Origin of the sequence: Xanthobacter pollutisoli (genome assembly GCF_040044995.1) — a bacterium.
Classification (GTDB): domain Bacteria; phylum Pseudomonadota; class Alphaproteobacteria; order Rhizobiales; family Xanthobacteraceae; genus Xanthobacter.
On record NZ_JBDZDP010000013.1, the window covers coordinates 1 to 57671 of the forward strand.

The 57671-nt window shown below is 66.2% G+C and carries 46 protein-coding genes and 3 tRNA genes (1 of these 49 running past the window's edge); 31 read left to right on the forward strand and 18 right to left on the reverse strand.

The window, feature by feature from the left end; genetic code table 11:
• Positions 1–352 precede the first annotated feature (352 nt).
• From ABLE93_RS19820 to ABLE93_RS19850, 7 genes are all read right to left on the reverse strand, one after another.
• Entirely contained in the window at positions 353–1540 is a 1188-nt protein-coding gene (locus ABLE93_RS19820) for a thiolase family protein (protein ID WP_149577639.1), read from the reverse strand.
• Positions 1541–1607: 67 nt separating this feature from the next.
• Positions 1608–2024 carry an OsmC family protein gene (locus ABLE93_RS19825; protein ID WP_432445298.1) on the reverse strand — a complete coding sequence of 139 codons (417 nt, stop codon included), beginning with the start codon at positions 2022–2024 and terminating at the stop codon, positions 1608–1610.
• Positions 2021–2257: a thioredoxin family protein gene (locus ABLE93_RS19830; RefSeq protein ID WP_149577637.1), complete on the reverse strand. Its 237-nt coding sequence runs from the start codon at positions 2255–2257 to the stop codon at positions 2021–2023. Before ABLE93_RS19830 ends, ABLE93_RS19825 begins: the two co-directional genes overlap by 4 nt.
• A 19-nt stretch (positions 2258–2276) precedes the next feature.
• Positions 2277–3341, reverse strand: coding sequence for a permease (locus ABLE93_RS19835; RefSeq protein ID WP_149577636.1), 1065 nt, complete (start codon positions 3339–3341; stop codon positions 2277–2279).
• A complete protein-coding gene (locus ABLE93_RS19840) occupies positions 3338–3637 on the reverse strand; it encodes an ArsR/SmtB family transcription factor (protein ID WP_149577635.1) in 300 nt (99 codons plus the stop codon). The genes ABLE93_RS19835 and ABLE93_RS19840 overlap by 4 nt, the downstream gene beginning before the upstream one ends.
• A gap of 382 nt (positions 3638–4019) precedes the next feature.
• Positions 4020–4994 carry a Bug family tripartite tricarboxylate transporter substrate binding protein gene (locus ABLE93_RS19845; protein ID WP_348841566.1) on the reverse strand — a complete coding sequence of 325 codons (975 nt, stop codon included), beginning with the start codon at positions 4992–4994 and terminating at the stop codon, positions 4020–4022.
• A gap of 110 nt (positions 4995–5104) precedes the next feature.
• Entirely contained in the window at positions 5105–6049 is a 945-nt protein-coding gene (locus tag ABLE93_RS19850) for a LysR family transcriptional regulator (protein WP_348841567.1), read from the reverse strand.
• Between the two features lie 326 nt (positions 6050–6375).
• Here ABLE93_RS19850 and ABLE93_RS19855 point away from each other — a divergent pair, with 326 nt between their 5' ends.
• From ABLE93_RS19855 to ABLE93_RS19865, 3 genes are read left to right on the forward strand one after another with little or no spacing between them, the layout of a single operon-like run.
• Positions 6376–8508: an acetate--CoA ligase family protein gene (locus tag ABLE93_RS19855; RefSeq protein WP_348841568.1), complete on the forward strand. Its 2133-nt coding sequence runs from the start codon at positions 6376–6378 to the stop codon at positions 8506–8508.
• An 11-nt stretch (positions 8509–8519) separates the two neighbouring features.
• Positions 8520–9305, forward strand: coding sequence for a crotonase/enoyl-CoA hydratase family protein (locus tag ABLE93_RS19860; RefSeq protein WP_348841569.1), 786 nt, complete (start codon positions 8520–8522; stop codon positions 9303–9305).
• A gap of 25 nt (positions 9306–9330) precedes the next feature.
• On the forward strand, positions 9331–10320 hold the full coding sequence (locus tag ABLE93_RS19865; protein ID WP_348841570.1) for an ABC transporter substrate-binding protein: 990 nt from the start codon (positions 9331–9333) through the stop codon (positions 10318–10320).
• 67 nt (positions 10321–10387) lie between these two features.
• Here ABLE93_RS19865 and ABLE93_RS19870 read toward each other — a convergent pair whose 3' ends face one another.
• Entirely contained in the window at positions 10388–11377 is a 990-nt protein-coding gene (locus ABLE93_RS19870; RefSeq protein WP_348841571.1) for a LysR family transcriptional regulator, read from the reverse strand.
• A 205-nt stretch (positions 11378–11582) separates the two neighbouring features.
• Here ABLE93_RS19870 and ABLE93_RS19875 point away from each other — a divergent pair, with 205 nt between their 5' ends.
• The 6 genes from ABLE93_RS19875 (at position 11583) to ABLE93_RS19900 (ending at position 17085) form a co-directional block, all read left to right on the forward strand.
• A complete protein-coding gene (locus tag ABLE93_RS19875; RefSeq protein ID WP_348841572.1) occupies positions 11583–12413 on the forward strand; it encodes an ABC transporter permease in 831 nt (276 codons plus the stop codon).
• Entirely contained in the window at positions 12413–13210 is a 798-nt protein-coding gene (locus ABLE93_RS19880) for an ABC transporter ATP-binding protein (RefSeq protein WP_348841573.1), read from the forward strand. The genes ABLE93_RS19875 and ABLE93_RS19880 overlap by 1 nt, the downstream gene beginning before the upstream one ends.
• 79 nt (positions 13211–13289) lie before the next feature.
• Entirely contained in the window at positions 13290–14456 is a 1167-nt protein-coding gene (locus ABLE93_RS19885; RefSeq protein WP_348841574.1) for a thiolase family protein, read from the forward strand.
• A 1-nt stretch (position 14457) separates the two neighbouring features.
• Positions 14458–14895 (forward strand): Zn-ribbon domain-containing OB-fold protein, encoded by a 438-nt coding sequence (locus ABLE93_RS19890; RefSeq protein WP_348841575.1) that lies wholly within the window; start codon positions 14458–14460, stop codon positions 14893–14895.
• Positions 14888–16042, forward strand: a complete 1155-nt coding sequence (locus tag ABLE93_RS19895) for an acyl-CoA dehydrogenase family protein (RefSeq protein WP_348841576.1) — start codon at positions 14888–14890, stop codon at positions 16040–16042. Before ABLE93_RS19890 ends, ABLE93_RS19895 begins: the two co-directional genes overlap by 8 nt.
• Entirely contained in the window at positions 16039–17085 is a 1047-nt protein-coding gene (locus tag ABLE93_RS19900; RefSeq protein WP_348841577.1) for an acyl-CoA dehydrogenase family protein, read from the forward strand. Before ABLE93_RS19895 ends, ABLE93_RS19900 begins: the two co-directional genes overlap by 4 nt.
• 152 nt (positions 17086–17237) lie before the next feature.
• Here the strand turns inward: ABLE93_RS19900 and ABLE93_RS19905 are convergent, their stop codons facing one another.
• The 3 genes from ABLE93_RS19905 to ABLE93_RS19915 form a co-directional block, all read right to left on the reverse strand.
• The gene (locus tag ABLE93_RS19905; RefSeq protein ID WP_348841578.1) at positions 17238–18701 is read right to left on the reverse strand and encodes an aldehyde dehydrogenase family protein; all 1464 of its coding nucleotides are present in this window, start codon (positions 18699–18701) and stop codon (positions 17238–17240) included.
• Positions 18702–18944: 243 nt separating this feature from the next.
• A complete protein-coding gene (locus ABLE93_RS19910; protein ID WP_348841579.1) occupies positions 18945–20363 on the reverse strand; it encodes a UbiD family decarboxylase in 1419 nt (472 codons plus the stop codon).
• 229 nt (positions 20364–20592) lie between these two features.
• Positions 20593–21510 (reverse strand): GGDEF domain-containing protein, encoded by a 918-nt coding sequence (locus ABLE93_RS19915; protein WP_348841580.1) that lies wholly within the window; start codon positions 21508–21510, stop codon positions 20593–20595.
• A 257-nt stretch (positions 21511–21767) separates the two neighbouring features.
• Here ABLE93_RS19915 and recA point away from each other — a divergent pair, with 257 nt between their 5' ends.
• The 4 genes from recA (at position 21768) to ABLE93_RS19935 (ending at position 29143) form a co-directional block, all read left to right on the forward strand.
• Positions 21768–22853, forward strand: a complete 1086-nt coding sequence (gene recA / locus ABLE93_RS19920) for a recombinase RecA (protein ID WP_348841581.1) — start codon at positions 21768–21770, stop codon at positions 22851–22853.
• Positions 22854–23058: 205 nt separating this feature from the next.
• Entirely contained in the window at positions 23059–25716 is a 2658-nt protein-coding gene (gene alaS, locus ABLE93_RS19925; protein ID WP_348841582.1) for an alanine--tRNA ligase, read from the forward strand.
• Positions 25717–25973: 257 nt separating this feature from the next.
• The gene (locus ABLE93_RS19930) at positions 25974–27710 is read left to right on the forward strand and encodes a cation:proton antiporter domain-containing protein (protein WP_348841583.1); all 1737 of its coding nucleotides are present in this window, start codon (positions 25974–25976) and stop codon (positions 27708–27710) included.
• 212 nt (positions 27711–27922) lie between these two features.
• Positions 27923–29143 carry a cyclic nucleotide-gated ion channel gene (locus tag ABLE93_RS19935; protein WP_348841584.1) on the forward strand — a complete coding sequence of 407 codons (1221 nt, stop codon included), beginning with the start codon at positions 27923–27925 and terminating at the stop codon, positions 29141–29143.
• A 108-nt stretch (positions 29144–29251) separates the two neighbouring features.
• Here ABLE93_RS19935 and ABLE93_RS19940 read toward each other — a convergent pair whose 3' ends face one another.
• Positions 29252–30466, reverse strand: a complete 1215-nt coding sequence (locus tag ABLE93_RS19940; protein WP_348841585.1) for an NADP-dependent isocitrate dehydrogenase — start codon at positions 30464–30466, stop codon at positions 29252–29254.
• A gap of 273 nt (positions 30467–30739) precedes the next feature.
• Here ABLE93_RS19940 and ABLE93_RS19945 point away from each other — a divergent pair, with 273 nt between their 5' ends.
• Positions 30740–31588: an RNA methyltransferase gene (locus ABLE93_RS19945; protein WP_348841586.1), complete on the forward strand. Its 849-nt coding sequence runs from the start codon at positions 30740–30742 to the stop codon at positions 31586–31588.
• An 88-nt stretch (positions 31589–31676) separates the two neighbouring features.
• Here the strand turns inward: ABLE93_RS19945 and glnA are convergent, their stop codons facing one another.
• Complete coding sequence (gene glnA, locus ABLE93_RS19950) at positions 31677–33092, reverse strand: type I glutamate--ammonia ligase (protein WP_348841587.1); 1416 nt, start codon at positions 33090–33092, stop codon at positions 31677–31679.
• A gap of 46 nt (positions 33093–33138) precedes the next feature.
• Positions 33139–33477 carry a P-II family nitrogen regulator gene (locus ABLE93_RS19955; protein ID WP_203192206.1) on the reverse strand — a complete coding sequence of 113 codons (339 nt, stop codon included), beginning with the start codon at positions 33475–33477 and terminating at the stop codon, positions 33139–33141.
• A gap of 248 nt (positions 33478–33725) precedes the next feature.
• Here ABLE93_RS19955 and ABLE93_RS19960 point away from each other — a divergent pair, with 248 nt between their 5' ends.
• Positions 33726–35189 carry an NAD(P)H-hydrate dehydratase gene (locus tag ABLE93_RS19960; protein ID WP_348841658.1) on the forward strand — a complete coding sequence of 488 codons (1464 nt, stop codon included), beginning with the start codon at positions 33726–33728 and terminating at the stop codon, positions 35187–35189.
• Between the two features lie 130 nt (positions 35190–35319).
• Here the strand turns inward: ABLE93_RS19960 and ABLE93_RS19965 are convergent, their stop codons facing one another.
• Positions 35320–36549 carry a multicopper oxidase family protein gene (locus tag ABLE93_RS19965; protein WP_348841588.1) on the reverse strand — a complete coding sequence of 410 codons (1230 nt, stop codon included), beginning with the start codon at positions 36547–36549 and terminating at the stop codon, positions 35320–35322.
• Positions 36550–36956: 407 nt separating this feature from the next.
• On the opposite strand from ABLE93_RS19965, the gene ABLE93_RS19970 reads away from it, so the two are divergent.
• The 10 genes from ABLE93_RS19970 to ABLE93_RS20015 all read left to right on the forward strand — a co-directional run bounded on the left by ABLE93_RS19970 (position 36957) and on the right by ABLE93_RS20015 (position 47842).
• Positions 36957–37041, forward strand: a tRNA-Leu gene (locus ABLE93_RS19970).
• 202 nt (positions 37042–37243) lie between these two features.
• Positions 37244–38596 (forward strand): trigger factor, encoded by a 1353-nt coding sequence (tig, locus tag ABLE93_RS19975; protein WP_348841589.1) that lies wholly within the window; start codon positions 37244–37246, stop codon positions 38594–38596.
• An 85-nt stretch (positions 38597–38681) separates the two neighbouring features.
• Complete coding sequence (locus tag ABLE93_RS19980) at positions 38682–39317, forward strand: ATP-dependent Clp protease proteolytic subunit (RefSeq protein WP_348841590.1); 636 nt, start codon at positions 38682–38684, stop codon at positions 39315–39317.
• Between the two features lie 447 nt (positions 39318–39764).
• A complete protein-coding gene (gene clpX, locus ABLE93_RS19985) occupies positions 39765–41033 on the forward strand; it encodes an ATP-dependent Clp protease ATP-binding subunit ClpX (RefSeq protein WP_024278720.1) in 1269 nt (422 codons plus the stop codon).
• 388 nt (positions 41034–41421) lie between these two features.
• Complete coding sequence (gene lon / locus ABLE93_RS19990; protein WP_348841591.1) at positions 41422–43842, forward strand: endopeptidase La; 2421 nt, start codon at positions 41422–41424, stop codon at positions 43840–43842.
• A 323-nt stretch (positions 43843–44165) separates the two neighbouring features.
• On the forward strand, positions 44166–44444 hold the full coding sequence (locus ABLE93_RS19995) for an HU family DNA-binding protein (RefSeq protein WP_024278722.1): 279 nt from the start codon (positions 44166–44168) through the stop codon (positions 44442–44444).
• Positions 44445–44741: 297 nt separating this feature from the next.
• Positions 44742–44817, forward strand: a tRNA-Val gene (locus ABLE93_RS20000).
• Between the two features lie 226 nt (positions 44818–45043).
• Positions 45044–45120: transfer RNA gene (locus tag ABLE93_RS20005), tRNA-Asp, on the forward strand.
• Between the two features lie 161 nt (positions 45121–45281).
• A complete protein-coding gene (locus ABLE93_RS20010) occupies positions 45282–46949 on the forward strand; it encodes a B12-binding domain-containing radical SAM protein (protein ID WP_348841592.1) in 1668 nt (555 codons plus the stop codon).
• A 95-nt stretch (positions 46950–47044) separates the two neighbouring features.
• Complete coding sequence (locus tag ABLE93_RS20015) at positions 47045–47842, forward strand: SGNH/GDSL hydrolase family protein (RefSeq protein WP_348841593.1); 798 nt, start codon at positions 47045–47047, stop codon at positions 47840–47842.
• Positions 47843–47881: 39 nt separating this feature from the next.
• Here the strand turns inward: ABLE93_RS20015 and ABLE93_RS20020 are convergent, their stop codons facing one another.
• On the reverse strand, positions 47882–48550 hold the full coding sequence (locus ABLE93_RS20020) for an alpha/beta hydrolase (RefSeq protein WP_348841594.1): 669 nt from the start codon (positions 48548–48550) through the stop codon (positions 47882–47884).
• Positions 48551–48668: 118 nt separating this feature from the next.
• On the reverse strand, positions 48669–49601 hold the full coding sequence (locus ABLE93_RS20025) for a ring-cleaving dioxygenase (protein ID WP_348841595.1): 933 nt from the start codon (positions 49599–49601) through the stop codon (positions 48669–48671).
• A 345-nt stretch (positions 49602–49946) separates the two neighbouring features.
• Here ABLE93_RS20025 and ABLE93_RS20030 point away from each other — a divergent pair, with 345 nt between their 5' ends.
• Complete coding sequence (locus ABLE93_RS20030) at positions 49947–51344, forward strand: tetratricopeptide repeat protein (RefSeq protein WP_348841596.1); 1398 nt, start codon at positions 49947–49949, stop codon at positions 51342–51344.
• Between the two features lie 13 nt (positions 51345–51357).
• Positions 51358–52356, forward strand: coding sequence for a FecR family protein (locus tag ABLE93_RS20035; RefSeq protein ID WP_348841597.1), 999 nt, complete (start codon positions 51358–51360; stop codon positions 52354–52356).
• Positions 52357–52426: 70 nt separating this feature from the next.
• Here ABLE93_RS20035 and ABLE93_RS20040 read toward each other — a convergent pair whose 3' ends face one another.
• Positions 52427–53608 carry a nucleotide disphospho-sugar-binding domain-containing protein gene (locus tag ABLE93_RS20040; protein WP_348841598.1) on the reverse strand — a complete coding sequence of 394 codons (1182 nt, stop codon included), beginning with the start codon at positions 53606–53608 and terminating at the stop codon, positions 52427–52429.
• A 252-nt stretch (positions 53609–53860) separates the two neighbouring features.
• On the opposite strand from ABLE93_RS20040, the gene ABLE93_RS20045 reads away from it, so the two are divergent.
• The 4 genes from ABLE93_RS20045 to xdhA all read left to right on the forward strand — a co-directional run.
• On the forward strand, positions 53861–54868 hold the full coding sequence (locus ABLE93_RS20045; RefSeq protein ID WP_348841599.1) for an ABC transporter substrate-binding protein: 1008 nt from the start codon (positions 53861–53863) through the stop codon (positions 54866–54868).
• 205 nt (positions 54869–55073) lie between these two features.
• The gene (locus ABLE93_RS20050) at positions 55074–55856 is read left to right on the forward strand and encodes an ABC transporter ATP-binding protein (protein WP_348841659.1); all 783 of its coding nucleotides are present in this window, start codon (positions 55074–55076) and stop codon (positions 55854–55856) included.
• Between the two features lies 1 nt (position 55857).
• Complete coding sequence (locus tag ABLE93_RS20055) at positions 55858–56628, forward strand: ABC transporter permease (protein ID WP_348841600.1); 771 nt, start codon at positions 55858–55860, stop codon at positions 56626–56628.
• Positions 56629–56632: 4 nt separating this feature from the next.
• Positions 56633–57671: the 5' portion of a xanthine dehydrogenase small subunit gene (gene xdhA / locus ABLE93_RS20060; protein ID WP_348841601.1), read on the forward strand. It continues 374 nt past the right edge of the window; only the first 1039 of its 1413 coding nucleotides appear in the window; the start codon lies at positions 56633–56635; its stop codon lies off the right edge, out of view.

The window sequence follows — 57671 nt, forward strand, 5'->3', positions numbered from 1 at the left end:
CCTCCTCGTCCATCCGCGTCGACATGGCTTCTGGTCTCCGAATCAGTCGGAGGCCTATGAATCATGCCGGATTCGGCAGGGGAATACCTGAGCGAGATTCAATCGCGATTTCGTCCACACTGCCTAGGGCCTCCCGCTTTGTAATTCTTCTTAAATCGAAGAATAACGCGGATGGCCTGAAAGGCAAACGGGCATCCGTGTCGGCGTGAGAAACGACAATTTGCGCAGTGCCCCCGCCAGGAGGCTTGTTCTTCTGCCGTGGAATCAATTGGCGGCGCGAGGGCCACTTTCAAAGAACCCGCGCGGGATCGCGGCCGAAGCCGGCAGCCCGCACGGGCGTCTGACCTGCCTGTCAGGCCAGTGTTTCGATCGCCAGCGCGATGCCCTGGCCGCCGCCGATGCAGAGGGTAACGATGCCACGCTTGAGGCCGTCGCGCCGCATCGAATGGATGAGCCGCGTGGTCAGGATCGCCCCGCTCGCGCCGATGGGATGGCCATGGGCGATGGCCCCGCCTTCAACATTGACGACCTCTTCGGCAAGGCCGAGCTCGCGGGTAACGGCGAGGGCGATCGCCGCGAAGGCCTCGTTGATTTCCACCCGCTCGACCTCCGCGATCGTCCAGCCCGCACGCCCCAGCGCCTGGCGCACGGCTGGTACCGGACCGATGCCGAACATGCCTGGCTCCACCGCGCCGACGCCGAAGGCGACGAGCCGCGCCAGCGGCTCAAGGCCGTTCGCCGCGGCGAAATCGCGTTCGGCGAGGATCATCGCCGCGGCGCCGGTATTGAGACCGGGCGCGTTTCCGGCGGTGATGGTGCCGTCCTTACGGAAGGCCGGCTTCAGCTTGGTGAGGGATTCGATCGTGGTGTCCGGCCGATTGTGCTCGTCGCGAGCGAAGATCTCCGGCCCCTTGCGGCCCTTGATTTCGACACCGACGATCTCGGCATCGAATTTTCCGGCGGCCTGCGCCTGGGAAAAGCGCTGTTGCGAGCGCGCCGCCCAACGGTCCTGATCCTCGCGGGAGACACCACATTTGGTCACGAGGTCTTCGGTGTGCCAACCGGAATGCTCGCCCGAGAAGGCGTCGTTCAAGCCGTCGCGCAGCATGGAATCGTAGATCTGCGCATCGCCCATGCGATAGCCCCAGCGCCCGCCGCTCATGAGGTAGGGCGCGGCGTCCATGTTCTCCATGCCGCCGGCGATCGCCGCATCGGCGAAGCCCAGCCAGATCTCCTGGGCGACCGAGGCAACGGCCTGGGCGCCGGAGCCGCAGACCCGGTTCACAGTCATGGCCGGCACCTCCACCGGTACGCCGCCATGGACGGCCGCCTGGCGGGCGGGGTTCATCTTGTTGCCGGCCTGGACCACATTGCCCATGATGAGGCTCGACAGCTTGGCTGCATCGAGGCCCGAGCGACGGAGCGTCTCGCGCACGACTGTCGCACCCAGCTCGGTCGCGGGGACCGCCTTCAGAGCGCCATTATAAGTGCCGATCGCCGTGCGCACCGGCGCGCAGATGACCACGTCTCGTTTCGTCATGGACTTGGCCTTTCATGGATAACGACAGATCGCATTCGCGCGGGTGCGCGCAGCGCCTTGATGCGCCTCATGCCTTCCTTCGGATCGTCCCGTCCAATCGGGTCGCTTCCGCCACGGTGTTCGAAATCGTGCCGTACTTGCGGACGTTGGTGTGGAGCAAAGCCAGGCGCTGCTCCGTCTCGTCCGTATCGATGATCAGCTCGTAATCCACCGAGATGATCTTCGGCGGCGCGTCCTGCCGAACGGCGTGGAGCGTGACATCCACCCCGCGCAGCTCGAAATTCAGCATCGGGGTCACCCGCTCGATGCCCTTGATCATGCAGGCCGCGATGGCGGCAAGGAACAGTTCCGCCGGGTTGAAAGCATCGGCGCGCCCGCCAATGTCGGTGTCGAGGGTGATCTCGGCCTCTTTGGTGCGGGCGAGGCTGCCGTGTACGTCGATGCGCGACGCGTGAACCTTGTATTCCAGCATGGCGGCGCTCACGCCGCGAGCCAGCGGGCGAGATCGTCCGGCTTCGGCAGGCCGCCGGCGTGCACCACCTTGCCGTCGATGACGATGCCCGGCGTCGAGGCGATGCCGTATCCGGCGATCACCGCATAGTCGGTGACCTTTTCCACCGTGACGTCGAGCCCGAGCTTGGCCGCCTCATCCCGCACCATCTGCGCCGTTGCCTCGCAGCGAGAGCAGCCGGGGCCCAGCACCTTCACGTCTTTCATGGCTTTTGCCTTTCTTGTTTTAAGAAAACAGCGCGTTGAACAGGAAGCCCACGGCGAGGATGCCGATGCCGACCACGCCCACAAACACGGCAATCAGCTTGAGGCTTAGGACTTTGCGCAGGATGATCATTTCCGGCAGCGACAGGGCGATGACCGCCATCATGAAGGCGAGCACGGTGCCCAGCGCTGCCCCCTTCGCCAGCAGGGCCTCGACCACCGGGATGATGCCCGCGGCATTGGAATACATGGGAATGCCCAGCAGCACCGCAGCCGGAACCGACCACCACGCATCCCGCCCCATGATGGAGGCGAGGAGATCTTCCGGCACATAGCCGTGGATGAAGGCGCCCGCTGCGATGCCGGCGATGATCCACATCCAGACCTTGCCGACGATGTCGCGCACCGCGTCGAGGCCGGCCCTGATGCGATCCACCAGCGTCATACCGTTTGGCGGCAGCTCGACCGGACTGGCACGCACGTTGCGCACCCAGTCTTCCAGCCAGCCCTCCAGGTGCAGGCGTCCGATGACCCAGCCGGCGATAATGGCGATGGAGAGGCCGAATGCCAGATAGGTGAGCGCCACCTTCCAGCCGACCAGCGCGAACAGGAGGCCCAGCGCCACCTCGTTGACCATGGGCGCGGCGATGAGGAAGGAGAAGGTGACGCCCAGGGGCACCCCGGCGGAGACGAAGCCGACGAACAGCGGCACCGCCGAGCAGGAGCAGAAGGGCGTGACGATGCCGAGGCCGGCGGCCGCAATGTTGCCGAGCCCCTCGCGTTTTCCAGCGAGCAGGGCGCGGGTGCGCTCGGCGGAGAAGAAGCTGCGCACCACGCCCATGGCGAAGACCACCAGCGTCAGCAGCATCAGCACCTTGGGCGTGTCGTAGATGAAGAACGCGACCGCTTCAGCGAGATGGCTGCCTTGCTCCACCGGCAGGCGGGCCACTAGCCATTGGGAGAACGGCGCGAGCTGGGCATAGACCACGAACCAGAGGGCGATCGCCGCGGCCGTCACCGCCGCCCAGGTCAGTGACGATGCATCCCTCGGTGGCTTGCGCCCGGTCAATGACAGGTCGGCGCTCATGCGGCTCTCCTGTTCGATGAAGCGTCCAGGGTGGTGAGGACAGCATTGATGATGGTTGCCTGCTCGGCCGGCAGTTCGGGATTGCGACGGTAGCGCACCCATTGGGCGTCCCGCCGATCCACCACGACGCCAGCCTGCTTGAGCACCGCCATATGGCGCGACATGCGGGATTGGGTGACGCCGAGGACGCGCACGAGTTCGCAGACGCAATGCTCGTGCCCATCCCACAGGAGGTGGACCGCCGCGAGGCGGGTGGGTTCGGCCAGGGCCGACAGAAGGGTGAGGGCGGACTGCATACGCTTCTTTTACTTTAATGCGCATATGCGTTCAAGCGCATTTTATAATTAGCTTGTCACTGGGAACGCAGGGCTTCTCGAAATCAGGGGGAATTGAACCCTCACCCTCGACCTCGGAGCGGATATCTATGCTGCGGCTCGAAATAGCAATTTGAGATGGTTGCGTGCCCCCGCAACCAAAAAAATCCTTGATTCCAAGGCTTTCGCAAGGGTCGCCGCAAGGCGGCCCTTTTGCGTTTGGAGCCCCAAACGTCCGAAAATGCCGCTGGTCGCGGCTTAGCTCCGAAATGCACACGCGAGCGCATGAGTCTGGCGGCGAAGCGTCGCCATGAGGCACCCCATCGGGATTTGAGGGCCGCTCCTCTCAGGGAAGCGCACCGCCTCAGTTCAGCTTGATTCCGGCCTTGGCGATGATATCGGCCCATTTGACGGATTCCGCCGCGATGAACGCCTTGAACTGCGCGGCAGTTGAACTTTCGGGCTCGACGCCGATTTCGATCAGGCGCTTCTGCACGGCGGAATCCGCAACGGTGGCGACGATTTCACGATTCAGTCGGTCGATCACCGCCTGCGGGGTCCCCTTCGGGGCGGCGATGCCGAACCAGGCATAGGATTCATAATCCGCCAGACCCTGCTCGCCCATCGTGGGGACATCGGGAAGGGCCTTGCTGCGTTCCTTTGTCGTAACGGCGAGCGCGCGCACCTGGCCGGCGGCGAGCTGCGACGCCACGTTGGGGATGAGCTGGAAGCTGACGGGGACCTCGCCGGAAACGAGGTCGATCGCAAGTTGACTGCCCGAGGGATAGGGAACGTGCTGCATTTCGGTACCGGCAACGATATCGAAATAGGCTGCGGCCAAGTGCTGGGATGAGCCGAGGCCAACAGACGAATAGCTGATCTGGCCGGGCTTCGAACGCACGTAAGTGATGAACTCTGAGACCGACTTCACCGGGACCTTGCTGGGATTGACCACGAGAACATTGACCAGCCTGGCCACCAGCGAAATAGGCTCGAAATCGGTCTCTGGGTTGTAGGGCAGTCCACCCAACGTGCGGTTGATGACGAACGGTCCGGGCGCAGCGAACACCAGCGTGTATCCGTCCGGTGCCGCCTTTGCGGCGGCAGCCGTGCCGTTGTTTCCGCCCGCGCCCGGGCGGTTCTCGACGACGATGCGCTGGCCCAGCCGTGGGCCGAGACCGTCCGCCACGATGCGGGCGATCGAGTCGCTCGCGCTTCCTGCGCCGAACGGCATGATGAGCTTGAGCGGTCGGTCGGGGTAAGATTGCGCGACGGCCGACGTTGCGAGAGCCAAGGTGGCGCAGAATGCGGCCAGCAGGCCGCCGACAGTTTGGCGCATCGAACCCCCTAGGTAAATATTGGACGTTTTTTATCGTCCCAATCACCATACGGCGGGGATTGATGGGTCCTGTAATAAGAACCGCTGATAGAGGGGGGCCGCGTCAGTGATTAGCGGCGCTTGCGTCGCGTGGACGGCAACTCGAGACCCCCGTGCAATTGCGTCGAAGCCACGGACAGTTCCTGCGAGATCACGTCCACGAAAAGGCGTGCAGCCTCCGATAGCGGGCGCCGCGGATTGTGGACGCAGACGATCTGGCGCGCGATGCGCGGCGCGACGATGCGGTGGGCGCGCAGGCTGCCGTCTGCGAGCCCTCGGCGCACGGCGATGGCAGGCAGGATTGTTGCCCAGTGAGAGCCCCGCAGCAGTTCTTCAATTGCGGCGATCGCGTCTACCTCGAGCTTGATGGGCAGCTCGATATCCTCACTCTCCGCGAACCTGTCAATGATGAGGCGTAGCCCGTTCCGCTTGGATGGGAGGATGAGCGGCAGCGCGCTCACGTCGCGGAGCGCGACCTGCGCCGGGAGCCGGAGCGGGCCATCACGCGCGGTTACAAGGACAAACTCCTCTTCAAGAATGTCGGTGCTGACAAGGTCGGAGCGACCGCGCGTCTTGTTGACTAGGGTGAAGTCCAGCGTCCCTCCGCGCACGGCTTCCAGGAGAGCGCTTGAATAGCCGTCGCAAACCGATATCTCGACCTCGGGATACCGCGATGTGAAGACGGCGAGCGTGCGTGCCAGCACGCTCATTGTCACGGAGGACACCAGTCCGATCGCGATGCGTCCGCTGACCTCGCCGGAACGGCTGACGACATGCTGCTTGGCGTCGGCGAGGTCGCGCAGTATTGGCGCAAAAAGCTGATAGGCGAGTTGTCCGGCCGGGGTGGGAACCATGCCGTGTGCGCTTCGGTCGAACAGCTTCTGGCCGAACTCTTCCTCCAGCTTGGAGATCTGCATGGAGAGCGCTGGCTGCACCACGTTCATGCGCCGCGCCGCCCGCGTGGTCGAGCCTTCCTCGCACAGGCTGACGAAATAGCTAAGCTGGCGAATGTCCATCCTGATCGCTCCGCTGGGCGTATGAGTCTATCACAACAGCTGATTGAAATAGGGATGACCATCAGCAGTTGCCCCTGATAACGACCCGCGTTCGCTGGACATTCGATTCTGCGATGCCAGGAGAGGAACTGCCGGCCTTCGCCCACGTGACTCGATCAAGCCAGACCGCGCAGATGTCTCAGATTCGGAACGATACGGGCCCCTATTGCGCGCTTTTCTCGGTTTCGAGCCCCTGCTACGCACGAAGGAGGATGACCAATCCCAGCAGCGATGAGAATTCCGGCCCGCATTTAATGCGCTGACGTCGGAACGGGAGGAAAAGTATAATGCCGATCCAAGTTCCCGTTGAGGCCAAGCGAAGCGAAGGGCTTCATCGTTTCCTCAACGCAAAGTCCGTTGCCATCGTCGGGATGTCGTCCAAGCCCAATTCCGCGGGCCATATCGTTCTCAAGAATTTGCGCGAGAATAACTTCGCAGGCGTCATCCATCTTGTCGGCCGGACAGCCGGCGAAATCGACGGTCTCGTGGTCCAGACCAACATTGAGGACCTCCCACTGGGTGTCGACCTTGCGGTCCTCGCCATTCCGGCGGCAAGCGTCGAAGAAACGCTGAAGAGCTGCATCGATCGCCGCATCGGCTCGGCCATCGTCTTCGCCTCCGGTTTCGCTGAGACCGGCGATGCCGGGCGGGAGGCCCAGGAGCGCATCGGTGCGCTTGTCCGCGAGAGCGGCATGGTGGTGGTCGGACCCAATTGTCTCGGCTTCACCAACTACGCGGCCGGGTTCAGCATCACCTTTGTCGGCGTCAACAAGGTTCCGTCTATGGCGGAGGGGACGACCGATGCGGTTGCCATCGTCTCCCAGTCGGGTGGCCTTGCGAACCATCTGCGTCACGGCCTGACATCGCGCGGCGTGGCGGTGTCCTACAACATCTCGACCGGCAATGAGATGGATCTCGGCCTCGGCGACTTCGTGGATCACCTGGTGGACGATGTCTCGACCCGGGTGATCATGATCTACGCCGAGGACATTCGCCGACCGGATGCCTTCCTGCGCGCGGCCGCGCGCGCCCGCGCTGCAGGCAAGCCCCTGGTCATGCTCTTTCCCGGCCGCAGCCCCCATGCACAGGAGGCGGCAAAGTCCCACACCGGCGCCCTCGCCGGAGACTATGCGGTCATGAAGACCAAGGTCGAGCGTGCCGGTGTCCATCTGGTCGATACATTGGACGAGTTCCTCGACGTCGCGGAGGTCTTGGCACGTTATCCCGCTCCCTCGCGGGGAGGGCTGGGCATACTGACCTTTTCCGGCGCGTTCTGCGGGATCGCGCATGATTTCTGCGCGGATCTCGGGGTCGAGATTCCGCAGATTTCCCCGGCGACAGAGGCTCACCTCAAGGCTCTGCTGCCAAGCTTCATTTCACCGAAGAACCCCATAGATCTGGGAACCGAGGCCGTGTGGCGGCCGGAGCTCGTGGGCGCCGGCGTCGCCGCCCTGCTCGATGAGCCTGCCATTGGCGGCGTAGCGATCTCCATTCCCATCGTCTCCCCCAACCATGCCAAATCCTACATCGAGCAGGTGGTCGCGGCGTCAGCCGGCCGAACCAAGCCGCTCGCCATGGCGATGCTGGGCGATCAGCTTCCGCTGCCGCCGGAATTCCTCGAGATCGCTCGCGCCAACAAGATCATCGTCTCCCGCTCCTCGGACCGGATCCTGAAGGCGCTGGCGCGCATCGTGCGGCAGCCTGATGCAAGGCAGGAAGCCGAGCCCGGTGCGGGCGCCCCAGCCGCCCCGCAACTGCCGAAGGGCACGCTGCCGGAGTGGCAGGGCAAGGAAGTCCTTCGCGCCGAGGGCATCGCCGTGCCGCAAGGCCGCCTGGTGACGACAATTGAAGAGGCCGAGGCCGTCGCATCTGAGATCGGCTATCCCGTGGTGATCAAGGCGCAGGCCGCCGCGCTCGCCCACAAGACGGAAGCTGGCGGCGTGATGCTGAACCTCGCGGACGCCGTCGCCCTGCGCAGCGCCTGGCAGGTGTTGGAGGCCAACGTGGCACGGGTGCCCGGCCTCGTTCTGGACGGCGTCCTCGTCGAGAAGATGTCGCCCAAGGGCCTGGAACTTGTGGTCGGCGGCCGACGCGACCCCCGCTGGGGCCCGGTCGTGCTCATAGGCCTTGGAGGCATCATGGTGGAGGCCCTCGAGGATGTGCGGCTCGTCGCGCCGGATGCCACAAAGGCCGAGTTCGTGGCCGAGTTCGCCAAGCTCAAGGCGGCGAAGATGCTGTACGGCTTCCGCAACTCCCCGCCCGTCGATGTCGAAGCCGCGGCCGAGGTGGCGGTCGCCATTGGCCGCCTGGTCCTCAGGGCGCCATCGATCTCCGACGTCGAGATCAATCCCCTCATGGTTTACGAGCGCGGGCATGGTGCTGTCGCCCTCGACGCGCTCATCGTCAACACCGGGAATTAAGGGAGGGCGCAATGCCTGGACTCGTCACATACGAGGTCGACGAAAACGTCGCGCTCATCGGCCTGAACAGGCCCGAAAAGCGCAATGCCATTAACGATGCCCTTCTTCTCGAGCTGCGCGACGTCCTGGCGGAAGCGGGCGACAGGGTCGAGGCGGCCGTCCTCTTCGGCCACGGTCAGAATTTCTCGGCCGGTCTCGATCTCGGTGAACTTGCCGACCGCCTGACGCCAGAGGGCCAGGCTCCGCGGAAGCGGCGGCCGCGGCATCTGTGGCATTCGACCTTCGACCTCCTGGCTCGCGGCAATTTCCCCGTGGTGTGCGCGCTTCACGGGGCGACCATCGGCGGGGGGCTTGAGCTTGCGTCTGCGGCTCACATCCGTGTCGCCGACGAAACGACCTTCTTCGGCCTTCCCGAAGGCCAGCGCGGCATCTTCGTGGGCGGCGGCGGATCGGTACGCACGCAGCGGATCATCGGCTATCCGATGATGGCCGACATGATGCTGACAGGCCGCATCCTGGGCGTGGAGGAGGCCCGGCGGTGCGGGCTCGCGCAATATGTCACTCCGCCCGGCGGGGCGGTGGAGAAGGCGAAAGAGCTGGCGCGGATCATCGCCGGGAACGTTCCGCAGACCAACTGGATGATCACCAATGTGCTGCCGCGCATGAACGACCTGTCCCATGACGATGGGCTGTTCATGGAATACCTCAACACGTCGATGACCCGGCCTCCGGAGGCGCGAAAGCGGCTGAAGGATTTCCTGGAGAAGAAGGCGCCTGCACTGGCGCGTCCTGAGTAAAAACAAAAAATCGAGGGAGGGATCCATGACCCACGTGTTTGGACGCCGGGAAATTCTGGGAGCGGGCCTCGGTGCCGCCTCCCTGCTCGCCTCGGGACAGCTGCGGGCCCAGTCGGCGCCGTCGGCACGCTGGGCCTATCTGGTGCCAGGGTTCACGGTCCTCGTCGCCCGTTATCTCGAGCAGAAAAAGCTGGCCGAGGCCGCAGGGGCGAAAATGAGCGCCCCCACCGAATACACAACGGTCTCGACTTATTATAACGACTTTGCTGCGGGCAACTATGACGTGTGTATCGGAAGCTGGGACGTCTTCGCCCAGCGCTATGAAGCTGGCGTTCCCATTCGACTGCTTTGCACCATCACGTCCGCGGATATGATCTCTATCCTAACCGGGGAGGCCGCGATCAAAAGCGTGCCGGACCTGAAGGGCAAAACACTCGCGGCGCCGCAGGCCACCGGGACGTTCCGGATGGTTTCGAGCTTGATCAAGGAGCGCTACGGGCTGGAACTCGGCCGGGACATCAACGTCCAAGGCGTCGACAATCCGGCCACCTCCATGACGCTGATCCTGGCGGACCGCGCCGATGGTGGCCTGTCCTGGGAGCCGAATGTGAGCGCGGCCCTTGCCCGGCGTTCGAACCTAAACCTCATCTTCAACGCCGGCAGCGCCTATCGCGAGATCAGCGACGGGTCGGAACTGCCGTATTTCGGCATTGCGGTGCGCGCCGACTTCGCCGAGCGCTACCCGCAAGAGGTCGCGCGTATCCGTACGACCTTCGAACGTTGCATAAATGGGATCATCGGCGATCCAGGCGAAGCCGTCGGCATCGTTTCGGACAAAACTGGCTTCCCCGCGCCGGTGCTCCTCGACGCGCTCAAATCCAGGCGTCTCAGCTTCCGCTTTGGGTCCATGACCGCGCCGGAGGAACGCGCCGCTGTGGTAAAGGCGGGCGAGTTCCTGAAGCGCAACGGACTGTTGAAGAAGTCCATCGATCCGGCCTTCTTTATTGCGGCCTGAATTGAGCCATCCGCCTGAATGAGCAGAGCTCTTTCAGGCGGATCCGGTCGATGAGCTTTTAGGATCGTCAGGCGCGGCCGGCTTCCGGCCGAGGGTGCGCCCGCGACCGTTTTCCACCGCTGGCGGCGCGCGGTCCGGTCGCGCCGGACTCCTTCTGGTGGCGCGCATCGGCGACCGCGATTCCATCGGCCGCCAGAGCGTCCTCGACGTGGTCGAGAAAGACCCGCGTACGGCGGGGCACATGACGCCCCGCAAAATAGGTGGCGCTGGCCTGAAGCGCCGGAATGTCGTGATCGATATCGAGCTTGACCAGCCGCCCGCTGGCCACGTCGCCGCGGCACATGACATTGGGCAGGACTCCTGCGCCGATGCCGCTGATCACAAGCTCGCGGGCCACGCCGATATTGTTCACGGTCACCGTTCCGCTCTCCTCCGCTCCCGATCGCGTCCTTTGCTGCCAGATGCCCTCTGCGATCTGCTGCTCGGTGAGGACGCCCTTCATTTCGTCGAGGCGCCGTGGGGGCTTCGCGTGCCGCTCAAGATATTTGGGGCTCGCGTAAATGCCCCGCGTCAGAGCAGTCAGCTTTCGCGACGGCACGTTGGGGTTGATCAACGTGCCGAGCTGGATCGCAATATCGTAAGTCTCTTCCGACACATCGACCCATCGGCCGTTGACGTGGATCTCCAGGTCGATCATCGCGTATGTCTCGGCGAAAGATGCGATGGCGCTGCTGATCCAGGCGGTCCCGAAATCGATGGGCATGCTGACGCGCAGCTTCCCCGTCAGGCTTGTGCGGCGCTGCGTCGTCTGCAAGCCCGCACTTTCCAGCTCGGCGGTGATGCGCGAGCAGTGATCGTGGAGACGTCGCCCCTCCTCGGTGACGATAATCCTGCGGTTGGCCCGCTTCAGCAGCGCGGCGCCGACCTGATCCTCCAGATGCTTGATCTTTCGACTGACCGTCGACTTTGGCTGCCCGAGCAGGCGCGCGGCCTTGGTGATGTTCTCTTGGTTCACCACTTCAAAGAAGACCACGAGCGCATTCAGATCGAAGTTCACGCTGTCCTCCCTAGCTCGTTCCTGAACCCCTAGCATCGTTCCAGCGATGGAACAACGCGCGTTCCAATTCCGCGCTTTGGGAAAGGCGGGGGGGTGCTATGGTTCCCTCAACGAAGGCAAGGGCTGCCCTGCGGCCAAGATAGCTTCGACCCGCTTACGAGATCAAAAAGGTCCGGCGGGCAAAGTGGGAAGGAAAAGCGTTCCAATGAGCAACAAGGTTGCTGCAGCGGGCCAGCCGACAGTTCAGCCGATCCAGGTCGTCCGCAAACCCCCAAAGTGGAGCGAGGGGCAGAGCGACGCGGTTGCGACTTTCGTGGTCGTTTGCATCATCATTGGGGCGATGCAGATCGGAAGCGCATATGTGCCCGACTACATTATGCCTTCGCCACTCAGCATTCTCCAGGCCCTCCAGGAAGACCTCCTCGGCGACCGCATGCACGTGCTCGTCACGCTGGCGCGGCTGTTCGCGGCCTTGGCGTTCTCCCTCGTCGCAGGGGTCATCATCGGCGCCATCATGGGGATGGTCCCGCTTGTCCGCCCCTTCCTGCGCGCCATTCTCGTCATCGACACGGGGATTCCGGCCCTGTCGTGGATGTTGATCGCGGTATTTTGGTTCAAGGACACCGAAACCAGGATATTCTTCATCCTCACCGTGATTCTTCTGCCATTTTACGCGATGAATGTTTATGAGGGCATTCGCGCGATGCCGAAAGATCTCGTCGACATGGTTGAGAGCTTTCGGCCGAGCCGATGGCAGACGCTCCGCTATCTCATCATTCCGCAGGTCGTTCCCTACATCTTCATCACCACCAAGTCGGTGGTGGGCTATGCCATCCGCATGGCGGTTTTTGCGGAGCTCGTCGCCTCCGCCATCGGTATCGGCTCTCGCATGAGCCTTGCGCAATCGAGCTTCCGCATCGACCAGGTCTTCGCCTGGACCTTCCTGCTGGTGATCCTCAACCTTGCCCTGCAATGGGAGGTGGGAGCGGTCGAGAAGCTGTTCCTCAAGTGGCGTCCTGAAGTGGCGGTGCGGTGATGAGCGACATCGATCCGGTCATCGAGATTCAGAATCTCCACAAAAGCTTCGCCGGTTTCGTCGCCGTTGACGACTTCAGCCTCAGCGTCAGCAAGGGTGAAATCGTCGCGTTGCTCGGCCGCACCGGCGCCGGCAAGAGCACGGTCCTGAACCTCGTCATGGGGACCATCGCTCCGGACCGGGGATCGATCCGGGTGGCGGGTCTCGATCCCTTCGCCCAGTTCCGCCAGTTGAAAGGGCGCATCGCGGTCAGCTTTCAGACCGACCGCCTGCTGCCGTGGCGCACGGCCATCGAAAATGCCGAGCTGGGCCTCCTGATCCTGGGGCTCCCGAAAGCGGAGGCGAGGGCCCGGGCCAGGCAATGGCTCGCCCGCGTGAACCTCAGGGGCGCCGAGGACAAATATGTGCACGAGCTCTCGGGCGGGATGCGTCAGCGCGTCTCCCTGGCCCGAGCGCTCGCCGTCGATCCGGACATCGTGTTTCTGGATGAATCCTTCAGCCAGCTCGACCACGCCACGGCAAAGAAGCTGCGGACGGACTTCCATTCCATTGCCAAGGAATTCCAGAAGACCTGCCTTTTCGTGACGCATCGCATCGAGGATGCAATCGAGATTGCGGACCGCGCCATCGTGCTCAGTCCGGGGGCGCACATCGCCCTGACGGAACGGATCACGCCGGCGCTGCGGGAAGATCCTGACGCCGTGCGCGAATGCCATTCCCGCGTTGCGCGCGTGATGGGCAGCGACGAGGACGGCGAGGAAGAGACCGTGTCCAACAGAACGCTCCACGCCGACTGATCCAACCCCCGAGCTCGGAACGCACGGCTTCGGTCACACCGCGGCCTCTGCTTCAACGTCATTTTTCGGAGTTGCCGGAATGGCACGTACTGACGTGGTGATCGCGGGCTTTTCAGAGACGAAAGTCGCCTACCAGAGTGGACGTTCGGCCTATGGTCTGGCTGGTCTCGCGCTTAGTGATCTGCTCGAACGCACGGGAATCGAGAAGAAGGAAATAGACGGACTGTCCGTGACCCTTGCCCTGAGCGAGGGATCCAATCCCTTCTTCGCCGTCTATATGGCCGATGCCCTCGGTCTCGAACCCACCTGGCTCAATGCGGGCGGCATCGGCGGTTGTTCGGCAACGGGCGGCGTCGCCCGTGCCATTTCCGCGATCCGCGACGGGATGTGCCGTGTCGCGGTCGTGATGTCGGCCGATGCACCGAGCACCGCATGGCGGTCCAACTACGGCGCCTACCGCCCGGAGTTTCAAGATCCCCAGGGCGTTCAGGGCCCGCCCGCCACGTTCGGGCTCCTGATGAGCCGATACGATCATCAGTATGGTCTCGATCCGCGCGCGCTCGGCAAGATTGCGATCACCCAGCGCGAGCATGCGCTGCACAACCCCAATGCGCTGGAGAAGTTCAGAAAACCCCTGACCATGGACGATTACCTTGCGTCGCGACCCATCGCGGATCCCCTGCGCATCCTCGACTGTGTGATGTTCTGCGACGGCGCCAACGCCTTTCTTGTGATGAGCGAGGAGGAGGCACGCGCCCGCGGGCTGGAAAAAATGGTGCGGCCCACGGCCTATGCGGAAGTGACGAACTACAGGGGTTCGGACGCCGCACCGGACATTACTGAGAGCGGTTTTTATCAGGTCGCGCCAAAGGTATTCGGCAAGTCTGGGCTCTCTCCGGCGGACATCGACATGTTTCAACCGTATGACGACTTCACGGTCGCCGTGCTGATGCAGTTCGAGGCCTTCGGATTCTGCCGAACGGGGCAGGGCTCAGCCTATGTGAACGATACGGATCTCTCCTATCGCGGCTCACTGCCCCTCAATACCGGTGGCGGACAAATCTCCGCCGGCCAGCCTGGTCTTGCAAGCGGCGGACTGAATCTTGCGGAAGCGGTACGGCAACTGTTCGGAGAAGGCGGCGAGCGCCAGGTCGCGCGGGCTCGCAACGCATTGGTCACGGGCATTGGCGTCATCCCCTACGGACGCAACTGGGGTTGCAGCGCCGCCATGATTCTGGAGGCCTGACATGACCGACCTTCCTTCCCGGCCGGTGCCGAAGACCAATCTCTACGTGCCGTCGCAGCCGTTCTGGGACGGTGCGCGATCCGGTGAGCTCGTTCTGCAATTTTGCCTGGACACCAACAGGTTTCAGCACCCGCCTCACCCCCTGAGCCTCTACACAGGCAGCCAGAACGTCGAATGGCGCCCGGTTTCCGGAAAAGGGGTGGTGTACGCCAGCACGGTGGTGCGCGTGCCTGGGCCGGGGGTCACGGGCCGAATTCCGCTGGCGGTTGCGACCGTGGAACTGGATGAGGGCGTGCGCATCATCGCCAACATCATCGAAAGCCCGTTCGAGACCATTCAAATCGGCTCTCTCGTCGAACTCGCCTGGGATCGGCTCGACGGAGGTGTGCCGTATCCCGCGTTCCGGATCGTCTCCCGCCAGGGCAGCGTCGATGCTTAGGCCCGAGACCGCTGACGAGAAGGCCTTCCGGCGCGACGTGCGCGCCTGGTACGAGGCTGAGCTGCCGCACGAACTGCGTGATCTCACCTTCCGGCCTGAACCGCCTGCGGCCATGGCCTGGTACAGAAGGCTCGCCGCCAGGGGGTGGATCGCCCCGCATTGGCCGAAGGCCTTCGGGGGAATGGGCGCATCTCCCGTCCAGCAGGTCATCCTGTTGGAGGAAGCGGCGCGCATCGGTGCGCCGGAACTCCCGACGCAGGGGCTCAATCAGATCGGTCCCATCCTCCAGCGCTTCGGGACGCCCGCGCAGAAGGCGAGGCACTTGCCCGCAATCCTCAACGGGGAGGTCATCTGGAGCCAGGGATATTCCGAGCCTGGAGCCGGATCGGATCTCGCCGGGTTGAGAACCCGCGGGCGAATTGAGGGCGACGAGGTGGTGGTCAGCGGCCACAAGATCTGGACCACCTGGGGTCATAACGCCGACTGGATCTATGCGCTGGTGCGGACCAACGACGCCGTGCCGCGGCGGCAGGGAATCTCGTTCATTCTCATCGATCTGCATTCCCCGGGCATCACACGCCGCCCCATTCGTACGCTGGCGGACGAGTATGAGTTCTGCGAGGTCTTTTTCGACGACGTGCGCCTGCCGCTCGACCAAGTGGTGGGCTCCGTCGACAAGGGATGGCAGATCGTCACCGCGCTCCTCGACGAGGAGCGCATCCAGCTTGGATCGCCGTCTCATAGCTTGCGCGCGTTGGAACGTGTGCGTCGCCTGGCTCGTGTCCTTGGCGAGGATCTCGATACCCAACTTCGGGCGCGACTTGTCGAAGCCGAGATCGCGGTCGCCGCGTTGACGGCCGCCTTTCTCCAGACGCTGGAGGCGGTGGAGCTGGGGCGGGCAAGTGATCCATCCAGCCTCAAGATATTGTCCACCGAAACCACGCAGCTTGTGCTGGATATCGGCCAAGAGCTTTGCGGATCGGCCGCCGCCCTCAAGACTCCTGAGCGCGTGGCGGGGTCCGTGATCGACTTCAGCGAACTGTATCTGCAGTCGCGCCGCCTCTCGATCTATGGCGGAACGAACGAGATTCAGCGGGGGCTCATCTCTGACCGCGTGCTGAAGCTGCCGAGAGGGGGCAAGTCATGATGCAGCCCACCGCCGATCAGACGCTGATGCGGGACAATGCGATCCGGCTTCTCGGAGATGGCGCAGCTCGGACGCGCGCTGCCACGGCCGAGTGGCCAGCAATCGACCGCTCCATATGGCTGGAGGTCTGTCGCGCGGGCTGGCCGGCGCTCCTGCTTTCGGAGGAGCGGGGAGGGTGGGGGGCGAGTGCAATCGATATGATTGCAGTGCTGGAAGGAACGTTCTCCACTCTCGCGCCTGAGCCCCTCGGGCCGGCACTGTCTATCACCCCTCTTCTCGCTCGATGCGGGACCAAGGCCGCAGACGAACTCCTGACGCGGCTTCTGCGGGGCGAAGCGCTGGCCCTTATGGCGGGTGCGGATCCCTTCCCCATATCGCCCGGTCTCGACTACGTGGCGTTCGAGGCGAACTGGGCCGACACCATCATCTGCGCGAGCGGAGCCGGCTCCGATTTCCGGCTCTGGGCGATCCCTTCGGAGGGCCTCGATGTGCATTCGCCCGTGCGTCGAACCATCGACGGGGGAGCTCAGCGGGTCTTTCCCGGGTCTGACGCCGGGTGGCAGGAGATCGGCCGGGGCGTTGATGTCGAAATGGCATATGAGCACGCCGTGAACCTGCAGCGTCTGGGCGCCGCAGCGGGCCTCATGGGCATCGCTCAGCGCGCGTTGGATATGACGATCGACTATCTGAAGGTACGTCAGCAATTCGGACAGCCGATCGGCGCCTTCCAGGCGCTGCAGCACCGGGCTGCGAGCCTCCACGTCGCTTGTGTCGCGGGAAGGGCGTTGGTCTACGAGGCCGGCCTGAGCATGGGCAGCGCGAGGGAGCGCGTGGCCTGCGCCATGGCAAAGGCCCGAAGCTCCACAACCGCGCGCGACGTGTTGAAAGAGTGCGTGCAGTTGCACGGCGCCATCGGCTTTTCCGACGAGTACGATCTTGCGGTCTGCTTCCGAAAAGTCATGACCCTCGCGTCGGCCTACGGCACAGCGGAAGCTTGCGCGGCGATCATTGCCCGCGAGATCGGTGGGGCGGGACGTGATTGATCTGCCGACTTGAGGCCAGGGCCCGTTGGTCTCCGATGGAACCTCACGTTTGTGCCCGGCGGGGCAGAGCAACCTCGCTGCGATAAGGACGGGCAAAGAGGCTGAATGGGGACGGCCAATCACTCGACGGCTAGGTAGCGCACGGGGTGCCCTCAGAGCAGGCCAGTCTCCTGGTAGATGTGCTTGATTTCCAGGAAGTCGATCAGCGCATCATATCCGTGGAGACGGCCCAGGCCGCTTCGCCGATACCCTCCGGTTTCCGCTTCGGCGAAGAGCTTGTTGTGATCATTGATCCAGACGGTTCCATTGCGCAGGGCACGTGCCACGCGCATCGCGCGCGCGCCGTCATGAGTCCAGACGCTGGCAGAAAGACCATAGTCGCTGTGATTTGCGCGGGTGACCGCATCCCTCTCGTCGGTGAAGCGCTCGATGACGACGACGGGACCGAAGATCTCCTCCTGCATGAAGAAGGCGCTTGTATCTGCATGCGCGAGCAGGGTCGGAGAAAGGAATGCGCCGCTCTCCAGCGCGCCGCCAGGCCGGCCCCCTCGCAGCAGAACGTCGTCCGCAATCTCGCTGGCCTCGGCAATGCGGTGCTCGACCGTCGTGCGGGCCGCCTCATCGATCAGCGGGCCCATCTCAACGCCGGCTGCATCGCCGGGCCCCAGCCTTTGCCCGGCAAGGGCCGCCGTCAGCGCCGCTTTCATCTCCTCGTACCGGCTCTCGTGCACAAGGACCCGACGAGCGGCGGTGCATTGCTGGCCGGAGATGATCGTCGCCGCCGCCGCAAGCCGGGGTGCGATGGTCTGAACATCCGCATCCTGGAACACCAGGCAGCAGGATTTGCCCCCGAGCTCCAGGGAGAGCTTCTTCATCGTCGGTGCGGCATCCGCCATGATGCGGGCACCGGTCGCGTTGGACCCGGTAAAGGAAATGACGTCCACGTCCGGCGACGCGACGAGGGTCTGCGCCACCTCGTGGCCGGTTTCGCTGACAAGATTCACCACGCCCCTTGGAAGGCCGTCGGCCTCCACAAGGGTGCGCAGGATTTCCGCCGTCACGATGGCGGTCTGGTGCGCCGGCTTGATTACCGCGGTGCATCCGGCTGCAAGGGCCGGCGTCAGCGCACGCACCAGAAGAACTGCCGGCGCGTTCCACGGAATGATCAACCCGGCGACCCCCGCCGGCTCCTTGAGCAACGTCGAATAGGCGCCAGGTTCCACTTCGAACACGTGGCCCGGAATATATCGGGTAAGGCCTGCATAGTAGCGGATTTCGGAGACCGCCCCTGCGATCTCGCCGCGTGACTGGGCCAGCGGCTTTCCATTCTCGGCGGTGAGGAGATGTGCGAGCGCCTCCGCGCGCCGTTCCATGGCATCCGCCCAGCGGAGCATCACGAGTTGCCGCAGGCGGGGATTGTGTGACCAGTCGGGACGCTCGAAGGCGCGACGAGCGGCAGCGATTGCAGCCTCGGCGTCAACGGCTGCGCTTGCCGGCAAGTGTCCGACGATGGCGCCCGTCGCCGGGTTGATGCTCGGAGCCGTTCTCCCATCGACGGCGTCTTGCCAAACGCCGTCGACATGGTTGCGAACCGAAAGGGAGGAGATCGAGTTCATCGCTTGGTCCGAGTCTGCTCAGCTGCCGATGAGGAAGGAGCGTTCGCGTGTCTTGGGGTGCTCCACGCCCGCCTTCAAATCGTTGGGAATAAGGGGCGCGATCCTACCGCCCACCATCCGCGTAGGCGCGCTACGCGCGATGTTCTGGGCCTCGGTTCCGTGGCCGCTCCCGGCCATCACGCCACGCAGTGCCATGAGGGACCGGTGTTTCGCCGCCTTGCGATCGGCGCAAACCGCGCCCTTTCACGACAGCGCCGCCATGATGCGGCCAAAGGCGGCGCCTGGGCTCTGCTCCAGCACGTTGGCCAGAACCACGTCGTCCGCGCCCTTCGCTTGAATACGGCGGAAGGCGAGGGGATCAGTGGTGATCGGCGCAGTGGCATCGAAGCCGAGCTTGGCGCTGATGCCGTCCCGAGAAGATGGGTCAAGTTTGGAGCCCTGGGCGCCGGTCACGAGCACCAGATCGCGGTCCGCCTGGAAGCGGGTCGCAACGGCCCATTCAATTTCTTCGGAGCTCGAGATGTCGACATCCTTATCAACGACAACGACCTGCTTGATGTCGTAATGACCGGAAAAGGCGCCCATGATGATGTTCTTCGGCTCGCCTTCGTTGGCCTTGTCGATCTTCACCACCAGATGGTAACGGCACGTCCCGCCGCGCGTCAGGCGCACGTCGAGGACGCTCGGGAACGAGCGCTTCAAATGCTGAAGAAGCGTGGCCTCCCGCGGGACGCCGCCCATGACAAGATGCTCGAACGAGCCGCCGACGATCGTGTGGAAGATCGGATGCTTTCGGTGGGTGATCGCGTCGACCTCGATCACTTCGCGCGCACCGCGCGGACCGTAATATTGGGGAAACTCTCCGAACGGCCCTTCCGGCTCGCGCACCTGGGGCAGGATGCGTCCTTCGATCACGATCTCGGCCTGTGCAGGAACCCGCACCGCGTTCGTCTTACACTTCACCACATCAATGGAGCGACCGAGCAGGGCGCCGGCGATATGCATCTCGTCGAAATCGAGAGGCGCAATGGCTTGGGACGCCAGGAGCAAGGCGGGGTGCACGCCAATGGCGATCGCGATCTCCAACGCGTGCCCTGCCTGCTCCGCCATCCGGAAAAAGGCCAGCGTGTGACGCGGCAGAAGCAGCACCCCGATCCGGTTCGGTCCACTCACCTGGCAGCGATGGATGGCGACATTCTGCACGCCCGTCGAGGGGTTTCGCGAGATGAGCAGCCCCGCGGTGATATAGGGCCCGCTATCCAGCTCGTTGTGTTTGGGAATGGGGAGCTGCTTCAGAAGGTCCACGTCCATGTGGACGATGTCCTGGCAAGGGCCCGAGGCAACCTCGGTACTTGGAACTGGATTGGTTGCCGCGGAAAGCACATGGCTGAGCAGGTGGGTCTCGGCGACGCCCAGAGCGTCAGCGACCCATTCACGCTGAGTGAAGAGATTCGCGACCACGGGGATGGGATGGCCACCGGGACGCGGGAAGAGGACCGCCTTTTCACGTTCTGTCCGCTTCGCGACCGCCGCGATCTCGTCGATGAGCGACATGTTCTCATGGGCCACCGCAAGATCGCCGCGGGCCGCGAGAACGTTGAGCCAGTCCCTCAGATCTGAGGTGGCCGACGGGCGAACAGGCTGCGATAGAGCCTCAGACATGAGCGTTTTCCGGTGGCTTTTGCTTTGGGTCCGGGCTTCATCACCTTCGTCGATGAACAGAAGCCTTGGAGCGGACCGAGCCTATGGCACCAGGAAAATCAGCGAAAATAATAATAAATGATTAGGCAATCAGGGGCCGTGATTTCTCGCGGCTCGTCGTTTCTTTGCGAGGAAATCACGCCGGTGCTGCCAGGGGCAATCCGTGGCCGCGCAGCACCGGCAGCAGGGTTCAATCCCGCGATTCAGAGCAGATGCAGTTTCGGCCGCGCTCCTTTGCGCGGTAGAGCTCGAGGTCGGCGCGCGACATGAGCTGCGTCAGGCTCTCGCCGCCCGGCAGTTTGAGCGCCGCCGCGCCGATGCTCACCGACACCTTCCCGACCAGGGCGTCAAGGTCGCCTTCAGTCTCGGCGATGCGTTGCCGCAATGTGTCCAGAGTGACAAACGCCTCGGAGAGCGACCTGCCCTTGAGCAGGACGCAGAATTCGTCGCCGCCAAGCCGGCCGACAATATGGGGCGGCCCGGCGATCTCGCGCAGCGCGTTCGCCACGTGAAGCAGCAGCTTGTCGCCGGTGGCGTGGCCGAAACGATCGTTGATCCCCTTGAAATCGTCGAGGTCGATGAGCGCCAGCACCAGAGGCTCGCCGCTCAGCCCCGACGCGATAATGGCGCCGGCGCCGTCCTCCATGAGCGAACGTCGGTTGCCGATGCCGGTCAGGGGATCCGTGCGGGCTTCAAGGGCAAGCTCGGCCAGCGCGGAATCGAGGCGCGATATGGTGGTGTTCACCTCCCGCATCAGCACTCCGGCTGCATCGTTGTAGTCCAGCGGGAGAAACGGCAGGCGGCCATGGTGGTTGTAATTGTACAAGGCGACGCGAGCGACGTTCAGGGGCGCAATCATCGCATGGATCGCGAACAGGGCGGTGACGGTCCCGAATACCGTGGCAACCAGAACCACCAGAATGGACGCGCGTACGATGGCGTCGTTCCAGTCGAGTTCCGCTGCCGTGAACCCCACGAAGGCGATCAGCGGGATGTGCGTGCCCACAAAACATATGGCCAGCAGCTTCCCGACATAGGTCTTGGGATAAGGTAGCTCGCTGATCTTGGAGTAGAACCACAATTCCGGAAATGAAGGTGGACCCCACATGAGGCTCTCCCGGACCAGATGACAGCCTGGGCCGATCTTTTGACACGCACCTGCCGTTACGCAAGTTGGGCTCTGGTTGTAAGATACCGGACGAGCAACTTGTGACGTGAAGGTGATGGCGCCGGGGCGAGAGTGCGCGGGGGCGGACGGTAGGATTTCATTTCTCATGCACGATGAGAACATATTGCGAACGTAGAACAAAGCATGTACAACTGCCCCGTTCTCATTTCCTCTTGCGCCAGCACCGGAGCGCGGCGATGACTCAGTCGACACTCAGACTCGTCGAAGGTTCTTCCATGGATAAAACCAAGGCGCTGGACGCCGCGCTCTCGCAGATCGAGCGGCATTTCGGCAAGGGCTCGATCATGCGGCTCGGCAAGGGCGGCAAGGCCTTGGAGATCGAGAGCATTCCCACTGGTTCGCTGGGTCTCGACATCGCGCTCGGCATCGGCGGCCTGCCCAAGGGGCGGGTGGTCGAGATCTTCGGCCCGGAATCGTCGGGCAAGACCACGCTGGCTTTGCACACGGTGGCCGAATCCCAGAAGCGCGGCGGAACTTGCGCATTCATCGACGCGGAACATGCGCTCGACCCGATCTATGCGCGCAAGCTGGGTGTTAATCTGGACGAGCTGCTCATCTCCCAGCCTGACGCGGGCGAGCAGGCGCTGGAGATCGCCGACACGCTGGTGCGCTCCGGCGCGGTGGACGTGCTGGTGGTCGATTCGGTCGCGGCGCTGACCCCGCGGGCCGAGCTCGACGGCGAGATGGGTGACAACCAGCCCGGCATGCAGGCGCGCCTCATGAGCCAGGCGCTGCGCAAGCTCACCGCCTCCATCTCCAAGTCCAACACCATGGTCATCTTCATCAACCAGATCCGGATGAAGATCGGCGTCATGTACGGCTCGCCGGAGACCACGACCGGCGGCAACGCCCTGAAGTTCTACGCCTCCATCCGCCTCGACATCCGCCGCATCGGCATGATCAAGGAGCGCGACGAGGTGGTGGGCAACCAGACCCGCGTGAAGGTGGTGAAGAACAAGCTTGCCCCGCCGTTCAAGCAGGTCGAGTTCGACATCATGTATGGCGAGGGCGTCTCCAAGATGGGCGAACTGCTCGATCTCGGCGTCAAGGCCGGCGTGGTGGAGAAGTCGGGCGCGTGGTTCTCGTTCGACAGCCAGCGCCTCGGCCAGGGGCGCGAGAACGCCAAGACCTTCCTGCGGCAGAATGGGGAAGTGGCGGGGCGCATCGAGGCGGCGATCCGGCAGAATGCCGGGCTGATTGCCGAGAAGATCCTCGCCGGCTCGCCTGAGGACGATGCCGAGGGCGAGGCGGTCGACGCCTGAGGAGCGCCTTCGCACCCGTCCGCGGGCGGCGCCGGAGCCGCATTTCTGGACAAGCGGCGGACCCACCGTTAAACGAACCCGGTTCCGGTCGCCGATGCGGCGTCTGGAACCGCGCGGTGCTCCGATGGGGCGCTGGCGTGGAGCGATCACCACAGCCGGCTCCCCGCATCTTCGGGGCCCGGCACCGAGGGACAGTGCCGGTACCATGAGCGGCGTCAACGAGATCCGGTCGAGCTTCATCGACTACTTCGTCAAGGAGGGCCACGAGGCCGTCGCCTCTTCGCCCCTCGTGCCGCACAACGACCCGACGCTCATGTTCACCAACGCGGGCATGGTGCAGTTCAAGAACGTCTTCACCGGCGTCGAGAAGCGGCCCTATTCGCGGGCAGTGACCTCGCAGAAATGCGTGCGCGCCGGCGGCAAGCACAACGATCTCGACAATGTGGGCTACACCGCGCGGCACCACACCTTCTTCGAGATGCTGGGCAATTTCTCGTTCGGCGACTATTTCAAGGACCGGGCCATCGAGCTCGCGTGGAACCTCGTCACCCGTACCTTCGACCTGCCGGCCGAGCGCCTGCTGGTCACCGTCTACAGCGAGGACGAGGAAGCCTTCGGCCTGTGGAAGAAGATCGCCGGGCTCTCCGACGACAAGATCATCCGCATCCCCACCTCGGACAATTTCTGGTCCATGGGCGACACCGGACCCTGCGGCCCGTGCTCGGAGATCTTCTTCGACCATGGTCCGCACGTGGCCGGCGGCCCGCCCGGCTCGCCCGACCAGGACGGCGACCGCTTCATCGAGATCTGGAACCTGGTCTTCATGCAGTTCGAGCAGCTGCCCGGCGGCGAGCGAATGGCGCTGCCGCGGCCGTCCATCGACACGGGCATGGGCCTCGAGCGCATTTCGGCGGTGCTGCAGGGCACCCATGACAATTACGAGACCGACCTCATGCGCGCGATCATCGCGGAGGTCGCGGATCTCACGGGCGTCGATCCCGAGGGGCCGCAGAAGGCGAGCCACCGGGTCATCGCCGACCACCTGCGCGCCTCGGTCTTCCTCACCGCCGACGGCGTCCTGCCCTCCAACGAGGGACGGGGCTACGTCCTGCGCCGCATCATGCGCCGCGCCATGCGTCACGCCCAGCTGCTGGGCGCACGCGACCCGCTCATGCATCGGCTGGTGCCGCTGCTGGTGCGCGAAATGGGCCGCGCCTATCCTGAGATCGTGCGCGCCGAGCCGCTCGCCGAGGAGACACTGCTGCTCGAGGAGACGCGGTTCCGCCGCACGCTGGAGCGGGGCCTCTCCATCCTCGAGGAGGAGAGCGCCGGCCTTTCCGCCGGTGCAAGCTTCCCGGGCGAGGTGGCGTTCAAGCTCTATGACACTTTCGGCTTCCCCCTGGACCTGACGCAGGACGCGCTGCGCGCCCGCGGCATCTCCGTGGACACCGACGCCTTCGGTGCCGCCATGGCCAGGCAGAAGGCGGAGGCGCGCGCCAATTGGGCCGGCTCGGGCGAGGCGGCGACCGACGCCCTGTGGTTCGCCCTGCGCGACAAGGTGGGCGCCACAGACTTCCTCGGCTACGACACGGAGAAGGCGGAGGGCGTGGTGACCGCCATTGTGCGCGACGGTGCCGAGGTGGCGGCCTTGGAGGCAGGCGAGAGCGGCCTCGTGGTGCTGAACCAGACGCCCTTCTATGCCGAATCCGGCGGCCAGGTGGGCGATACCGGCCGCATGACCGGCGAGGGCGGCCTCGCCGTCGAGGTCCGGGCGACCCAGAAGAAGCTCGGCGACCTTTTCCTGCACGACGTGAAGGTGGAGGCCGGCACGCTGCGGGTCGGCACCGCGCTGGTGCTGGAGGTGTCCCACGAGCGCCGCGCGGCCGTGCGCGCCAACCATTCGGCGACCCATCTGCTGCACGAGGCGCTCCGCCGGGTGCTGGGCGAGCACGTGGCGCAGAAGGGCTCGCTCGTGGCGCCCGATCGCCTGCGCTTCGACTTTTCCCATCCCAAGCCCCTCAGCGAGGCCGAGGTGGCCGAGGTGGAGGAGATCGCCAACCGTTTCGTCCTGCGAAACGAGCCGGTGGAAACCCGGATCATGGCGGTGGACGACGCCATCCAGTCCGGCGCCCGCGCCCTGTTCGGCGAGAAGTATGGCGACGAGGTCCGCGTCGTCTCCATGGGCACCGACGACGGCAACGGCGCGCCCTATTCGGTGGAGCTGTGCGGCGGAACCCATGTGAAGCGTACGGGCGACATCGGCCTGATCTCGGTGGTGTCCGAGGGCGCGGTGGCGTCCGGCGTCCGCCGCATCGAAGCGCTCACGGCCCGGGCGGCGCGCCGGCATCTCAATGCGGCCAACGCTGCCCTCATCGCCGCCGCCGCGACCCTCAAGGCTCCGGTGAGCGAGGTGGAGGGGCGCGTTGCAACCCTGGTGGAGGAGCGCCGCAAGCTGGAGCGCGACCTCGCCGATGCGCGCAAGAAGCTCGCCATGGGCGGCGGCGCCGGCCAAAGCGGGGCGGACGCCGTGCGTACAGTGGGCGACGTGAAGCTGCTCGCTCGCCAGGTCGAGGGCATCGAGGTCAAGGACCTGAAGGGCCTCGTGGACGAGGGCAAGAAGCAGATCGGATCCGGCGTTGTCGCCATCGTTGGCGTCACCGCGGACGGCAAGGCCGGGATCGTCGTCGGGGTCACGCCCGACCTCACCGCGCGGTTCGATGCGGTGGCGCTGGTGCGCCGCGGTGCCGAGGCTATGGGCGGCAAGGGCGGCGGCGGTCGACCGGACATGGCCCAGGCCGGCGGCCCCGAAGGTGCCAAGGCCGACGCGGCCCTCGCCGCCATCGAGGCGGTGATCGCAGGCTGACTCCGCGCCAGTCATCGGCCCGGGACGGCCGCGGTGCAGGGCGGGGACGGGTTTCTACTCCCGCGCCTTTTTCCGCCAGCGCTGTGGGCGGTTGATCCAGCCGCTTGCGCGCGACGGTCGTTTGCCCGATCCCTCAAGCTCGGCCGATTGCGCAGGTGCTCCGAGACGCGGTGGCGTCGAGTGCGGCTCGGCGCCGTACCTGCGAGAAACGGGGCCGGGGCGCGCTTCGTCGGGGCAGAGCAAGGGGAGGGCCGGGCGTGAGCGACGCTTTCCTGAAGGATGCGTTCGTCTATCTCGTGGCCGCCGGCGTGCTGGTGCCGCTGTTTCATCGCGCCCGCATCGGTGCGGTGGTGGGCTTCATTGCAGTGGGGGCGCTCATCGGTCCGCACGGGCTCGGCCGCCTCGCGGACGCGGTGCCCCTGGTCCATTTCATCACCATTTCGAGCCCGGAACGCGCGGCACCTTTCGGCGAGCTCGGTGTCGTCTTCCTGCTGTTCCTGCTGGGCCTCGAGTTTTCCGCCGGCCGGCTGTGGGAGCTTCGGCGCGAGGTCTTCGGCGTCGGCTGCCTGCAGGTGCTGCTCTGCGGTGTGCCGCTTGCCATCGGAGCGGGGATCGCCGGCCAGCCGCCAGGGCTGGCGTTGGTGATCGGCTTCGCGCTCGCCCTGTCTTCGACCGCTCTGGTGAGCCAGCTGCTCATCGACCAGCACCGGGCGCTGGCGCCCATTGGCCAATTGGTCATCGCCGTCCTGCTGTTCCAGGATCTTATGGTGGTGCCGATCCTGCTCGCGGCGGAGCTGGTCTCCGGCGGCGCGAGCGATGTGCTCACTCTCGCCGCCGCCGCCCTTGCCAAGGCGGCTGGCGCGGTGGTTCTGATCCTTGTCGCCGGCCGCTTCGTGCTCGCGCCCCTGGTGGCCGCCGCCGCGTCCACGCGCTCGCGCGACCTCATCATGGCCATCACCCTCGTGGTGGTGGTGGGCTCGGCCGCTGTCACCCACGCTGCCGGACTGTCCAGCGCGCTCGGCGCCTTTCTCGCGGGCATGCTCTTGTCGGAGACCGCCTATCGCCACCAGATCGAGGTGGATCTCGAGCCCTTCAAGGGGCTGCTGGTGGGCGTGTTCTTCGTCACCGTCGGCATGAGCGTCGATTTTGCCGCCGTGCTGCCCAGCCTGCATTGGGTGATTGCCGGCACCGCTGGCATTCTCCTGCTGAAGACGGCGTTCAGCTTCGCCGCCGCGCGGGCTTTGCGGGTGGCACCGCCCACCGCCGCGGAGGCCGCCGTGCTGCTGGCGCAGACCGGGGAATTTGCCCTCGTCGTGTTCGGCCTGCTCTCCGCCGGCGGGACGCTCGATGCGGCGGATGCCGGCGTGCTGGTGGCCATGGTGGGGCTGAGCCTTGCCGCGACCCCGCTCCTGGCGCGGCTCGGGGGGCGGCTCGGCCGGTCGCTGGACGCCCGCCTCCACGACGGCCTCGCCGTGCCGATGGAGAGCGGGGCGGGGGACCATGTGGTGATCGGCGGCTTCGGCCGTGTCGGCCGCGCGGTGGCCGACGCTCTGGACGAGGAGGGCGTGGCCTATCTGGCGGTAGACAGCGATCCCCGCCGCGTCGCGGCGGCGCGGGCGGCGGGCCTCCCCGTGTTCTTCGGCGACGCGTGCCGGGCCGAGATCCTGGCGCGGCTCGGCGCGGCGCGCGCGCGGGCCTTCGTGGTGACGCTCGATGCGCCCAGTGCGGCCGAGCGCATGGTCGGTGCCGTGCGCCAGCATTGGGGCGGAACGGTCATCATCGCCCGAGCGAAGGATGCCGAGCATGCCCGTCGGCTGGCGGCCCTGGGCGTGGCGGGCGTGATCCCGGAAGCCTCGGAGGCAAGCCTGCAGCTGGCGGCCCGGTTGCTGACCGCCCTCGGGCTGCCGGACGAGGCGGTGGCCTTGCGCACCGAGCGGACCCGCGCGCGCATCGAGGCCGCCATGGGCGGGCCGACCGCCGCGCCGGAGACCTGAGACGCTCGTCTCATCTGCGGCACGGCATCGGCAGAAGACGCCCGATCGCGCGTTACGGCATTTTCTCCCACCGAACCGCGTCTGCGGCGGCTCGAAAGCGCGCAAACGGCTTGCATCCCCCGGCCGATGGATCGAATGGTCACCGGCGATAAAGCCGGCTCGCCTTTCAGAAGCGTGGTCCGGTGCCGTTGAGCTCGGGATCGAAGAGACACATGCAGGACCAGACGGCCCGACGCCGGGTTTTCGACATTCTGGAGCGCGACCTGCCGGGCGACCGCGTCGCCGACGCGGTGCATTATTTCCTCATCGCGGTCGTGCTGCTGTCGGTTGTGGGGGCCGTGCTTGCCACGGTGCCGTCGCTGGAGATCCGCGACAAATGGTGGTTCACATGGGGCGAGTTCTTCGGCCTCGTGATCTTCACCATCGAGTACGGGCTGCGCCTGTGGGCGGCACCCGAGCACCCCATGCGCCGCCGGATGAGCGCCTTCCGGGCGCGGGCGAGCTATGCCCTGACGGTGCCGGCGCTCATCGACTTCGTCGCCATCCTGCCGTGGTTCGTGGCGGTGCTGACCAATTTCGACGCGCAAGCGCTTTTGGTGCTGCGGCTGCTGCGCTTCCTCAAGCTGGCGCGCTATTCCTCGGGCTTCAACGCCCTCTATCTGGCGGTGCGGCGCGAGCGCTATGCGCTGCTGTCGTGCCTCATCATCCTCAGCGCCGGCGTGCTGCTCTCGGCCACCGCCATGTATCTCGCCGAGCGCAGCGTGCAGCCGGACAAGTTCGGCTCCATACCCGAGGCCATGTGGTGGGCCATCACCACCCTCACCACCGTGGGCTATGGTGATGTGGTGCCAGTGACGAACCTCGGCCGCCTGATCGGCGGCATCACCATGGTCACCGGTCTGATGATGCTGGCGCTGCCCATCGCCATCATCGCCAGCTCGTTTTCGGAGGTGATCTCGAAGCACAATTTCGTCGTCACCTTCTCCATGATCTCGCGCCTGCGCCCGTTCTCGGACCTGGATGCGCCGGTGCTGGGGGACATTCTCCCCCTGCTCAATTCCCGCAGCTTCGACCGCGGCCACCACGTGGTGCGGCGGGGCCAGCAGGCGGCGCACCTGTTCGTGGTCCTCGAAGGACGGGTGGAGATGGAGAACGAAGACGGCATCCATCTTCTCGGCCCCGGCGCGGTGTTCGGGCTGCTGCCCGGCCACACCAAGCCGGACACGGCGACGGTGCGCGCCGTGGCGAAGACCAAGATCCTCGCCATCGAGGAGAATGAGCTGCACATGCTGGCCCTGCGCCATCCCCATGTGATCGGGCGCCTCTCCGAAGCCCACGGGGACGGAAGCGTGACCCGGCGGGATGCCGCGGAGGTTTCTGGCGCGGGGGCTGGGAGCGCACGGGGCGCGAGCCACAAAAAAGGGACCGCCTGAGCGGTCCCTTCATTGGCATGCCGCCCGTCGGCGGCGGATCAGGGCTTGGGCGGTTTGCGCGGACCACGCCCTCTGGCGGCTTACGCCGCGATGGCCCCTGTCGGCGGCTTATGCCGCCATGGCCTTCGTGAGGTTCTCGGAGATCTTGTCCAGGAAGCCGGTGGTGGAGAGCCACTTCTGGTCGGCGCCCACAAGCAGGGCGAGATCCTTGGTCATGTAGCCCTCTTCCACCGTGTCGACGCACACTTTCTCCAGCGTGTCGGCGAACTTGGCGAGCTCGGCATTGCCGTCGAGCTTGGCGCGGTGGGCGAGGCCCCGCGTCCAGGCGAAGATGGAGGCGATGGAGTTGGTGGAGGTCTCCTTGCCCTTCTGGTGCTCGCGATAATGGCGGGTGACGGTGCCGTGGGCCGCCTCGGCCTCCACCGTCTTGCCGTCGGGGGTCATCAGGACCGAGGTCATGAGGCCGAGCGAGCCGAAGCCCTGCGCCACGATGTCGGACTGCACGTCGCCGTCGTAGTTCTTGCAGGCCCACACATATCCGCCGGACCACTTGAGCGCCGAGGCGACCATGTCGTCGATCAGGCGGTGCTCGTAGGTGAGGCCGCGCTTCTTGAACTCATCCGCGAACTCGGCGTCGAACACCTCCTGGAACAGGTCCTTGAAGCGGCCGTCATAGGCCTTAAGGATCGTGTTCTTGGTGGAGAGGTAGACGGGATAGTTGCGGTTCAGGCCGTAGTTGAACGAGGCGCGGGCGAATTCGCGGATCGACTCGTCGAGGTTGTACATGGCCATGGCCACGCCGGCGCCGGGGAACTTATAGACTTCCTTCTCGATCTTCGTGCCGTCCTCACCCACGAAGGTGATGGTCAGCGTGCCCTTGCCGGGCACCTTGAAGTCGGTGGCGCGATACTGGTCGCCGAAGGCGTGGCGGCCGACGATGATGGGCTGGGTCCAACCCGGCACCAGGCGCGGCACGTTCTTGCAGATGATGGGCTCGCGGAAGATCACGCCGCCCAGGATGTTGCGGATGGTGCCGTTGGGCGACTTCCACATCTCCTTGAGCTTGAATTCCTCGACGCGGGCCTCGTCCGGGGTGATCGTGGCGCACTTCACGCCCACCCCGTGCTTCTTGATGGCCTCGGCGGCGTCGACGGTGACCTTGTCGTTGGTGGCGTCGCGGTTCTCGACCGAGAGGTCGTAATACTCAAGGTCGATGTCGAGATAGGGGTGGATCAGCTTGTCCTTGATGTACTGCCAGATGATCCGGGTCATCTCGTCGCCGTCGAGCTCGACGACCGGATTTGCCACCTTGATCTTCGCCATGGGACGGCCTTTCGCGACTGCTCTTTGAGCCTTGGGAAAGCGGGGGAGAGGCGGCACACGCGATGCGCCGACCATCTCCGGCAGCGCCGCTATAGCACCCGCGTTGTGCGGCGCAAGCTGGAAACCCGGCCAATGCCGTGAGATCGTTTCCCACGATCCGGCCACGGCCCACCGTCGGCTCTCGACACGTCCGCCCGCCCCGTGCGACAGAGCCGCGACCCGCGCCCACCCCCGCCGGAGGGCGGGTAGGGGCGCGGGGCTCCAGGAGATCATATGCCGGGTTCGGGTACCGACAGTACGAAGCCGTGGACCGCCGGCGGCCCGCTGGTCATCCTGGTGGAGCCGCAACTCGGCGAGAATATCGGCTCGGCGGCGCGGGCCATGGGTAATTTCGGCCTGTCGCGCCTGCGCATCGTCAACCCCCGCGAGGGCTGGCCCAGCGAGAAGGCTCGGGTGTTCAGCGCCGGGGCCGACCGCATCCTTGGCGAGGCCCAGCTTTATGATGACCTGCGCGCCGCGCTCCACGACGTGAACTACGCCTTCGCCGCCACCGCTCGCGAGCGCGGCATGGCGAAGCCCGTCCTCGGGGCTGATGGTGCCGCCGCCGAGACCCGCAGCCGGCTGGCGGGCGGCGAGGAGGTGGCGCTGGTGTTCGGGCGCGAGCGTACCGGGCTCTATACCGAGGAGGTATCGCTTTGCGACGCCATCCTCACCTTGCCGGTCAATCCCGCCTTCGCCTCTCTGAACCTTGCCACCTGCGTGGCGGTGGCGGCCTATGAATGGTCGAAGGCCGAAAGCTGCGGGGCGCTGCCCTTCGCGCCGCCGGACCGCTCTCCGCTGGCCGACAAGGGCGATCTCTTCGCCTTCTTCTCCCATCTGGAAGGGGCACTGGAAACGGCGGGCTTCTTCCGCTCGCCGGAGAAGGCGCCCTCCACCATTCGCAACCTGCGCAACATCTTCCATCGCCTCGGCCTGACCCGGCAGGACCTCGCCACTTTGCATGGCGCGGTAACGGCGCTGGAGGAGGGCCGGGAGGGGCGCGAAGCGCGCAAGGTGGAGAACAACACCCGTGCCGCCGCCCGTAAGGCGCGCCCCGCATCGGGGTCGGATGAGGCCGGCTGAGGCCGCCCGCCGCGCATTTCGTCCGCAAGCTGAAACGAAAACGGGCGCCCCACAGGGCGCCCGTTCTGCTTTCGGAAAGAAAGGTCGGTCAGACCGAGTAGTACATCTCGAACTCGACCGGGTGCGGCGTCATCTCGAAGCGCATCACCTCGGTCATCTTCAGGTCGATGTAGGACTCGATGAAGTCCTTCTGGAACACGTCGCCCTTCAGCAGGTAGTCGTGGTCTGCCTCGAGGGAGGCGAGGGCCTCGCGCAGCGAGCCGCAGACGGTGGGGATCTGCTTCAGCTCGGCCGGGGGCAGGTCGTACAGATCCTTGTCCATGGCAGAGCCGGGGTCGATCCGGTTCAGGATGCCGTCCATGCCGGCCATGAACAGGGCCGCGAAGGCGAGATAGGGGTTCGCGCCCGGATCGGGGAAGCGGACCTCGACGCGCTTGGCCTTCGGGTTGTTGGTGTAGGGGATGCGGCAGGAGGCCGAGCGGTTGCGCGCCGAATAGGCGAGCAGCACGGGGGCCTCATAGCCGGGCACCAGCCGCTTGTAGGAGTTGGTGAGCGGATTGGTGAAGGCGTTCAGCGACTTGGCATGCTTGATGATGCCGCCGATGTACCACAGGCAGTAGTCGGAGAGATCCGCATACTTGTCGCCGGCGAAGAGGGGCTTGCCCTCCTTCCAGATGGACTGGTGGACGTGCATGCCCGAGCCGTTGTCGCCGAACACCGGCTTCGGCATGAAGGTCGCCGTCTTGCCGTAGATGTTGGCCACCTGGTGGATGCAGTACTTATACACCTGCAGGTGGTCGGCCATGGTGACGAGGGGGCCGAACTTCAGGCCGAGCTCGTGCTGGGCGGACGCCACCTCGTGGTGGTGCTTTTCCACCTTGGCGCCCATCTTGGCCATGGCGGCGAGCATCTCGGAGCGCATGTCCTGCGCCGAGTCGATGGGGGGCACGGGGAAGTAACCGCCCTTGGTGCGCACGCGGTGGCCGAGGTTGCCGCCCTCGTAATCGGTGTCGCCATTCACCGGCAGCTCGATGGAGTCGAGCTTGAAGCCGGTATTGTACGGGTCCGCCTTGAAGCGCACGTCGTCGAAGATGAAGAACTCGGCCTCGGGGCCGAAGAACACGCTGTCGCCGATGCCGGTGGACTTGGCATAGGCCTCCGCCTTCTTGGCGATGGAGCGCGGGTCGCGGCCATAGGGCTGGCCGGTGGTGGGCTCGAGCACGTCGCAGACGATGGACAGCGTCGTCTCGGAGAAGAACGGGTCGATGCAGGTGGTTGCCGGGTCCGGCATGAGCAGCATGTCGGACTCGTTGATGGCCTTCCAGCCGGCGATGGACGAGCCGTCGAAGGCGGTGCCCTCGGTCAGGAAGTCCTCATCCACCATGGAAACGTCGAACGTGACATGCTGCCACTTGCCGCGCGGATCGGTGAAGCGCAGGTCGACGTACTTCGCGTCCTCGCTCTTGATGAGGGCGAGGACGTCCTTGGCCGTCTTGGTCGTCATGGGGGTTTCTACCTTTCTGCTGGCCTGCAGGTTTTTATTGGACGCGTCAGATCGCGTCGAGGCCCGACTCACCGGTGCGGATGCGGATCGCCTCCTCGATGGAAGACACGAAGATCTTCCCGTCTCCGATGCGACCGGTCTGGGCGGCCCGGCGAATGGCTTCGACGGCCCGGTCTACCATATCGTCGGAGAGGACAACCTCGATTTTCACCTTCGGGAGAAAATCCACCACATATTCCGCGCCCCGATAGAGCTCCGTATGGCCTTTCTGACGGCCGAATCCCTTCGCCTCGGTGACGGTGATGCCTTGCAGGCCGACGTCCTGGAGAGCCTCTTTCACCTCGTCGAGCTTGAAGGGCTTTATGATTGCCTCGATCTTCTTCATCCGCTCCGTCTCCCTGACCCGTCCACCGCCGCATGGTCGAGCCGCCTCTTCTTAAGCATGATATGTGCCATGCCAAGCTTCAATCGCTCGCGGTGGGAACGATCAGGTCAGCATCGTCGCAATGCCTGCAAATTGAGCTTATTGATGAACTAGTAAGCAATTTCATGGGCAGTAAACCTGATTTCTGAGCACGATCTGGGCATATAAGGGCGAGAAATTCAGTGCACGCACTTCTCGATCCCCAGGAAATGGGGCGCGCCGACCAAATCGCCGTCGAAATGGGCACGCCGTCCATGACGCTCATGGAGCGGGCCGGTACTGCAGTGGCGGACGTTGTGGCTCGCTATCCCTATCCCACTCGCATCGTGGTGCTGTGCGGTCCCGGCAACAATGGCGGCGACGGCTTCGTCGCTGCGCGGGTGCTTGCCCAGCGCGGCTTCAAGGTGCGCCTCGCTTTGCTGGGCGAGCGGGACCGTCTGACCGGAGATGCGCGGCGGGCGGCGGACCATTGGAAGGGGCCGGTGGAGGAGCCGGCGGTTCTCGATCTGGAGGCGGCGGGGCTAATCGTTGATGCCCTGTTCGGGGCAGGACTTGCCCGCGATCTCGACGGTGCCGCGCGGGCGCTGGTGGAGCGCATGGGGCGCTCGGGCCGACCGATCATCGCTGTCGACTTGCCGTCCGGTCTCGACGGCGCCACCGGCAAGGTGCGGGGCGCGGCGGCCCAGGCGAAGGAGACCGTGACCTTCTTCCGCCGCAAGCCCGGCCATCTGCTGGAGCCGGGGCGTAGCCTGTGCGGCCGGGTGCGGGTCGCCGACATTGGCATTCCTGACGATGCGCTGGATGTCATTGCGCCCAAAACCTTCGTCAACATGCCGGATCTCTGGCGCGACGCCTTCCCGGTGCCGGCAGCCGCGGGGCACAAATATGACCGCGGCCATGCTGTCGTGGTCAGCGGCCCGGCGTGGACCAGCGGAGCCGCGCGTCTCAGCGCCCGCGGCGCGCTGCGCGCCGGCGCTGGGCTCGTCACCATCGCATTGCCGCCGGATGCCCTGCCGCTCCAGGCCGCATCCTACGCCGCCATCATGCCGCGACGCATGGATGGGGCAGGGGACCTCGCCGCGCTTCTCGCCGACCGGCGGCTCGGCACTGTGGTGCTCGGGCCGGGCCTGGGGGCCGGGGCGGAGTGCCGAACCTTGATCGACGTCGCCGCTCCGGGCCGTCGCCTCGTGCTCGACGCGGACGCCCTCACCAGCTACAGCGGCGCGCCTTGGGCGCTGGCGCAGGTTGCGGCCCGGACTGCCGGGCTCATCGTGACGCCTCACGAAGGCGAGTTCGCCCGCATGTTCCAAGGGTCCGACGCAGTGTTGGATGCACCCTCCAAGCTGGCCCGGACCCGCGCTGCGGCCAAGCTCCTGGGCGCTGTGGTCGTGCTGAAAGGGCCAGACACCGTGGTCGCTGCACCGGACGGACGCGCGGCCATCGCCGAGAACGCTCCCGCCTATCTCGCCACCGCGGGGGCCGGCGATGTGCTCGCCGGCATTGCCGGCGGGCTTTTGGCGCAGGCCATGCCGCTCTTCGAGGCGGCTTGCGCGGCGGTTTGGCTGCATGGGGAAGCGGCACAAGCCGCCGGGCCGGGTCTCGTGGCGGACGATCTGCCCGAAGCTCTCAGGATAGTCTATAGCCGGCTATTCGAACTGATCGGCGCTCGGTAGGAATTCCGCCGTCACCGGATACCAAAGCCGGATGGGAAACAGCCGGAAAAGAAGCGCAACCGCCGACCGCATCAATCCGGCAACTGGATGAAGACTCGTCGTTACAATATTGATTCGGCAACGAGTTCTGTCAGGGCGCAACTTGGTATGTGGCGGATGCGACAACTTCGCCGTCGCCCCCGCGCGCCCCGGTGATTGGCCAGGTGCCCGCCGCGCGGGCGAGAAAGGCCACCCGCACTGTCGCTTTAGCCGGCACAGGAACCGTGTCGTGCCACCAGGGCTTCCAGCCGTCGTCGAGGCTGTCCAACAGCCGGACCGGATGGCCGCCGATGTAGACGGCGACGGGCGCGTCAAGGCTGTTGGCGAGCGTGAGAACCATGGCTTTCCCTGGCTTTACCGAGCCAAGCATGGCGGGCGCGCCCCGCTTCTCGCCGATGGGCAATTCCACCCTCACTGCATCCTTGAGGGGGATGTCAGCCGGCAAATCATTTGCCGGCAGCGGCGCGGGCGGCCCGGCAGGCGCTGCCCCGGCGGGGCCGACGGGAGTCACCACGGCGAGGCGGATCGGATCCTGGCTGGTCTCGATCTCGATGATGGTGGCGTCCGCATCGTCGAGGGTCGCGGCCACGTCGACCCGGCCGCCCGGCGCGATCTGGATGCGACCTTCCTTCAGCTCGAACGGCTCAGCGACCGGCTGCCCATCCACCGCGATGGCATAGCTCGCCGGTCCGCGGATCCGCAGGCGCAAGAACAAGGGAGTGGCATTCACCAGCCGCAGCCGGGAGCGACCGGAGGCCGGGCCCTGGAAGGTCGGCGAAATCGACCCGTTCACCGGGAAGATCGGTACCCCGCTCTCCGGCGGGAAGGACTGGATGAACAGCACGTGGTCCGACGCATAGGCCGCCGTCCCTGCCTCCTCCACCACCAGCGCGCCGGCAAGGGCACGGCGGGCGAGGCTGGGCGCGCTTGCGTGGTACCAGAATGTGCCGGCATCAGGCGGGGTCAGCTTCAGCGTGGCGCTCTGTCCCGCCGCCACGGGGGCGGCGGCGGCGGCGGCCGCAGCGGCGCTCAGGCGCACGCCCTGGAAGGTGAGCGCGAGGCTCTCTGACAGGCTGTTGGTCACCTGAAGCGCCAGTTCGCTCCCCTTCTTCACCCGCAGCACCGGCCCCGGCAGGGCGCCGTTGAACAGGGCGAGACGGCCCTGGCCCGCAAGCTCCGGCCGGCTGCCTTCGGCGGCGGTAAGCGCGACAGCGCCCTGCGCCTGGCCGAAGGCCGGAAAAAGGGTGCCGGCGGCACCGGAAAGAGTGAGGGCTGCGGCACCCTTGAGCACGGTGCGTCGGGAGGGAATCGGCGTGATCACGCGGCGTCTCCTGGCGGGGTGCGTGGACCATCTTACGCGGCCGTGAAAAGGGCAAGCGGCTTTGCTGTACCGGCTGCGCGCAGCCGCGCTCAGGAGGGCCCATCGCCCAGGGCGGAAGGGACCCGAGGCTGACGGCGCAAGGGCTCGCACCCTAGCGCCGCGATACGGTGCACCAAGCGTCCCGGGATGCGGCGAGGGTGGGCCGAGGCGTGCCGTGGCGTGGCATTTTCTTGCTGCGCGAGCGCCCCGGCATGATATAAGCCGCGACCCGATCGGCGCGTGCGGAGACGTTCGCGTCCGGTCGAGCCGCGTCGGTGCGTGGCCCCGCTTGGTCGATGCGGCGCGCCGGCGGTGCGTGCCGACCGGCGCTCCCGCGGCGCGTGCGCCCGAGGGGGCGCGACGGGCCTGCGGGCGTGGCGGAACTGGTAGACGCGCGGGATTTAGGTTCCCGTGACGCAAGTCGTGGGGGTTCGAAACCCTCCGCCCGCACCAAGCGCGCCGGTACGCCCAGGCTCGGCCAGGGTGGCCCGCAGTGCGGCCGGCGTGGCGCCGCTGCCGGATGTGGTGCGCTAATGCGCGCTCCGGCTGGCCGCCGCGGTGGCCGCGCAGTCTCCGGCGCCCGCCGGGGAGTGGGACGGCATCACACGTATTCTGGTTTCCGCGCCCCGCGCGATAAGGATGTGAAGGCAAGACGATGCAGGTGACCGAGACCGGGGCCGAGGGCCTCAAGCGCGCGTTCCGGGTGGTGGTGTCCGCTGCCGACCTCGACGCCAAGGCCGATGCCAAGCTCAACGAGCTCAAGGGCCAGGTGAAGCTCAACGGCTTCCGCCCGGGCAAGGTGCCGATGGCGCATCTGAAGCGCTTCTACGGCAAGTCCGTGATGTCCGAGATCATCGAGCAGACGGTCAACGAGACCAACGGCAAGATCGTCGAGGAGCAGGGCTTCAAGCTCGCGCTCCAGCCGCGGGTCAAGGGCCCGGAGGAGGATCCGCAGTTCCAGAGCCTGCTGGACGGCGGCAAGGACCTCACCTGGGACGTGGACTTCGAGATCCTCCCCAAGATCGAGCTCGGCAATTTCAAGGACATCTCCGTCGAGAAGCCGGTGGTCGAGGTGGGCGACGCAGAGGTGGATGAGACCATCCAGCGCATCGCCGACTCCAACCGTCCCTTCGCCACCAAGGAGGGCGCCGCCGCCGAGGGCGACCGCGTCACCATCGATTTCACCGGCTATGTGGACGGCGAAAAGTTCCAGGGCGGCGAGGGCACGGACATCGACGTGGTGCTCGGCTCCAAGGGCTTCATCCCCGGCTTCGAGGAGCAGCTTGTCGGCGCGACCGCGGGCGAGAGCCGCACCCTCAACGTGACCTTCCCCGAGAATTACGGCGCGAAGGAAATGGCCGGCAAGGCCGCGACCTTCGAGGTGACGGTGAAGTCGGTCGACGCGCCCGGCCCGCTGACCATCGACGACGAGTTCGCGAAGACCCTCGGCCAGGAGAGCCTCGCGCAGCTCAAGGAGACGGTGAAGGCCCGCATCGTGCAGGAGCACGCCGGCGCCGCCCGCCAGAAGATCAAGCGCGCGCTGCTGGACGGCCTCGACGCGACCCACAAGTTCGATGTGCCGGAGGGCCTCGTCGAGCAGGAGTTTTTCGGCGTGTGGAGCCGCGTGCAGGAAGACCTCGCGCAGCAGGGCCGCACCTTCGCCGACGAGGGCACCACCGAGGAGGAGGCCCGCGCGGACTACCGCCGCATCGCCGAGCGCCGCGTGCGCCTCGGCCTGGTGCTTGCGGAAATCGGCGAGCGCAACAATATCCAGGTCTCCGACGACGAGGTGACGCGCGCGGTCGTGGAACGGGCCCGCCAGTTCCCGGGCCAGGAGCAGCAGGTGTGGGAATATTATCGCCGCACCCCCGAGGCTCTGGCGTCCGTGCGTGCGCCCCTGTTCGAGGAGAAGGTCGTCGACTTCCTTCTGGAGCTCGCCAACGTGACCGAGAAGAAGGTCACCAAGGAGGAGCTCTACAAGGACGAGGACGACGAGAAGGCGGCCTGAGGGCCATAGACCGCCTTCCTCCTGCGACGATTTGCGCGGCACGCGGCTTACCGCGTGCCTACGCCCGCGCCCCGAGGACCTGACGATGCGTGATCCTGTCGATACTTACATGAATTATCTGATCCCCATGGTGGTCGAGCAGACCAACCGGGGAGAGCGGTCCTACGATATCTTTTCGCGCCTGCTGAAGGAGCGCATTGTGTTCCTGACCGGGCCGGTCGAGGACGGCATGTCCACGGTGGCGGTGGCTCAGCTGCTGTTCCTGGAGGCGGACAACCCGAAGAAGGAAATCTCGATGTACATCAACTCCCCGGGCGGAGTTGTGACGTCGGGCCTCGCCATCTACGACACCATGCAGTTCATCAAGCCCGCGGTGTCGACCCTGTGCATCGGCCAGGCGGCCTCCATGGGCTCGCTGCTTCTGACCGCGGGCGAGAAGGACATGCGATTCGCGCTGCCCAACGCCCGAATCATGGTGCACCAGCCTTCCGGCGGCTTTTCGGGCCAGGTGACGGACATCATGCTGCACGCGCAGGAGATCCTGAACCTGAAGAAGCGGCTGAATGAAATCTATGTGAAGCACACCGGCCAGCCGCTTCAGGCCATCGAAGACGCCCTCGAGCGCGACAATTTCCTCACCGCCGAGGCCGCCAAGGACTTCGGGCTGATCGATTCCGTGATCGACAAGCGTCCGACGGACGAGGCCAGCAAGGCCGCCTGAAGCTTGGCCGCGGGGCAGGCGACACTTCGGCCACACGGCCGGCGTTCTTGCATTGCCCCACTTGCGTGCAGTGCAAGATCGCGCTTGCATGTCCTTAAGCCGGCATCGGATGCCGCGTTGTCGGCCCCCGTCCAAGACGGGGGCCGATGCGTTTGAGGGGTTCGCCTGGTCTGTGTTCAGACTTTGCAAGGCTCTTCGGCGGACGATGCACGGACGGCGCGCCAGGATGCGCGGCGACGGTGCCGACCCCTTTGGGCCGGTTCACCCCGGTTCCGGGGGAATGTCGTCCGCACGCCTTGATCGCGTCGCAGGGGGGTGATTGGCTTGAGAAAAGTTGATCACCGCACACGGGCTTGGCGAGGTTTTTGCTTCGTACAAACCCCATATGGGATCCTAGCGAGACGGACGCGGGAACGTGTCCGGTTCGGTAGATCGTAGGAGACGAAGATGAGCAAGACCGGCGGCAGCGACAGCAAGAACACGCTTTATTGCTCGTTCTGCGGCAAAAGCCAGCATGAGGTCAGGAAGCTCATCGCCGGACCGACCGTGTTCATCTGCGACGAATGCGTCGAGTTGTGCATGGACATCATCCGGGAAGAGTCGAAGTCCTCTCTGGTGAAGTCGCGGGATGGCATCCCGACCCCGAAGGAGATCCGCAAGGTCCTCGATGACTATGTCATCGGCCAGGATCACGCGAAGAAGGTCCTCTCGGTCGCGGTGCACAACCACTACAAGCGTCTCAACCACGCCACCAAGCATGGCGACGTGGAGCTCGCGAAGTCCAACATCCTGCTCATCGGCCCCACCGGCTCGGGCAAGACGCTGCTCGCGCAGACGCTGGCGCGCATCCTCGACGTGCCCTTCACCATGGCCGACGCCACCACGCTGACCGAAGCCGGCTACGTGGGCGAGGACGTGGAGAACATCATTCTCAAGCTGCTCCAGGCCGCCGACTACAATGTGGAGCGGGCGCAGCGCGGCATCGTCTATATCGACGAGATCGACAAGATCAGTCGCAAATCCGACAATCCGTCCATCACCCGCGACGTCTCGGGCGAGGGCGTGCAGCAGGCCCTGCTGAAGATTATGGAAGGCACGGTGGCCTCCGTGCCCCCGCAGGGCGGCCGCAAGCATCCCCAGCAGGAATTCCTGCAGGTGGACACCACCAACATCCTCTTCATCTGCGGCGGCGCCTTCGCCGGCCTCGACAAGATCATCTCCTCGCGCTCCAAGGGCTCCACCTCCATCGGCTTCCAGGCCAAGGTGGCCCCGCCCGAGGATCGCCGCCCCGGCGAGGTGTTCCGCGAGGTCGAGCCCGAGGATCTGCTGAAGTACGGCCTCATCCCCGAGTTCATCGGCCGTCTGCCCGTGCTGGCGACGCTCGGCGACCTCGACGAGGAGGCGCTGAAGAAGATCCTCTCCGAGCCGAAGAACGCGTTGGTCAAGCAGTACCAGCGGCTGTTCGAGATGGAGAGCGTGGACCTCACCATCCACGAGGAGGCCCTCGGCGCCATCGCCCGCAAGGCGATCGAGCGCAAGACCGGCGCGCGTGGCCTCAGGTCCATCATGGAGGGCATCCTGCTCGACACCATGTTCGACCTGCCCGGCCTCGAAGGGGTCGAGGAGGTGGTCATCTCCCGCGAGGTGGTCGAGCAGAATGCGCGCCCGCTCTACATCTACGCCGACCGCGTCGGCGACGCTGGCGCCAGTGCGTGAGGGCGCGAGACCCGCGCCTCTCCCCTTGCCGCATGGCCGGGAGAGAGGACGGGGCTCGGGTCGAGATTGCCCAGGCTGGAGCGGTTCCAGCCGGACGACGGTCCCGGGCCGTGGCACGGTCCGGGGCGGGACAAGGGGGATGACGGTTCGTGCCGCGGCCCGGATCCGCCCTCTCCCCATCGAGGTAAAACGGTTGCCCTTGAAACGGGCAGGTTGCGTGTCCATCTACTTTTCGAAAGTTCCGGTCTCGGGGGTCGGACCTCGTGCCTCCTGCGGTACCCGCCGCTTCAGCATTGAAAATCCACACCCGTCTCCGGCCGCGTGCACGCGCGGCAATGCCCTGTCGTGGGCAATTCCCGGCGCGTGCACTTCTTGAAAGGATTGCGTCATGACGAGCCAGAAGCCGCGCCCGCCGCTCGTTGCCGGAGTGTCCCAGACCTTCCCGGTTCTGCCGCTTCGCGACATCGTGGTGTTTCCCCATATGATTGTTCCCCTGTTCGTGGGCCGCGAGAAGTCGATCCGCGCCCTCGAGGAGGTGATGCGCGGTGACACGTACATCCTGCTGGCCACGCAGGAGAACGCGTCGGATGACGACCCGGCGCCCGAGGCGATTTTCTCGGTGGGCACCCTCGCCACCGTGCTGCAGCTGCTGAAGCTTCCCGACGGCACCGTGAAGGTGCTGGTGGAGGGCGTGAGCCGCGCGCAGGTGACGCGCTACACCGACCGGACCGACCTCTACGAGGCCGAGGCCATCACCCTCAATGACGAGGAGAGCGACCGCGTCGAGGCGGAGGCGCTCGGCCGCTCGGTGGTCACCGAGTTCGAGAACTACGTGAAGCTCAACAAGAAGGTGTCGCCCGAGGTGGTGGGCGTCGTCGGCCAGATCGACGACCACTCCAAACTCGCCGACACCGTCGCCTCGCACCTCGCCGTGAAGATCCCGGACAAGCAGGCGGTTCTGGAGACGCTGAAGGTCTCCGACCGGCTGGAGAAGGTGCTGGGCCTCATGGAGAGCGAGATCTCCGTGCTCCAGGTGGAGAAGCGCATCCGCACCCGCGTCAAGCGGCAGATGGAGAAGACCCAGCGCGAGTACTACCTGAACGAGCAGATGAAGGCGATCCAGAAGGAGCTGGGCGACGAGGACGGCAAGGACGACCTGCAGGAGCTGGAGGACCGCATCAAGCGGACCAAGCTCACCAAGGAAGCCCGCGAGAAGGCCGCCCACGAGCTGAAGAAGCTCCGCCAGATGTCGCCCATGTCGGCGGAAGCCACCGTGGTGCGCAACTATCTGGACTGGCTGCTGTCCATCCCGTGGGGCGTCAAGAGCAAGGTCAAGAAGGACCTCAACTACGCCCAGGAGATCCTCAACAGCGACCACTACGGCCTCGACAAGGTCAAGGAGCGCATCGTCGAGTACCTGGCCGTGCAGAGCCGCGCCAACAAGCTCACGGGGCCCATCCTGTGCCTCGTCGGCCCGCCCGGCGTCGGCAAGACCTCGCTCGGCAAGTCCATCGCCAAGGCGACGGGCCGTGAGTTCGTGCGCGTTGCCCTCGGCGGCGTGCGCGACGAAGCGGAGATCCGTGGCCACCGGCGGACCTACATCGGGTCCATGCCGGGCAAGATCATCCAGTCCATGCGCAAGGCGAAGAAGGCGAATCCGCTCTTCCTCCTCGACGAGATCGACAAGATGGGCGCCGATTTCCGCGGCGATCCGTCCTCGGCCCTCCTTGAGGTTCTGGACCCCGAGCAGAACCACACCTTCAACGACCACTATCTGGAGGTGGACTACGACCTCTCGAACGTCATGTTCGTGACCACGGCGAACACGCTGAACATCCCGCCGGCCCTTCTGGACCGCATGGAGGTGATCCGCATCGCCGGCTACACGGAAGACGAGAAGGTGGAGATCTCGCGCAAGCACCTGATCCCCAACTCGCTCCAGAAGCACGGCCTGACGGCGAAGGAATTCGCCATCGACAACGAGGCGCTGCTCACACTCGTCCGCCGCTACACGCGGGAAGCCGGCGTGCGCAACCTCGAGCGTGAGATCTCCACCCTCGCCCGCAAGGCGGTGAAGGAGCTCATGCTGGCCAAGAAGAAGTCGGTGAAGGTCACCGCCAAGAACCTCGAGGACTTCATCGGCGCCCCGCGCTTCCGCTACGGCGAGGTGGAGACCGAGGACCAGGTGGGCGTCGTCACCGGCCTTGCCTGGACCGAGGTGGGCGGCGAGCTGCTGACCATTGAGGGCCTCATGATGCCCGGCAAGGGCAAGATGACGGTCACCGGCAACCTGCGCGACGTGATGAAGGAGAGCATCTCCGCGGCGGCGTCCTACGTGCGCTCGCGGGCGGTGGACTTCGGTATCGAGCCGCCGCTGTTCGAGCGCCGCGACATCCACGTGCACGTTCCCGAGGGGGCGACCCCGAAGGACGGCCCGTCCGCCGGCGTCGCCATGGCCACCGCCATCGTCTCGGTGATCACCGGCATTCCCGTCCGTCGCGACGTGGCCATGACCGGCGAGATCACCCTGCGCGGCCGGGTGCTGCCCATCGGCGGCCTCAAGGAGAAGCTGCTCGCGGCGCTCCGCGGCGGCATCAAGAAGGTGCTGATCCCCGAGGAGAACGCCAAGGACCTGGCGGACATCCCGGCCAACGTGAAGAACGCGCTGGAGATCGTGCCCGTGTCGCGCATGGACGAGGTCCTCGCCAACGCGCTGGTGCGTCCGCCGGAGCCCATCACCTGGGAAGAGCGTCCGGTGAACAACCCGCCGGTTGCCGACGAGGAGAACCCGGGCGTGGTCGCGCACTGACCTGAAACGGACCGGATTGCCCGCAATCCGGTCCGTTTCAACAGTTTCTGCAGCTGATCGAAGGGCGCGTGCCCGTCTCTCTCCAACCTTTGGAGGGCGCGGGTCGCGCCCTTTGCGTTTTCAACGACTTAGGAGGCGTTGCTCCAGCGCGGACGTGGCGTCACAGCGTGCCTCTCTTCGCAGCCGCACAGCGAGAAATCGTGCATTGGTGCGGGTTTGATGCCGATCGCGCTTGCAAAAGCCTTAATTTCCGTGATGCTCGCGCCGTTCGTCGGGGCTTGTCCCTGCACGATTCGCGTTCTGACAACGGAAGGAAAGGTCAGATGACCACCAAGAACGAACTGATCGCCGCGGTGGCCGAAGAGGCGAAGCTGACGAAGACGGCTGCGGCTGCGGCTGTGGACGCGACCTTCGACATCATCGCCAAGGCGCTCAAGGATGGCGAGGAAGTCAAGCTGATCGGTTTCGGCAGCTTTTCCGTGGTGACGCGCGCTGCCCGCGAAGGCCGCAATCCGCGCACCGGCAAGCCGGTGAAGATCAAGGCCTCGAAGGCTCCCAAGTTCACGCCCGGCAAGGGCCTGAAGGAAGCCGTCAACGACTGATCCGGCCTTTTGGCCTGACGACCCTGCCGGAGGTTTGCCGGCGGGTTTCCGGACGCTCCCAGCCCGGCTCTGGCCCGGGCGGAGCGTCCCCGAGGTTTAGACGGCTTCCGGCCTGCTCATCGCGGCCCTTCGCCCGCCACTCCCGCTCCCCTCCGTCTCCCGCAGAATCGCCATCACGCGCCGCACGAGCGCCGCGCTCGTTCGAGATCCGGGCATCTTGCAGGCGCCGCGCCTGTCCGGCCTGCACCCTTGCCGCGGCGGCCGGGCGGGACTATAGCGCCGTGAAGCTGGTGCCCCGGGCGGTTAGCTCAGTTGGTAGAGCATCTCGTTTACACCGAGAGGGTCGGCGGTTCGAGCCCGTCACCGCCCACCAGATTTCCCGATCCGCCTCGAGCCTGCTTTTCCCGAGATCCGGCAAGTTGCGCGGCGACTTTCGGTGCGCCTTCGCCAGGGCGCTTTCGCCCCATGGCGGAAGAGGGCCAAGAGGTCGCGCCTGTGGAGAAATCCCCGGCAAAAAATGCGCGTCTTGCTTGACTTGGAAAGAGGGGTGCCGTACCACGCCGCTCTCCTCGGCGCACGGTTCCATCCGACGCCGGTTCGGGGGTGTAGCTCAGTTGGTTAGAGCGCCGGCCTGTCACGCCGGAGGTCGCGGGTTCGAGCCCCGTCACTCCCGCCATTCGCGCCTGTCGCGCTCCTTCTTCCAGCTTCGGTTCTGACCGTCACTGCCCGACGCCGTGTGCGCGCCGGGCCTGCTGCTGTTGCGGCCAAGCTGCGTTGCAGTGACAGGCGCGGACAACCTGCGTATGGTTGGCACGCCGGATGCCGGCCGGAGGTGGAATGTCGCAAGCCCGAATCCTCCTCGTCTATCCGAGGTTCGTCCAGGAAAGCTTCTGGAGGAACCTCGAACTCGCCCGGCTCAGGGGTGCGCGCTGCATGGCGCCGCCGCTCGGCCTTCTCACCGTCGCGGCCATGCTCCCGGTGGATTGGGAGGTGCGGCTCGTGGATTGCAACGTCCGTGATCTCTCGGCCGAGGACCTCGCCTGGGCCGATGCGGTCTTCCTCAGCGCCATGCTGCCCCAGCGCCTCGAGGCGCTGCGCCTGATCGACCGGGTCGCTGCGGCCGGGAAGGTGGCGGTCATGGGCGGTCCCGACGTGTCGTCGAGCCCGCAGGCCTACGCAGCTGCCCCCGTGCGGGTGCTGGGCGAGGCGGAAGCCGTGCTGCCCGCCTTCATCGCGGCGTGGGAGGCAGGCTTCCGCGACGGCCTGTTCGAGGCGGGCGAGGACAAGCCGGACGTGACCCGGACGCCCGTGCCGCGCTTCGATCTCATCACCTTCTCGGACTATCTCTTCGTGGGGGTGCAATTTTCCCGCGGCTGCCCGTTCACCTGCGAGTTCTGCGACATCATCGAGCTTTATGGCCGCGTGCCCCGGGCCAAGGCGACCGATCAGATGCTGGCGGAGCTCGATGCGCTCCACACTCTCGGCTATCGCGGCCATGTGGATTTCGTCGACGACAACCTCATCGGCAACAAGAAGGCCGTGAAGGCCTTCCTGCCCCATCTCATCGCCTGGCAGAAGGCACGCGGCCATCCGTTCCATTTCTCGACGGAGGCCTCGCTCAATCTCGCCGATGACGCCGAGCTTTTGCGGCTGCTGTCGGAGGCGGGCTTCTTCCTCGTCTTCGTGGGCATCGAAAGCCCGGATGCCGACGTGCTGCGCTCCACCCAGAAGAAGCAGAACACGCGGCGCGACATCGCCGCCAGCGTCCACCGGATCTATGCCGCCGGTCTCGTGGTGATCGCAGGCTTCATCATCGGCTTCGACAACGAGCCCGCGGGCATCGGCGACATGATGGTGGAGCTGATCGAGGAGGCGGCCATTCCCGTGGCCTCGCTCGGCCTGCTCTATGCGCTGCCGGACACCCAGCTGTCCCGCCGGCTGGAGCGGGAAGGGCGGATGTTCGAGCTGAAGGAGGAGGATTTCCGCTTCGGCGACCAGACCGGAGCCGGCCTCAATTTCGCGACTCTGGGTCCGAGGGTCGACGTGCTGCGCGCTTATCGGGAGACATATGCCCGCATCTATACGCCCGCCGCCTTCTTCGGCCGGGTGCGGCGGCTCGGCGAGCTGCTGCGCCGTCCGGAGGCGAAGGCGCAGGAGGGCGCTCTTGCGGCAGGGGCGGCGGTAGCGAAGACACCGGAGCCGGTCGACCTGCGCACTTTGGCGGGGGACCTCGCGCGGCTGTTCGCCATCATGCTGAAGGTCAGCGTGCGTCATCCGCGCACCGCCCTTCACATCTGGCCGGTGGTGCTGCGGGGGCTGAAGCGGCTTGACACGCTGGAGCAGCTGCTGTCGCTGTCGCTTTTCTACATTCACCTCGGGCGGTTTGCCCAATCCGTGGACCGCACGCTCGCCGACCAGATCGCCGATATCGAGAGCGGGCGATGGCGCGATCCGCGCGAGCGCGTGGCGCAAGAGCGGGCCGTCATCACGACTGCGGCGGAATAATCCTGGGGCGCCGGGGCGCAATGGCGGTTGACGCAGCGGCTCGCTGCTGTTCAATCCGCGCGCCCTGGCCTTCTCTCATTTCTTCGGTTCTCCCCATGCGCGGTTCCCGCTCCCTCACGGTCTGCCTGCTGGCTGCGACGCTCGCGGCCAGTCCTCTCTCCAGCGCGACCGCCTGCCCCTCGGGTGCGCGTCCGTCTCCGGCGCTCGCCATGGAAGCGGGTGCGCGCGCGTTCAAGGAGGGGCGCCCGGTGCGCATTCTCGCCATCGGCTCGTCCACCACGGCCGGGGTGGGAGCCTCGGGTGCCGACCAGAACTATCCGAGCCAGCTGGCGCGCCGTCTGGTGGATGCGTGGGGCGAGGGCAGGGTGGAGATCACCAATGCGGGCGTCTCGGGCGAGACCGGGCCGTCCACCCTCGGCCGGCTCCAGAGCTTCATGCGCGCCACGCCGGCGCCCCATCTGGTGATCTGGCAGGTGGGCACCAACGACGTCATCTTCGGCGGCGATCCGGGCCGGCTCAAGGCCCTGGTCTCGGAGGGGCTGGCTTCCATCGCCGCCTCGGGCGCCGCGGCGGTGGTGATCGACCAGCAATATTTTCCCGCCATCAATGATCTCGCGCGCTACGAGCAGTTCGTCTCCGCGGTGGATGCGGCGACCTCGGCGCGGGGCGTTCCGCTGCTGCGGCGCTACGCCATGATGAAGCAATGGGCGACGCGCGATCCCGCCGGCTTCCGCGGCACCCTCTGGTGGGACAGTTTCCACATGAACGACGCGGGCTATTCCTGCCTTGCCGAGCTTCTGGCCCCGTCGATCCTCACCGCCGTGCGCAGCGGCGGCGCCGCGCGTCCCGCCGCCGCCCCCGCACGCCCGGCGCCCGCTGCGTCGGAGCGCTGAGCGGCGGTTCGCCGCCGGTCGTTCGTGGACAAGCGCGGCTCAGGCCCCCGTGGCCTGGAACCGGCCGATCCAGTCCTTGACCGCGGTGACGTCCGAGGACATCAGCCCATGACCGCCGGGCAGCACACGGTGCTCCACCTGGCCGCCGCGCGCCGAGAGCTGAACAGCCAGCCGCGCCGCATTGGCGGTGGGCACGATGGGATCGGCCGAGCCCGACAGCATCAGCACCGGCGTTCCCGGCAAGGTCCCCTCCGGCGGGGTGGACAGGGTCACCATGGGCCGCAGCAGGGCCGCGCCGGCCAGCGCCTCGGGCCGCAGCAGGAGAAGGGCGGCGGCAATGTTGGCGCCGTTGGAGAAGCCCACGGCCACCGGCGCGGCGATGCCGTAGGCGTCCCGCGCGGCGGCGATGAAATCGGCCAGTTCGTTGGCGCGACGAACCACATCCGCCTCGTCGAACACGCCCTCGGACAGGCGGCGGAAGAAGCGGGGCATGCCGGCCTCGCTCACCTGCCCGCGCGGGGAGAGGAGGGCGGCGCCCGGCGCGATCATGCGGCCGAGGGGCAGGAGGTCGTTCTCGTCGCCGCCGGTGCCGTGAAGCAGAAGCAGCGGTGTCGCGGCCGCATCGGTGGCGGGAACGAAGCGGTGAATGAAGGCGAGGTCGGCGGCGTGCGCGGTGGCTGGCGCGCGGGATGCGCTGGCGCGGGTCATGGGGCAGATCCTTTCGGGGGTGAATCTTGCAAAGGGTACCGGGTCCGCCTGCGGTGGCCCGAAGGCGCGGCAGGCGGATCAAGGTGAACGGCCCCGCCACCAGCGGGGCCGCAGGTTGTCAGGCGACGGCAGGAAGCACCTGCTCGATCTCGGCGCGGTGCGCCTCGTATTGCGCCGGCAGCTTCAGCGCCTCGCCGAGATGCTCGGGCGCCTCGTCCACCGCAAAGCCGGGATCATCCGTCGCGATCTCGAACAGCACGCCGCCCGGCTCGCGGAAATACACCGAGCGGAAGTAGTTGCGGTCGCGCTGGCCGGTGACGTGGCGGCCGTGCCGGCTGGTGAGCTTCTCCACCATCTCGGCCTGATCCGCGTCGTCGCCGGCACGGAAGGCGATGTGGTGGACGCTGCCGCGGCCCTGGCGACCCGGCAGGAAGCCTCCGGCCTCGCGGATGTCCACGATGCCGCCCACCGCAACGCCGGGTGCGCGATAGCGGATGCGGGTGCCCTCGCGCCCCGCCTCCTCGAATCCGAACACGTCGGTGAGGATGGCGGCGGTCGGGGCCGCCTCCTTCAGCAGCAGGGACACCGAATGCATGCCGCGGATGGCATGGGCCTCAGGCACCTCGCCGCCACCCCATGCGGGTTCGGACTCGATGCCGGGGACGCCGACGAGGGCGATCCGCATCCCGTCCGGGTCCTTGAAGGAGATGACGGTCTCGCCGAAGCGCTTCTCCGGCAAATCGGGTGCGAGGCCGGCGCCGATGAGGCGCTCGGTCCAGTACCCTACCGCCGCTTCGGGAATGCGGAAGGCGGTTTCCTGAGTTTCGCCCACGCCGACCCGGCCCTCCGCCGCGTGCTCCCACGGGAAGAAGGTCAGGATGCTGCCGGGCGAGCCGGCGGCATCGCCGAAATAGAAGTGATAGGTGCCGGGATCGTCGAAATTGACCGTCTTCTTCACCAGTCGGAGCCCGAGGGTCCGGGTGTAAAATTCAAGGTTGCGCCTTGCCGGGCCGGCAATGGCGGTGACGTGGTGAAGGCCGATGCTGCGCATGTGAAGTCCTCCGAACGGTTCGCTGTGGGCGATGTCGTCGAAGTCAAATTTAAGCAATGAACTTCGGAATTAAACCTGAGATTCATTGCATACATGCAAGCCAAGCGTGCGGGTTTGGCGCGCGGTCATCGCAGGATCGTCGGCGCAATGCCCGGCTGCGCCACCGGGTGGTACAATCGTGGCGCATAATGCCGGAAGCTGTGGCAAAAATGCTTTTCCGCCTGCGAAAGACTGCATTGGCGGCTGTTTGCGCGCCGCTCTGAATCCCCTTTCCGCGATTGCGATGGTAATGAGACCACTCGGGCAAGGGGCGGGGCCTTGCCAGCAAGAGCCGGATGGTCAGGCATGCTGGTAAAGCGGTACAACAATCGAGTTGCGGATCGAGACGGCGGCGCTTGGCGCCGGCTGGCCCGAGTTTGCGCGGCCGGAGCGTGCGCGGTCGCGGCCGCGCTGTTCGGCGGGGCCGGCTCTGCCCTGGCGCAGCAGACCGCCATTGCGGATGCCGATCCGGAGTTCAACGCGCTGTTCTATCAGTCGTTGAAGCGGCCGGCCGATGTCGACCTCGCCTTCCGCCTCGCCCGCCGGGCGGTGGAGGTGGGTGACTATGAGGCGGCCATCGGCGTCTATGAACGCATCCTCTTTTACAATCCTCAGCTGGTGCGCGTGCGCCTTGAGCTGGCGCGGCTGTATTACCGGCTCGGCGCTTACGAATCTGCCCGTGCCTATTTCGAGCCCATCGCCAATTCGCCCGGCCTGACGGGCCAGGAGCGCGACAACGTCGCCGCCTATCTGGTGGAGATCGACCGGCGCCTCTCCACCAACCAGTGGAGCGTCTATGCCCAGGTGGGCGTGCGCTACCAGTCCAATGCCAATTACGGCCCCTCCAGCCGCCTCGTGGTCGGCCAGGACGTGGCGGCCCTGCTGCCGCCCAGCGCCGCCGCCCAGGCCGACGGCAACGCCTTCGCCCTCGCCTCCATCCGCCACGTCTACGACTTCGGCAACCAGCGCGGCGACGTCTGGGAAACCAACCTCAACCTCTATTATTCGCAGCAGTTCAAGCTCGACCAGCTGAACCTCGGGTTCGCCGAGTTCAACACCGGCCCGCGCTTCGCCCTGTTCCCCGACCAGTTGCCCGGCTCGTCCATCCGCGCCTACGTGCTGGCGGGCGGCGTCGCGCTGGGCGGCAATGGCTATCTCGGCACCTATGGCGCGGGCGTCTCGATCTATGCGCCGTTCAGCGTGTGGTTCGGGCTCGAGCCGTTCGTGGAGATCCGCCAGCGCGACTACCAGTCGTCGCCGGACTATCCCACCGCCGGCTTCCAGAGCGGCGAGATGTGGACGGTGGGCGCCAACGCCTTCGGCCGCATCACCGACGACTGGCGCTGGCGCGCGCGGCTTGCCTACAACGATGCCTCGGGCGATCTGCCCTGGTTCTCCTACAACACCTTCGCCGTGGACCTCGCGCTGCCGTTCGAGTTCCAGGGCCTGTGGGGCGTGAAGCGCTGGATCGCCATCCCGAGCGCGGGCTACTCGCGCTACAGCTACGATGCGCCAAACCCGTTCATCTCGAACTTCGTCACCGAGAAGGACAACCAGTACAGGGTGGGGCTCGCCCTCGACGTACCCATCCACGAGCAATGGGGGCTGCTGACGCAGGTCCAGTACAGCTGGTCCACCTCGACCCTGCCCAATTACGCCTTCGACAATTTCAGCGTTTCGGTCGGCCCGAACGTGCGGTTCTGAGGAGCAACGCATCATGCCCATCAGCACCCCCGCCCGGCTTCTGGCCTCCGTCGCCACCATCGCCCTTGTCGCGGCCTCCGGCCCCGGCCTCGCTCAGACGGCCGTCGGCACCGCAGCCGCGGTCAACCCCCGCTCCACCGGCAGCGGCGGCTCGGGCGCCCGCACGCTGGAGCTCGGCTCCAGCATCATCCACCGCGAGCGCATCGAGACGAGCAGCTCCGGCAGCGTGCAGGTCGTGTTCGTCGACAAGACCTCGCTCAACATCGGCCCCAACTCGAACCTGCTGATCGACGAGTTCGTCTACGATCCCAACACCAAGGCGGGATCCATGGCGCTCACCCTCGGCAAGGGCGCGGTGCGCTTCATCGGCGGCAATGCCAGCCACACCGGCGGTGCCGAGGTGAAGACGCCGGTGGCCACCATCGGCATCCGCGGCGGCGTCGCGACCGTCATCCACCGCAATGGCGAGACCCAGGCCATCCTGCAGTTCGGCACCCTCACGGTGACGGGCCCCGGCGGGGAGACCGTGGTGGTGCGCCGGCCGGGCTTCATGGTCACGGTGGGGCGCGCCGGCATCGCCGGTCCCAGCCGGGTTCCCGCGGGCCAGATGGATGCGCTCATCGCCGAGACCCGCAGCCGGCCCGGCCAGACCGGCGGCCGCCGCGAGCCGACGCCCGATGTGTCCGGCCTCGACAAGGGGGCCAGCCACCCCTGCGGCGTGCCGGTGCAGGGCCAGACCACCATGGACCTCGCGGCCGCCACCTGCCGCTATGTGAATACGCAGATGCAGGGCGAGGCGGACTCCATCGCCCAGCAGGCCGCGCAGCAGAACCAGGGCAATGTCGTCATCCCTGTCACCCCGCCGCCCTATGGCTACGGCGGCGGTCCTGGCGGCTATCCCGGTGGCGGCGGCGGCTTTCCCGGCTTCCCCGGCGGCTTCCCGACCTTCCCCGGCTTTCCCGGCGGTGGTGGCGGGGGCGGGGGTGGTGGCGGCGGTCCCATCGGCTACTGATGCCGCTTGATGCCCCAGCTGGCCTCCGCCGGGGTTGAGGGCGTCCCAGCGCCTTCGGGCGGCGAAATCGCTAGAGCAGGTCGAGGCAGCGCCCCGTCAGCATGTCGAGCGGGTTGGCCTCGTCCAGCATAGCGCGGTGCATGCGCCCCGCCGCGGCAGCGATCAGCAGTGCATCGTCGTCCTCCAGCCAGGCACGGACCGCATCCACATCGGCCCGCGCCTTGGGATCGAACAGCGGTACGTTGCGGCTGAGGCCGGCGGCGGCGAGTGCCTCGCCGTTGAGATAATGCTCAACATGCACCGACAGGGTGAATTGCGGCACCCCGGCCGCAAGGGCGTCGGCCGCGACGCCGGCGCTGCCCTGGTGCAGCAGCAGGCGGCTGCGGGCGAGGGCATCGGCCATGGGAACCGCGCGCCGATGCACACGCGCGCCGGCGCCCGTCAGGGCTGAGAGCCAGTCGGCCTCGACGCCAGGCACATGAATCTCCAGCCGGTCGGCGAGGGCCATGAGCACCGCCGCCACGTCCGGCCGCGCCGCCACGTCGGCATGAAGATAGGCGAAGATGGAGCGCGCGCCGTCCTCCCTCTCCCGCATGACGCCCTCCATCACCGGCCCTTCCGCCTCGCCGGCGCGCAGGTCGGCATAGGGGTCGATCAGCGGGAAGGAGCGCACGAAGGCGTCGTCGCCGCCGAACAGGCCACCGATGCGGTCGATGGAGGCGAGCCCCTCGGCGTCCACGGCGTCGTTGACGCTTGCGAGCACCTCCGCATCGGTGTGGGCGGGCGGGTGGAAGTGGTGGAACAGCGGCATCGCCTCGAGATCGGCTGGCGGCAGGCAGTAAGCGGTGCTCGCCTGCATGACCCTCGCGCGGCCCCGGGCGGCCAGACCTGCGAGGGGCGCGTAGTCGCAGACTACGAGGTCGGGGCGCTCCGCATCGAAAAGCTCGCGCCATGCCCGCAGCACGGCGCGCACGCTGGCGCTGTCGCGCAGGCCGACGCGGGCCAGCGAATCCGTCAGCGTCGCCGAGGCGGGGACGACGTCGCCCGGCCGCGGCGCCGGAGCGGGCCAAGATGGCGCCTGCAGCGTGCGGATTCCGGCCTCGGTGAGCGGGCCGGCATTCTGCAGGTAGCGCACGGCGGCGACCACCTCGGCGCCGGCCGCCATGAGCCGCTGGCCGAGGCGCGCGAGCTGGATGGTGTGGCCGAAGCCCGCGCCCTGTTCCCAGGCCAGAAGCACCCGCTTCGTCCGCATCCCGCCTCCCCATCGCAGCCCCCTGTGGCCGGATTGGCCGAGGCGGCGGCCCTTGTCCAGCGGGGAAGGCGGCAAAGGCGGCATTGCTCACATCATGGGCATGATGCCATTGTGCGGGCAGCGCACCTGCCTGTGCCGAAGGCCGCGACCTTCCCCAAGGTGTCGTTGTCGGTTCGGGCGCGGTACTGGCATGGCGGTTGCAGCCGCCGGAGCGATAAGACCCGCTGCCGGCAAGACCGGGAGGAGCCCTCGATGACGTTTCTGCGTGGAGTTCTCGCTGTCGCTTTCGCTGCCCTCGTGGCGGCGCCCGCCGTGGCTGAAACCGATGTGAAGTTCGCGCTCGACTGGAAGTTCGAGGGGCCGTCCGCACCGTATTTCGTGGCGTTGGACAAGGGCTACTACAAGGCCGAGGGCCTCAACGTCACCATCGACAGCGGCCCCGGATCGGTGGCGGGCATCGCCCGCGTAGCGGCTGGCACCTATCCCATCGGCTTCTTCGACATCAACTCGTTGATGAAGTTCCGTGACCAGAACCCGGACAAGAAGGTCGTTGCCGTCCAGATGGTCTATGACGAGCCGCCCTTCTCCATCGTGACCCTGAAGAAGACCGGCATCACCAAGCCGAAGGACCTCGAAGGCAAGATCCTCGGCGCGCCCGCGCCCGACGGCGCCTTTGCCCAGTGGAAGGCCTTCGTGAAGGAGAACGGCATCGACGCCGACAAGGTGAAGATCGAGAACGTGGGCTTCCCGGTGCGTGAGCCCATGCTGGCCGACGGCAAGGTGGACGCCATCACCGGCTTCTCCTTCTCCTCCTTCTTCAACCTGCGCCAGAAGGGGGTGCCGGCGGACGACATCGTGGTGATGCTCATGTCCAAGTACGGCCTCGTGCTTTACGGCAACGCCATCATGGTGAACCCCGACTTCGCCAAGGCCCATCCCGACGTGGTGAAGGGCTTTGTGAAAGCCACCATCAAGGGCATCATCGACACCGCCAAGGACCCGAAGAGCGCCATCAAGTCGGTGATGAAGCGCAACGAGACCGCCGACGAGGCCATCGAGCTCGCCCGCCTCGAAATGGCGCTGAAGGACAACATCGTCACCGCCTGGGTGAAGGCGAACGGCGTCGGCGACGTCGACCCGGCGCGGCTCGCCAAGTCCATTGACCAGGTGGCCATCACCTACGATTTCAAGGCGAAGCCCACGGCGGCCGACATCTTCACCAGCGAATATCTGCCGCCGGCGAGCGAACGGAAGATGTGAGGCCATTGCGTACCCCGGACGCATGCAGCATCAGCGGAATGCGAGCCGGGGTTCAGCGCAACGGACCGCCGAAGGCGGCCGGACCGGAGGCCACCGGAGCTATCTCGGGGCGTTGACCTCTCTTCTCCTTGATCCCCGGACCGGCGCGCCGCCTGCGGTGGCGCTTGTCCGGGGAGCGGCCGATGCCGAACCGAAAGGCCCCCTCGTGATCGTCCTCGACAACGTGACCCTCACCTATCCCGGCCGCACCGGCCCGGTGACGGCGTTGGCCGGCACCACGCTCCATGTGCGCAGGGGCGAGTTCGCGGCGGTGGTGGGGCCTTCGGGCTGCGGCAAGTCCACGCTGATGAAGCTGGTGACGGGCCTCATCCGCCCCACCTCAGGCACCGTCGCGGTGGACGGCAAGCCGGTGACCGGCCCGGTGAAGATGGCGGGGATGGCCTTTCAGAACGCGAACCTCCTGCCGTGGCGCACCGTGCTCGCCAATGTGATGCTGCCGCTGGAGATCGTCCCGCCCTATCGTGGGCGCTTTTCCCGCGACAAGGCGGCGTTCCAGGACAAGGCCATGGCGCTGCTCAACGTGGTCGGCCTGTCCGCCTTCGCCGACCGTTTCCCGTGGGAGATGTCCGGCGGCATGCAGCAGCGCGCCTCCCTGTGCCGCGCGCTCATCCATGAGCCGGCCCTGCTCATGCTGGACGAGCCCTTCGCGGCGCTGGACGCCTTCACCCGCGAGGAATTGTGGTGCGTGCTGCGCGACCTGTGGCAGAAGCTCGGCTTCACCGTCATCCTGGTGACCCATGACCTGCGCGAAGCCGGCTTCCTCGCCGACACCATCCATGTGATGAGCGCGCGGCCGGGCCGCATCGTCGAGACCCGCACGGTGGACTTCCCGCGGCCGCGGGATCTGGACGTCTGCTACACGCCGGACTTCACCCAGCTGGTGCACGAATTGCGCAGCAAGATCGCCGAAGTGCGGCAGGCGGCGTGACATGAAATACTCGCTAGAAGAATTCGCCCCGGTCTATTTCACCGTCGGCCTCTTCGTCATCTGGGAGGCCGCCTGCCGCCTGTTCAATATCGACACCTTCATCCTGCCCGCGCCCACCGAGATTTTCGCCGCCATGGTGAAATACTGGTGGCCGCTGTTGAAGAACTCCTTCGTCACGCTGTGGACCACGCTGGCGGGCTTTGCCATCGCCGTGGTGTTCGGCATCGCGCTGGGCGTGGTGGTGGGATGGTCGCGCACCATCTATCGCGGGCTCTATCCGGTGATGATCGGCTTCAATTCGGTGCCGAAGGTGGCGGTGGTGCCCATCCTCATCATGTGGTTCGGCATCGGCGAGATTCCGGCCATCCTCACCGCTTTCCTCATCTCCTTCTTTCCCATCGTGGTGAATGTGGCCACCGGCCTCGCCACCACCGAGCCGGAGCTGGAGGACGTGCTGCGCGCCCTCGGGGCGTCCAAGCTCGACATCATGCGCAAGGTGGGCATCCCGCGCACCGGGCCGTATCTCTTCGGCGCGTTGAAGGTGGGCATCACCCTCGCCTTCGTGGGGGCGGTGGTGTCCGAGACCATCGGCGCCAACGCGGGCGTTGGTCACCTCATGGTGCAGGCGGGGTCGAACTTCCAGATGCCGCTGGTGTTCGCTGGCCTGCTCGCGCTCGCCATCGAGGGCATCCTCATGTACGCCATCTTTGCCGCTTTTGAGCGCCGCATGGTGGCCTGGGCCTTCCGCTCGTCCCAGAGCGCGGGAGGCTGACGGCATGGCCGTCGCCTTCGTGCTGAACGGCGAGACGATCGAGGAGGCGCAGGCCGCCCCCTCCATGACGGTGCTGGATTTCCTGCGCACCCGCCGCCATCTCACCGGCACCAAGGAAGGCTGCGCCGAGGGCGATTGCGGCGCCTGCACCATCGCCATTGGCCGGGATGTGGATGGCACGGTGCGCTGGCAGGCGGCCAATTCCTGCATCCTTCTCCTCTCCCAGATCGACGGCGCACGGGTGCGGACGGTGGAGGGGCTGGAGGAGGGCGGCGCGCTCGATCCGGCCCAGCTGCTGCTGGCCGAGAGTGACGGCACCCAGTGCGGCTTCTGTACCCCCGGCTTTGTCATGTCTTTGCACGTGCTCCACCAGGCGCGCGGCAGCACGGCGGTGACTGACAGCGAGATCCACGAAGCGCTCGCCGGCAACCTCTGCCGCTGCACGGGCTATCGGCCGATCGTGGACGCCGCGCGCGCCCTCTGCGCCGCGCCGGTGGTGTCCAAACCTGAGCCGGAGGCTCCGGCAGGCGCATCGCGGCTCATCGCGGGTGGGGAGCAGCATTTCATGCCCGAAACCCTGGGCGAATTGGTTGCCCTGCGCTCGGCCTATCCCGAGGCGATCGTGATCGCCGGGGCGACCGACCTCGGCCTCATTCCCGCCAAGGCTCGGCAGGGCTTCCCGCTTGCCATCGCCACCCGTCGCGTGTCGGAGCTGAAGCGCCTGGCGTGGGAGGGAGACGAACTCGTCATCGGCGCGGCGGTCACGTATGCCGAGGGGCTGGAAAGCGTGGAGGCGGCGTTCCCCGCCTTCGGTGCCCTCATCCGCCGCATCGGCTCGCGGCAGATCAGGGCCATGGGCACCTTCGGCGGCAATCTCGGCACCGCTTCGCCGGTGGGCGACACGCTGCCCGTCTTCATCGCCCTTGACGCCCAGGTGGAGCTCGTCGGCCCGGCGGGCACGCGGCGCATGGCGGTGGAGGACTTCCTCACCGGCTATCGCACCACCGCCCTTGCGGCGGACGAAGTGATCGCCGCCGTGCGCC

Coding starts and splice junctions, on each gene's coding strand:
- ABLE93_RS19955 (WP_203192206.1), bottom strand. CDS start 33,477: ATGAAGAAGATCGAGGCAATCATAAAGCCCTTCAAGCTCGACGAGGTG.
- ABLE93_RS19945 (WP_348841586.1), top strand. CDS start 30,740: ATGCCGGGTTCGGGTACCGACAGTACGAAGCCGTGGACCGCCGGCGGC.
- ABLE93_RS20025 (WP_348841595.1), bottom strand. CDS start 49,601: ATGCGCAGCATCGGCCTTCACCACGTCACCGCCATTGCCGGCCCGGCA.
- ABLE93_RS19855 (WP_348841568.1), top strand. CDS start 6,376: ATGCCGATCCAAGTTCCCGTTGAGGCCAAGCGAAGCGAAGGGCTTCAT.
- ABLE93_RS19875 (WP_348841572.1), top strand. CDS start 11,583: ATGAGCAACAAGGTTGCTGCAGCGGGCCAGCCGACAGTTCAGCCGATC.
- ABLE93_RS19820 (WP_149577639.1), bottom strand. CDS start 1,540: ATGACGAAACGAGACGTGGTCATCTGCGCGCCGGTGCGCACGGCGATC.
- ABLE93_RS20040 (WP_348841598.1), bottom strand. CDS start 53,608: ATGCGGACGAAGCGGGTGCTTCTGGCCTGGGAACAGGGCGCGGGCTTC.
- ABLE93_RS19845 (WP_348841566.1), bottom strand. CDS start 4,994: ATGCGCCAAACTGTCGGCGGCCTGCTGGCCGCATTCTGCGCCACCTTG.
- glnA (WP_348841587.1), bottom strand. CDS start 33,092: ATGACGACCAAGACGGCCAAGGACGTCCTCGCCCTCATCAAGAGCGAG.
- ABLE93_RS19885 (WP_348841574.1), top strand. CDS start 13,290: ATGGCACGTACTGACGTGGTGATCGCGGGCTTTTCAGAGACGAAAGTC.
- tig (WP_348841589.1), top strand. CDS start 37,244: ATGCAGGTGACCGAGACCGGGGCCGAGGGCCTCAAGCGCGCGTTCCGG.
- ABLE93_RS20030 (WP_348841596.1), top strand. CDS start 49,947: ATGCTGGTAAAGCGGTACAACAATCGAGTTGCGGATCGAGACGGCGGC.
- ABLE93_RS19960 (WP_348841658.1), top strand. CDS start 33,726: ATGGGGCGCGCCGACCAAATCGCCGTCGAAATGGGCACGCCGTCCATG.
- alaS (WP_348841582.1), top strand. CDS start 23,059: ATGAGCGGCGTCAACGAGATCCGGTCGAGCTTCATCGACTACTTCGTC.
- ABLE93_RS19900 (WP_348841577.1), top strand. CDS start 16,039: ATGATGCAGCCCACCGCCGATCAGACGCTGATGCGGGACAATGCGATC.
- ABLE93_RS20055 (WP_348841600.1), top strand. CDS start 55,858: ATGAAATACTCGCTAGAAGAATTCGCCCCGGTCTATTTCACCGTCGGC.
- ABLE93_RS19995 (WP_024278722.1), top strand. CDS start 44,166: ATGACCACCAAGAACGAACTGATCGCCGCGGTGGCCGAAGAGGCGAAG.
- ABLE93_RS19840 (WP_149577635.1), bottom strand. CDS start 3,637: ATGCAGTCCGCCCTCACCCTTCTGTCGGCCCTGGCCGAACCCACCCGC.
- ABLE93_RS19850 (WP_348841567.1), bottom strand. CDS start 6,049: ATGGACATTCGCCAGCTTAGCTATTTCGTCAGCCTGTGCGAGGAAGGC.
- ABLE93_RS19915 (WP_348841580.1), bottom strand. CDS start 21,510: ATGTGGGGTCCACCTTCATTTCCGGAATTGTGGTTCTACTCCAAGATC.
- ABLE93_RS19895 (WP_348841576.1), top strand. CDS start 14,888: ATGCTTAGGCCCGAGACCGCTGACGAGAAGGCCTTCCGGCGCGACGTG.
- ABLE93_RS19860 (WP_348841569.1), top strand. CDS start 8,520: ATGCCTGGACTCGTCACATACGAGGTCGACGAAAACGTCGCGCTCATC.
- ABLE93_RS19835 (WP_149577636.1), bottom strand. CDS start 3,341: ATGAGCGCCGACCTGTCATTGACCGGGCGCAAGCCACCGAGGGATGCA.
- lon (WP_348841591.1), top strand. CDS start 41,422: ATGACGAGCCAGAAGCCGCGCCCGCCGCTCGTTGCCGGAGTGTCCCAG.
- ABLE93_RS19880 (WP_348841573.1), top strand. CDS start 12,413: ATGAGCGACATCGATCCGGTCATCGAGATTCAGAATCTCCACAAAAGC.
- clpX (WP_024278720.1), top strand. CDS start 39,765: ATGAGCAAGACCGGCGGCAGCGACAGCAAGAACACGCTTTATTGCTCG.
- ABLE93_RS20020 (WP_348841594.1), bottom strand. CDS start 48,550: ATGACCCGCGCCAGCGCATCCCGCGCGCCAGCCACCGCGCACGCCGCC.
- recA (WP_348841581.1), top strand. CDS start 21,768: ATGACTCAGTCGACACTCAGACTCGTCGAAGGTTCTTCCATGGATAAA.
- ABLE93_RS19940 (WP_348841585.1), bottom strand. CDS start 30,466: ATGGCGAAGATCAAGGTGGCAAATCCGGTCGTCGAGCTCGACGGCGAC.
- ABLE93_RS20015 (WP_348841593.1), top strand. CDS start 47,045: ATGCGCGGTTCCCGCTCCCTCACGGTCTGCCTGCTGGCTGCGACGCTC.
- ABLE93_RS19980 (WP_348841590.1), top strand. CDS start 38,682: ATGCGTGATCCTGTCGATACTTACATGAATTATCTGATCCCCATGGTG.
- ABLE93_RS19865 (WP_348841570.1), top strand. CDS start 9,331: ATGACCCACGTGTTTGGACGCCGGGAAATTCTGGGAGCGGGCCTCGGT.
- ABLE93_RS19890 (WP_348841575.1), top strand. CDS start 14,458: ATGACCGACCTTCCTTCCCGGCCGGTGCCGAAGACCAATCTCTACGTG.
- ABLE93_RS20035 (WP_348841597.1), top strand. CDS start 51,358: ATGCCCATCAGCACCCCCGCCCGGCTTCTGGCCTCCGTCGCCACCATC.
- ABLE93_RS19935 (WP_348841584.1), top strand. CDS start 27,923: ATGCAGGACCAGACGGCCCGACGCCGGGTTTTCGACATTCTGGAGCGC.
- ABLE93_RS19905 (WP_348841578.1), bottom strand. CDS start 18,701: ATGAACTCGATCTCCTCCCTTTCGGTTCGCAACCATGTCGACGGCGTT.
- ABLE93_RS20045 (WP_348841599.1), top strand. CDS start 53,861: ATGACGTTTCTGCGTGGAGTTCTCGCTGTCGCTTTCGCTGCCCTCGTG.
- ABLE93_RS19830 (WP_149577637.1), bottom strand. CDS start 2,257: ATGAAAGACGTGAAGGTGCTGGGCCCCGGCTGCTCTCGCTGCGAGGCA.
- ABLE93_RS19910 (WP_348841579.1), bottom strand. CDS start 20,363: ATGTCTGAGGCTCTATCGCAGCCTGTTCGCCCGTCGGCCACCTCAGAT.
- ABLE93_RS20010 (WP_348841592.1), top strand. CDS start 45,282: ATGTCGCAAGCCCGAATCCTCCTCGTCTATCCGAGGTTCGTCCAGGAA.